The sequence below is a fragment of the Streptomyces sp. NPDC043427 genome (genome assembly GCF_056436655.1).
Genome location: NZ_JBWKCC010000049.1, coordinates 1 through 49,865, shown reverse-complemented (window position 1 = coordinate 49,865; position 49,865 = coordinate 1). Strand labels below are relative to the sequence as shown.

Here is a 49,865-nt window from a genome sequence, read left to right as displayed (position 1 = left end):
CCGCCGAAGGAGGCGAGCGGGTGAGGTTTCGACGCCCCCGCTCACCTCCGCGGCCCTCACCGCGGCCCCGACACCCCGGTGACGACCCCGTCGAAAAGACCGCGAACGTGCTGTTCACAACTGCCACAGCACCTTCACCAGGCTCTCCCACCTGCCGCACAACGCCCATCAGTGCCAAACAGTCCCAGGAGGAAACATGCGCACCCGTACAGCCATCACAGCCGTCCTGCTCGCCCTCGCCGCTACGACAGCCGCCTGCAGCAGCAGCAGCAGCGACAAGCCCGACCTCGCCGCCTGCAAGGCCGCTTTGGAGAAGCAGGTCAAGGACCTCAAGGGCACACAAAGCAAGCGCCCCGACGCATGCGACGGCGTCGACGCCAAGACCATGGGCCAGTACACCCAGGAGATCTTCGACGACCAGACGACCAAGTAAGTCGAGGACCTGGAGACCTCGACGGAACTCCGCCCCGAACAAGCCGAAAGGGTCCGTCAGCAAGCTGACGGACCCTCATGCAAGATCGAGGTTACCTGACTTCGGCTCGTCAGGGTGACTCTGGGTCGTCGAGGGCCAGGCCGGTGCCGGCTATGAAGCCGTCGAGGGTGTCGGGCCGGTACTGCAGGCGCTTGAGCCGGTTGCGTACGAGGGCTTCGAGTCGGTTCAGGGCGACTACGGCGAGGTTGGCCAGGCTGCGCTTGACGTGCGCCCATACCCCCTCGACGGGATTGAGGTCGGGCGAGTACGCGGGCAACAGGAACACCGTCAGCCATTCACGCTCGGCGATCAGTTCACGCATGGCGTGGGAGACGTGAGTGTTCAGCCGGTCCCACACCAGCACGATCGGTGCCTTGACGAGGTGGTGGACGCCGTCGATCAGCGCGATGAAGTCGCGCTCGCCCATGCTGCGGCGCTTGCCCTTGCCCGCGGGGTGAGTGCGCAGGCGGTGGCACAGCCGGGTGCGGGAGCCTGGCCGCATCGCGATCAGCCCGGCCACTGACAGGCGCCCCGAGCGGCGGCCGCTGACAGTCACGACCGGGGTGCGGCCGCGCCGGCCCCAGGTGCGTCCTTTGGGCGGCCGTCGGGTGAACCCGGCTTCGTCCTCGAAGCAGATGTAACCTCCGCAGGCCGCCCGGGCTCTTTTACCTCGGCCCAGGTCGCCTCCTTCCACGCGGTCACGGCCTGCTCGTCGCGTTCGGCGACCCGCCGCGCGGGGACCTGCGGACTGAAGCCGAGCCGGTGCATCAGCCTCGTGGCACCCGAGACGCTGTAGGAGACGTGGAACTTCCTGCCGATCAGCGTGGCCACCCTCGCCGCGGTCCACACCTGGTCCTCCACCCAGCCGTGCGCGGCCGGCCCCTGCTCGAGATACCCGGCGAGTTTCTCCAAGCAGCGCGGCGACAGACGGCATCGCGACCCGCTCGGACCACGGGAAGCCAGAGCCTCACGACCACCGTCCCGCCACAGCTGGTGCCACTGGTAGGCCGATTTCAGGCTCACCCGCAGGCGCCTTGCGACCTCCGGCGGCTTGATCTTCTGCTCGAACAGCTCGGCCGCCTGCATCCGTACCGTTTCCCGGCGCTGCCGCCCCGCAGCGGTCAGTCCGCCCCCATCCGCATACCTCACACAGCACGGGATACAGCCACCGCTTCAGGCCCTTCAGGGACTTCGCAAAGATTCACCCTGACGAGCCGAAGTCAGTAAAGGTCTCTAGCTGGCCAATCCAGGCCGACGCCGCAGGCCGCGTCGCAGGCGCTGCCCTCGTCGCTCGCCTTTGCGGGACCAAGGATGCGACCATAAGGTCTCCGTCATGTCATTACGTCTTCGAATGCGTCAGGCCCTGCCGGAAGCGATGCGTGCCCGCGACAAGGCCGCGGTGAGCGCACTGCGCGCAACGCTCGCCGCGGTGGACAACGCCGAGGCGGTGCCCGTGGACGAAGCCGCGCTGCGTGGCGTGGCCCTCGAGCAGTCGCCGGTCGGTGCCGGCGCCACCGAGGCGGCGCGGCGTGAGCTGAGCGAGCAAGGCGTGGCGGAGATCGTGCGCGCCGAGGCCACCGAACGCCTGGAGGTCGCAGCGCAGTTGACCACCTCCGCACACGCTGACCGAGCCGAGCGACTCCGTGCGGAGGCCGCCGTGCTGCTTCGGCTCCTCGACGGCCCCGTCACCACGCCACCCTCACCGGCCGAGATCCGCGAACCCTAGCCGGAGACCTGGTACTGGCCGACCTCCAGGAACCAGCGCATTCCTCGGGGTTGCCGACGCTGAGAGCCTTGCGGGCGGCTGTCCGCAGCGCGGGGGTCGACGTGGAGGTCGGCGGCCAGGGCGGGTGCGGCGCACAAGAGGGCCGGAGCGACGGCGATCGCCGCCACGGTTACCGCCAGGCGAGACATACGCACGAAAAGGGGGAGCGGGGGCTGATGCGTGCCGGGGAGAAGCCGTTCCTCATGCAGGTCGACGATGTCTTCCCTCTGAACCAGGGCAGGCTGGTCATGGCGACGGGTTGGATCGAGCGTGGACGGGTCCGCAAGGGCGATGAGGTGGAGTTTGTCGGCCTCGGTGGCGACGCGACCGCCCGCGTGACCGACATCGACGCGCACGGGCTGCGCCTCGACGAGGCGGCTGCGGGCAGGAACGTGGGACTTGTGCTGCCGGGTGCGATGGCGGGGGGCGTGGAGCGGGGGCAGGTGCTCGCGGCACCAGGCTCAATCAGCGCGCACATCGGCTTCGTTGCGGAGATCACCCTGCTCTCGGAGGAACAGGGTGGCGCGGAAGTGCACACCGGTGACGGCCTCTACTTCTACCTACGCACATGGGGAGGGAGAGGCCTCGTGACGCTGCCCCATGGAAGGGACGCGCTGCATCCGCTCCACATGGCCACAGTGAGAGTCACGCTCGAACGGCCCGTCGCTCTTGAGGACGGCCAGTCCTTTCCCTTCCGCCACCACGGTCGCGCCGCCGGCACAGGGACCGTCACTCAACTTCTGCGCTGATTCCCGCGGCTCAGCGCCAGCTCCTGCAGCCTCTCCAGCCTCTCCCTCGACTCCTCGTCCACCGGCACATACGTCACCACCCGTGCCCCGAAGTCCGGGTTGAGCCACAGGTCGGTGTGGTGGAGGGTGAGGAGGCCGACGTGGGGGTTGAGGAATTGCTTGGTCTTGCTGCGGGCTGCCACGACCTCGTAGCGGTCCCAGTTTTCGCGGAACTCCGGGGATTCCGCTGTCAGGCGGTTGACCAGCATCTTCCAGGCGGGCTCGCCCAGGTGGCCCGCCATGGAGGCGCGGAACTTCGCTGCCATGAGGCGTCTGGCCTCGTCGAGGTGGACGATCGCCGCGCGCCAGTCGGGGTTGGTGTGGATGAGGACGAGGCAGTTGCGGTCCTCGGGGGGTACGGCGTCGAGGTCGCCCAACAGGCGGGCGTACGTGCGGTTGTAGGCGAGGATGTCGTAGCGGCTGTTCTGGATGCAGGCCGGGATGGGCTCCAGTTGGCACAGCATCTGGCGGAGGGCCGGGGTGACGCTGGGGCACTCGGCGGCGGGCGTGGGGTCGGTGGAGCCCGCGAGTTGGAAGAGGTGGGCGCGTTCACCGGCGTCGAGGCGGAGGGTGCGGGCGAGGGCGTCCAGGACCTGGACCGAGACCTGGATGTCCCGGGCCTGTTCGAGCCAGGTGTACCAGGTGACACCGACCGCGGAAAGCTGGGCGACCTCCTCGCGGCGCAGGCCGGGGGTACGTCGGCGGCGGCCGCGCGGCAGGCCCACCTGCTCGGGGGTGATGCGCTCGCGACGGCTGCGCAGGAAGGTGGCCAGCTCGTGCCGCCGTATCTCCGAGCCGTCCGAGCGGTCCGAGCCTTCCGAGCGGCGCGGGATCGTCTGCTCGGCCATGGTCGTCATACCCTCCAGCGTGCCGCCATCCGGACCCTGTTGCCAGGTACTCCTTCTACCAGGATAAGGAGACTCTGGTACCAGGCTCGGGGTGGGCGGAGGGTCGTCCTCGTGACCGACATCCAAACCGACACACCCGTGATTCCCTCGACCTCATCCCCGGTCGGCTCCCCCGCCGCGCCACCCGCGCTCAGCGGCCTCGGCCTGTTCACCGTACTGCTCGCCGCCGCTCTCCCCCTCATCGACTTCTTCATCGTCAACGTCGCCCTGCCCACCATCGGCGCGGACCTCGCCGCGAGCGAGGCGGTGCTCGAACTGGTCGTCGCCGGGTACGGCCTCGCGTACGCCGTGTTGCTCGTCCTCGGCGGCCGGCTCGGCGACCTGTTCGGCCGGCGCCGGATGTTCCTGGGCGGAATGGCGGCCTTCGGTCTGACCTCGCTGGCGTGCGGACTCGCGCCCGACGCGTGGACGTTGGTCGCGGCGCGCGTCGCGCAGGGCGCGTCGGCCGCGGCGATGCTGCCGCAGGTGCTGGCCACCATCCAGGCGACCACGTCCGGGGCGCGCCGCGCCAGGGCGATGGGCCTGTACGGCGCCACGGCCGGGCTCGCCATGGTCGCGGGCCAGATCCTCGGTGGTGTGCTGGTCGCCGCCGATCTCGCCGGTACGGGCTGGCGCTCGGTATTCCTCGTCAACGTCCCCGTCGTCGTGGTCGGACTGGTGCTCGCCGCCCGGTACGTGCCGGAGACCCGCTCCTCGCACCCGGAGCCGGTGGACGGTCCCGGCACCGTGCTGCTCGCCGTGTCGCTGCTGACGCTGCTCGCTCCGCTCACCGAGGGCCGGGCGGCGGGCTGGCCGCTGTGGACGTGGCTGTCGCTGGCGGCGTTCCCGTTCGCGGCGGCGGGCTTCTACGCGGTGGAGCGCAGGGCGGACCGGCGGGGCCGTACGCCCCTGGTGCCGCCGAGCCTCTTCGCGGCGGTGTCGCTGCGGCGCGGTCTGGTGCTGCTCGTGCCGTTCGGTATCGGCTTCAGCGGGTTCATGTTCGTGATCGCGGTGGCGCTGCAGCGGGGCGCGGGGCTCGGACCGGTCGCTGCGGGGCTGGCGCTCGCGCCGATGGCGGTGGCGTTCTTCTTCGTCTCGCTCGCCGGTCCGCGACTGGTCGCCCGGTACGGCACACGGGTCGTACCCGTGGGCGCCGTGCTCCAGGGCGTCGGCGTGGCCCTGATGGCGTGGGCCGTCTGGCGGTCCTGGCCGGACCTGGGCCTCGTCGAACTGCTTCCCGGAGCGGCGGTCGCCGGCGCCGGGCAGGCGCTCCAGCTTCCCGTCGTGCTGCGGATCGTCCTGTCCGAGGTGCCGGCGGCCCGCGCCGGGGTCGGCAGTGGCGTGATGATCACCACTCAGCAGTCGGCGCTGACGCTGGGCGTGGCCACCCTGGGCACCCTCTTCCTCTCCCTGATCCCCGGCCTGGGCATGCGCGACGCCCTGGTCACCACGCTCCTGGTGCAGTTGGCGGGCATCGCCCTGACCGGACTGCTGAGCCTGCGGCTGCCCCGTACGACGGGGTGAGGCAGGCGCCCACGAAAGCTACGGCTTGGCCAACTGATCGTACGGAAATCCCCGTTGATGTTGGTCCTGCCCCACACTGCTCGCATGCCACAGAAGACCACGAGCACAGTGAGCCGCTGGGACCAGCACGGCCGCGAGCACGTCGTCCGGGTACAGCGCACCGGCGTACAGCGCACGGTCAGATGCGACACCTGCGGCTGGCGCCAGGGGGCTCAGTTCCTGCCCTGGCTGAAGGCCGAGGAACACCTGGCGGAGGCCCACCAGGCGACCGTGGATCCCTCGGAGGGGTCGCGGCAGCGATGAGTTCCGGGTGCGTGAGGAGTCGTAGCCAGGGAGAGTGACGACTCGTACGCACCGCACCGGAAGGCCGGCCCATGAGCGCTCTGCACAAGACCCTGCGACGGTACGTCGACGACGGCACGGTGCCGGGAGCGGTGGGCCTGGTGGCCCGTGGCGACGAGGTGGAGGTGGTGGCCGTCGGCTCGGTCGACGCCGACGGCTCCGCCCCGATGACCCGGGAGTCCCTTTTCCGGATCGCCTCGATCACGAAGCCGATCACGGCGGCGGCGCTGCTGATGCTGGTGGACGACGGGCGGCTGGCGTTGGACTCGCCGGTGGCCGAGTGGCTGCCGGAGCTCGCGGATCCGGTCGTGGTCCGTACGCCGTCCGGTCCCGTCGACGACGTCGTCCCGGCCGCCCGTGCGATCACCGTCGAGGACCTGTTGAGCTCCCGGCCCGGGTGGGGCTTCCCCTCGGACTTCGCCCTCCCGGCGGTCCAGGCCCTGTTCGAGGTGCAGAAGGACGGACGGGCCCCGCAGGAGTATCCCGACCCGGACAGCTGGCTGGCGGACCTCGCCCGGGTGCCGCTGCTGTACCAGCCCGGTGAGGCGTGGCTGTACCACACGGCGTCCGACCTGCAGGGCGTCCTGATCGCGCGGGCTTCGGGGAGTGCGCTCCCCGACTTCCTGGCGGAGCGGTTGTTCGAACCGCTGGGCATGAAGGACACGGCGTTCGAGGTGCCGGAGGCGAAGCGGGGGCGGTTCACGACCGCGTATCGGCCGGACGGAGCGGGGTCGTTGGAGGTGGCGGACCGCCCGGACGGACAGTGGAGCCGGGTCCCGGCGTTCCCCTCGGGCGGCGGAGGCCTGGTCTCGACGGTCGACGACTGGCTGGCCTTCGCCAGGTTGCTGCTGGACGGGGGCGGCCGACTCCTCTCCCCCACCTCGGTGAGCCGTATGACGAGCAATCACCTGAGCGCGGAGCAGCGGAAGTCGGGGGAACTCTTCCTGGAGGGTCAGGGCTGGGGCTACGGCGGTCAGGTCGACGTCGATGCCGTGGACCCGTGGAACGTGCCCGGCCGGTACGGCTGGGTCGGCGGCACCGGCACCACCGCCCACGTCATCCCGGCCACGGGAACGGTCACGATCCTGCTGACCCAGGTCGCGATGGAGAATCCGACGCCGACACCGCTGATGCGGGAGTTCTGGCGATGCACCGCGGGAGGACGGTCCTAGGGCCTCAGCCCCCGTACCACCAGGTCCACGACCGCCTCGAACTCCCGCTCCACGCCCGGCTGTTCCCACTCCCGGGCGTGGCACGGGTCGTGGAAGCGGTCGGTGGCGTGGAAGACGGCGGCGGCGGTGGCCGCGGGGTCGGGGGCGGCGAAGGCACCGGAGTCGACGCCCGCGCGGACGATCCGTTCCAGCTGGCCGGTGAGATCCGCGAGGTGTTCGGCGACCGTGCCGCCGTTGTCGTCGGTCAGCACCGTGTACGTGGCGAACAGCTCGGGGTCGCCGCCCGCCTTGCGGCGCTTGGCGGCGAAGAGGGCGGCGAGCCAGTCGCGCAGGCGGGCCTCCGGCGGGCGGTCCTCGTCGGCGGCGATGCCGGCCAGCGCCTCGGACGTACGGTCCAGCCAGCGCTTCGTCACCGCGTCGCGCAGCGCGGCCTTCGTCCGGAAGTGCCGGTAGACGCTGCCGTGACTGACGCCGAGCGCGCGGGCCACGTCCACCACGGTGGCCTTGGCCGGACCGTAGCGGCGCAGCACCTCCTCGGTGGCTTCGAGGATGCGCTCGGCGGTCAGGATCTCGCTGGTCGGTGCCATGAGGAGACGGTACCGGGAGGAGAGGTCAGCGCTCGCTGTCGAGGTGCGCCATCGCGGCAGGCGCGTAGCGCTCCCCGGCAGCCGCGTCCGCCGGTACGGCCTCCTCGACGGCCGCGAGGTCCGCCTCGTCCAGGGTGACGTCCAGCGCGCCCAGCGACTCCGCCAGCCGCTCCCGCGTCCGGGCGCCGATGAGCGGCACGATGTCCTCGCCCTGGGAGAGCACCCACGCGATGGCGATCTGCGCGACGCTGACGCCCTTCTGCTCGGCGATCTTCCGAAGTGCCTCCACCAGGTTCAGGTTGTGCTGGAGGTTCTCGCCCTGGAAGCGGGGCGAGAAGGCGCGGAAGTCGCCCGCGCCGAGCTGCCGGTCGGCGGTGAAGTGGCCGGAGATCAGTCCGCGGGAGAGGACGCCGTACGCGGTGATGGCGATGCCCAGTTCGCGGGTGGTCGGCAGGATCGACTCCTCGATCCCGCGCGAGATGAGGGAGTACTCGATCTGGAGGTCCGAGATCGGCGCGGTGGCGGCGGCCCGGCGGATCGTGTCGGCGCCGACCTCGCTCAGGCCGACATGGCGGACGTATCCCTTCTCGATCAGTTCCGCGATCGCGCCGACCGTCTCCTCGATCGGTACGGCGGGGTCGAGCCGGGCGATGCGGTACACGTCGATGTGGTCCACGCCGAGGCGCTGCAGCGAGTACGCGGCGAAGTTCTTCACGGCGGCCGGGCGGCCGTCGTAGCCGGACCATGCGCCGTCCGGGCCGCGCAGCGCGCCGAACTTCACGCTGACCAGGGCCTGTTCGCGGCGAGCGGCGGGGGCGGTGCGCAGGGCCTCGCCGATAAGCAGCTCGTTGTGGCCCATGCCGTAGAAGTCGCCGGTGTCGAGGAGGGTCACGCCCGCCTCCAGGGCGGCGTGGACGGTGGCGACGGACTCGGCCCGGTCGGCGTCGCCGTACAAAGCGGACATGCCCATGCAGCCGAGGCCGAGAGCGGAGACCTGGGGTCCGGTGGTTCCGAGGGGACGGGTTCGCAATGTCATGACGTCAGCCTCGCACGATGACTGACAGATTTCAATATCTGTCAGTCGTTACTTGTTATTCGTCCGGTCGCCTGGACGCGTGCCCCGAGGACAATGAGAGATGTCGGCGTGCAGTCACCTCGGCGGCGCCTGCCCGTCGGCCCCGACGGCTCTCTGCGCCGCCGTGGGAGGCGAGCCATGACCATCCGGATCGGCACCTTCAACGCGGAGAACCTCTTCCGCCGCCCCAAGGTCTTCGCACTCCAGGACGACACCGAGCGCGACAGCATCCTGGAGGACTTCAACGAACTGGTCGCCCTTCTCGAGAAGGACACCTACGAGCCCGCGGACAAGGACCGGATCGCCGAGCTGATCGAGGAGCACCAGGTCCACAACGGGGAGGAGGACAGCCCCCGGCCGTTCTTCATCAACGAGCTCAAGGGAACGGGCGCCAAGCTCTTCACGGTGAGCGGGCCCGTGGACAACCCGACCATCACGATCGTGGCCAAGGGGCGGGGCGACTGGCCGGGCTGGGCCGAGCTGGTGCGCGGCGACCTCAGCTGGCAGGCCGTACAGAACACCGCGCGCGTGGTCGCCGAGGTGAACGCCGACATCCTGCTCACGGTGGAGGTCGAGGACCGCCTCACTCTGGAGCGCTTCAACGAGCACGTCCTCGGCGAGACGCTGGGGCACCAGCCGTACCCCTTCAACCTGCTGATCGACGGCAACGACCCCCGTGGCATCGACGTCGGGATCCTCAGCCGCCACCCCATCACGTCCGTGCGGTCACACCTGTTCGACCCCGGGCAGGGCGGCCGGCGCCTGTTCAGCCGGGACTGCCCCGAGTTCGAGATCGCCGTCAACGGAACGCCCCTGTGCATCCTGGGCAACCACTTCAAGAGCAAGCGGGGCGGCGGCGCGGGCCTGCGCGCGGCCCAGGCCAAGCGCGTCCGCCAGCTCTACGAGGCCGCCCTCCAGCGCTCCGACCACGTCGTCGTCGCCGGCGACCTCAACGACTTCATGGCCAGCCCGCCGGTGAAGACCCTCCTGGACGCGGGCCTGAAGGACGCGATGACCCACCGCACCTACGTGGGAGACCCCGGCACCCACGGCCCCGGCACGGGCGAGGACGACAAACTCGACTACGTGATGTTCTCGCCGGCCCTCTGGGACCTGGTCGAGCACGTCGAGGTGGAGCGCCGGGGCGTATGGGCCCCGAGAACCTTCAAGCCCTTCCCGACGGTGACGTCGAAGGCGACCCAGGCCTCGGACCACGCGGCCCTGTACGCCGACGTGGACCTGTAGAAACGCCGAGTTCCCCGACGCCCTCAAGGGGCGCGGGGAACTGCGCGACCAGCCACAACGAACCCGCAGCCGGCAGAAGACGGAGCCCGGCAGACGCGCCCCCGGAAAACCGACTAGCAGCCGACGAGCCGCCCGGCCAGGTACCCCTCGATCTGGTCCAGCGACACGCGCTCCTGCTTCATGGAGTCCCGCTCACGCACCGTCACCGCGTTGTCCTCGAGCGTGTCGAAGTCGACCGTCACGCAGTACGGCGTACCGATCTCGTCCTGGCGACGGTAACGACGCCCGATCGCGCCGGCGTCGTCGAACTCGATGTTCCAGTTCTGACGCAGCGCCTGCGCGAGCCCCTTCGCCTTCGGGGACAGCTCGGCGTTCCGCGACAGCGGCAGCACCGCGACCTTCACCGGCGCCAGACGGTGGTCGAGGCGCAGCACCGTCCGCTTCTCCAGCTTGCCCTTGGCGTTCGGCGCCTCGTCCTCGACGTACGCGTCCAGCAGGAACGCCAGCATCGCGCGGCCGACACCGGCCGCAGGCTCGATGACGTACGGCGTCCAGCGCTCGCCGGCCTCCTGGTCGAAGTAGAAGAGGTCCTGGCCGGAGGCCTTGGAGTGCGCGGTGAGGTCGTAGTCGGTGCGGTTGGCGACACCCTCCAGCTCACCCCACTCGTTGCCGCCGAACTGGAAGCGGTACTCGATGTCGGCGGTGCGCTTGGAGTAGTGGGAGAGCTTCTCCTTCGGGTGCTCGTACCAGCGCATGTTCTCCTCACGGAGGCCCAGGCCGGTGTACCAGTTCCAGCGCTGCTCCATCCAGTACTCCTGCCACTTCTCGTCCTCGCCCGGCTTGACGAAGAACTCCATCTCCATCTGCTCGAACTCGCGGGTGCGGAAGATGAAGTTGCCGGGCGTGATCTCGTTGCGGAAGGACTTGCCCATCTGGGCGATGCCGAACGGCGGCTTGCGGCGCGAAGTGAGCTGCACCTGGCCGAAGTTGGTGAAGATGCCCTGGGCGGTCTCGGGGCGCAGGTAGGCGATGGAGCCGGAGTCCTGCGTCGGGCCGAGGTGCGTCGACAGCAGCCCCGAGAACTGCTTGGGCTCCGTGAAGGTGCCCTTGTTGCCGCAGTTCGGGCAGTTGAGGTCCGCGAGGCCGTTCTCCGGCAGGCGCTTGTGCTTGGCCTCGTAGGCCTCCTCCAGGTGGTCCGCGCGGAACCGCTTGTGGCAGGAGGTGCACTCGGTCAGCGGGTCGGAGAAGGTGGCGACGTGACCGGAGGCGACCCAGACCTCGGGGGCCAGGATGACGGACGAGTCGATACCGACCACGTCCTCGCGCGACGTCACCATGTAGCGCCACCACTGGCGCTTCAGGTTCTCCTTGAGCTCGACACCCAGCGGTCCGTAGTCCCAGGCGGCACGCTGACCGCCGTAGATCTCACTGCAGGGGAATACAAAGCCACGGCGCTTGCTCAGGCTGACGATGGTGTCGATCTTGTCGGCGGCCACGGTGCTCTCTTCATTACGACGACGGGCGACGAAGCGAGATGCTTCCAGCGAATGCTTCAGCGTACCGGCGGGGGCTGGCCCTCATCCAAATCGGTGCCGCCCTCACCGTGCCCTTTGGGCACGTTCCATCCCTTACTCCGCCCTTACCCGGGACGTTGTTGACAACCGTTTCCATATTTGTTGAAAATGACTGTCATGAACGTACGACGACTCATACCGGCGACCGCGGTCGCGGCGACCACCGCGCTCGGCCTCGCCACCCTCTCGGCCTGCTCCGCCGACAGCGCAGCCGCAGGCAACACGGACAAGTTCGACGTCGTCGCGTCGTTCTACCCGATGGCCTTCCTCGCCGAGCAGATCGGCGGCGACCACGTCCACGTCACCAGTCTCACCGAACCCGGCCAGGAACCGCACGACCTGGAGATCAGCGCCAAGCAGACCGTGGCCCTGGAGAAGTCCGACGCGGTCCTGTACCTCAAGAACCTCCAGCCCTCCGTCGACGACGCCGTCGCCCAGTCCGGAGTGAAGACGAAGATCGACGCGGCTTCCCTCACCTCGCTGGAGAAGCACGGCAACGAGGTCGGCGGTCACGCGGCCGAGCACGACGACCACGAGGACGACGAGCTGGCCGGCCTCGATCCGCACATCTGGCTCGACCCGGTGCGCTACTCCCAGGTCGCCGAAGGCGTCGGCAAGGCCTTCGAGAAGGCCGACCCCGACCACGCGGCCGACTACGAGAAGAACACCGCGGCCCTGGTGAAGAAGCTCGGCGACCTGAACACCGAGTTCAAGGACGGCCTGGCGAACAGCAAGTCCAAGGTCTTCATCACCACCCACGCCGCCTTCGGCTACCTCGCCGAGCGCTACGGCCTGACCGAGGAGGCCATCAGCGGCCTCGATCCCGAGTCGGAGCCGAGCGCCGCGCGCGTGAAGGACCTTGAGAAGATGGCCAAGGCCGACGGCGTCACCACCGTGTTCTACGAGACGCTCGTCAGCGACAAGACCGCGAAGACCGTCGCCAAGGACGCCAACCTGAAGACGGACGTCCTCGACCCGATCGAGGGCATCACGAAGAAGTCCCGCGGCACGGACTACTTCTCGGTCATGCAGTCCAACCTCAAGGCACTGCGGACGGCCCTGGGAACCAAGTGATCGTTACGGAGGGCGTCATGGACGCGAAGGCCGAGCCCATCTTGTCACTGCGCGGTGTCCGCGCCGAGCTGGGCTCGCGTCCCGTTCTGCGCGGTATCGACCTCACCGTGCACCGCGGTGAGGTCGTCGCGCTGCTCGGCGCGAACGGCTCCGGCAAGTCGACGGCCGTGCGCACCGTCATCGGACAGGTGCCGGTCAGCGCCGGGGAGGTCGAGCTGTTCGGCACGCCCCGCAGGGCTTTCCGTGACTGGGCGCGTGTGGGTTACGTACCGCAGCGCACCACGGCCGCGGGCGGCGTACCGGCGACCGTGACGGAGATCGTCGCCTCGGGGCGGCTGTCCCGGGCCCGTTTCGGCATGCTCCGCAAGGCCGACCACGCGGCCGTACGGCGCGCCCTTGAGCTGGTCGGCATGGCGGAGCGGGCCAAGGACTCGGTGAACGCGCTGTCCGGCGGCCAGCACCAGCGCGTACTGATCGCCCGCGCGCTCGCCGCCGAACCCGAACTGCTGATCATGGACGAGCCGATGGCGGGCGTGGACCTGGCGAGCCAGGAGGTGCTGGCGGCGACCCTGCGGGAGCAGGTCTCCCAGGGGACCACGGTGCTGCTCGTCCTGCACGAACTGGGCCCCCTGGAGCCCCTCATCGACCGGGCCGTCGTCCTGCGCGACGGCTGCGTGACGCACGACGGACCGCCGCCGCGCGCCGTCGGCCAGCATGCCCTGCCCGGCCACGACCACGTACACCCGCACGCTCCGGCGGGCGCCGAACCGATCCGCACGGGACTGCTGAGCTGATGGACTTCCTGAACTACGCCTTCATGCAGCGGGCGCTGCTCGCCGCCGTCCTGGTGGGCATCACGGCCCCCGCCGTCGGCATCTACCTCGTCCAGCGCCGCCAGGCCCTGATGGGCGACGGCATCGGCCATGTCGCGATGACGGGCGTCGGCCTCGGCTTCCTGCTGTCCGCGTCCCCGGTGTGGATGGCCACGGCCGTCTCCATCCTCGGCGCGGTGTTGATGGAGCTGATCCGCTGGTACGGCCGCACCCGCGGCGACATCGCCCTCGCGATGCTCTTCTACGGCGGTATGGCCGGCGGTGTGATGTTCATCAACCTCGCGCCGACGGGCTCCAACGCCAATCTCACGTCGTACCTCTTCGGCTCCCTGTCGACGGTCTCCGAGGAGGACGTGACCGCCATCTGCCTGCTCGCGGCCTTCGTGGTCGTGGTCACCCTCGGCCTGCGCCGCCAGCTGTTCGCGGTCAGTCAGGACGAGGAGTTCGCGCGGGTGACGGGCCTGCCGGTGCGGGCCCTGAACCTGCTCACGGCGGTCACGGCGGCGGTGACGGTGACGGTCGCGATGCGCGTGGTCGGACTGCTCCTCGTCTCCGCCCTGATGGTCGTTCCCGTGGCGGCGGCACAGCAGCTCACCCGCAGCTTTGCGGCGACCTTCGCGATCGCCGTGGCCATCGGCGTGACCGTGACGATCGGCGGCACCGTCACGTCCTACTACCAGGACGTGCCGCCCGGCGCGACGATCGTGCTGCTGACCATCGCCGCGTTCATCCTCATGACGGCCCTCGCCGCGCCGCTGGCCAGGCGCAGGGCACGCGCGCTGGCCGCCGCGCACCCCGCAGGGGATCCCGCGGAGTGCACGATTCCGGCCACCCGGGAGCCCGCCGACGGGGTCGGCGTCTGACCGCGCACAGCCCGGGCTGGCACAATGGCCCGGCAGGTTCAGACGTGTGAGGAGGCAACCGGTGACGACCGCAGGACCGCCCGTGAAGGGCCGCGCCACCCGGCAGCGGGCCGCCGTGGCGGCGGCCCTCGACGAGGTCGACGAGTTCCGCAGCGCGCAGGAACTGCACGACATGCTCAAGCACAAGGGCGACTCCGTCGGCCTGACCACGGTCTACCGCACGCTGCAGACCCTCGCCGACGCCGGCGAGGTCGACGTCCTGCGCACCTCCGACGGCGAGTCCGTCTACCGCCGCTGCTCCACCGGCGAACACCACCACCACCTCGTCTGCCGCACCTGCGGCAAGGCCGTCGAGGTGGAGGGACCCGCGGTGGAGAAGTGGGCCGAGGCGATCGCGGTGGAACACGGCTACGTCAACGTGGCGCACACGGTGGAGATCTTCGGCACGTGCGCGGAGTGCGCCGCCAACTGAGCCGGAGGCCGGGGCCGCCGCTGCGGACCCGGCACTCGGTCGTCACCACAGCGAGGCCGCCTCGCCCTCAGACCCTCGACCCGCTCGTGAACCGAGCCGGTGCCGACGCGCCGCTCCTCGGCATCGGCCTGCGGACAGTGCTGAACAGCCGGGCCAGGACGGCCGAGCGGCCCTGGTCCGCCGTGTTCGGCGCGATGGCGGCCACCCCTGCCTGGAGCCACTGGTCCCACTCCGGCCGGTCGGCCGGATCCAGACGCCCGTGGGCCTCGGCCATGTCCAGGATCCTGGTGCCTATCTCGGTCGCCATCGAGCCCCCGTGGAAGCGGTAACGGCTGCCGACGACCCCGAGGTGACACACGTTCACCCGCCCGTCCGACAGGGCGACGGAGATGTTGAGGAAGGTCTCCACACCGAAGTCCGGCGGCAGCGGGGCGGCACGCAGGAGACGGGTGCGGACGGCGCGGTTGCCCGTGAGGGCGTTGGCCCCGTGGAAGCCGACCTCCGGGAAGAACCGGGCGGTGAGCGGCTCGTAGATGGTGAACGTGGACGCCAGGATGGTGCCGGGATGGTCGTACTCGTAGTCACCGACCACGTGGTCCGCCGTGCCGCCGGCCGCGGCCTCGCGCAGCACCGCGGCGACGTTCCGTTCCGACGTGACGAGGTCGGCGTCGAGGAAACACGTCCACTCGCTGTCCACCGCCGACACAGCCAGTTGCATGGCCGCGCCCTTGCCGAGCGGGCCGCTGAGCACCTCCGCACCGGCCTCGCGAGCCCGCCGGGCCGTGTCGTCGGTCGACCCGCTGTCCACGACCAGGACCCGGTCGCCGGGCTGCGCGGCATCGAGGGCCTGACCGACGATCGTGGCCACCGTGGCCTCTTCGTTGTGTGCTGGAATCACGAAAGCGAACAAGCGGAACCCCCGTTTAAGATCGAGCAGTCGCTCATGATCTTAAATCGCACACGCGCGCGGCCCTATTCCCGCCCGAAGCAACGCTCCCGTTCGTCCAGGTCACAGAGCGTACTGCCCTTGGCGATCGGACGGCATCCGGCCCTGAAGGCGGTCCCCTTCTCGTCGCAGAGCATTCGCACGAGGTAGCGGTTGCCCTTCGTGGCTTTCGTACCGTAACTGTCGCCGTGCGGCAGGTGCGGCCCGGCTGCTATGAAGTGGCCTGCTGGTCTGGAGTCTTTCCTTCCATGGCCAGGAGTTCCTCATTCGGGATCGCCCCGCCGAAACGGCGGTCCCTGGAGGCGAACTCCACGCACGCCCGCCACAGGTCGCGACGGTCGAAGTCCGGCCACAGCACGTCCTGGAAGACCATCTCGGCGTACGCGCTCTGCCAGAGCAGGTAGTTGGAGGTGCGCTGCTCACCGCTCGGGCGCAGGAACATGTCCACGTCCGGCATGTCGGGGTAGTACAGGTACTTCGCGAGGGTCTTCTCGTTGACCTTCGAGGGGTCGAGGCGGCCCGCCTTCACGTCCTCCGCGAGCGCCTGCGCGGCGTCGGCGATCTCCGCGCGGCCGCCGTAGTTCATGCAGAAGTACAGCGTGAGGCGGTCGTTGTCCTTGGTCTGCTCCTGGGCGATCTGGAGTTCCTTGGCGACCGACTTCCACAGCTTGGGCATCCGGCCCACCCAGCGCACCCGGATGCCGAGCGCGTCGAGCTGGTCGCGGGTCTTGCGGATGAAGTCGCGGTTGAAGTTCATCAGGAAGCGGACCTCGTCGGGCGAGCGCTTCCAGTTCTCGGTGGAGAAGGCGTACAGCGAGATGTTCCTCACGCCGATCTCGACCGCGCCCTGCAACACGTCCAGCACCCGCTCGGCGCCGACCTTGTGCCCCTCCGTCCGCGGCAGTCCGCGCTCCTTGGCCCAGCGCCCGTTCCCGTCCATGACGATCGCCACATGCTCGGGGACCAGCTCGCCGGGGAGCTTCGGCGCGCGGGCGCCGGACGGGTGCGGTTCCGGCTTCCGGTACTCGCGGCGCTGGCGTCCCAGGATCCCGCGTACGACCATGGTGCTTCTCGTCTCCTCGTGCTTGCTTGCTAGGACTTTTCCACGTACCGAAGAGAGCGCAGCCCGCGCTCAAGATGCCAGTGCAGGTAGGCGGACACGAGCCCGCTGCCCTCCCGGACGTGCCGCGGCTCGGCCGCGTCCGCGGTCTCCCAGTCTCCCGTAAGCAGCGCGCCGAGGAGTTCCAGGGTCTGCGGCGACGGTACGACACTGCCGGGCACCCGGCAGTCGACGCAGACGGAGCCGCCGGACGCGACGGAGAAGAACCGGTTGGGCCCGGGCATCCCGCACTTCGCGCAGTCGGTGAAGCTGGGCGCGTACCCGTTGACGGCGAGGGAGCGCAGCAGGAAGGCGTCGAGGACGAGATGCGGCGCGTGCTCACCGCGGGCGAGGGTGCGCAGGGCGCCGACGAGCAGCAGATACTGCTGCACCGCGGGCTCGCCCTCGTGGTCGGTGAACCGCTCGGCGGTCTCCAGCATGACCGTGCCGGCGGTGTACCGCGCGTAGTCGGCGACGATCCCGCCCCCGTACGGCGCGATGGTCTCGCTCTGCGTGCACAGCGGCAGGCCGCGCCCGATCAGCTCGCTCCCCCGGGCGAAGAACTGCACGTCGACGTGGGAGAAGGGTTCGAGGCGGGCCCCGAACTTCGACTTGGTGCGCCGCACCCCTCGGGCCACGGCGCGTACCCGACCGTGACCGCGGGTGAGCAGCGTGATGATCCGGTCCGCCTCACCCAGCTTCTGGGTGCGCAGCACGATGCCGTCGTCGCGGAACAGACTCATGGCCCCATTCTCCCGTACGCCCGGAGTCAGCGGGCCCGGTCGGGGTGGGTGATGGTGTCCCACGGGGCCAGGTTCCAGGGGCTGGCCCGGTGGGCGGGGTCGAGCAGGGCGCGCAGATGGGTGTCGGCGGCGGAATGGGGAGCGGGCAGATTGCTGTTGGAGATGCTCTCCAGCCCCTCCCGCCACACCTGCCGCCCGAGCAGGTAGTGATCGGCGTACTCCCGCCATGAGCCGTACGTCCCCACCACCGCCGGCACGATGTTCTTCAACGCGGTCCAGGCCTCGGCCTCGGTGAGCATGCCGCAGCCGAAGCCGCGCCGGGAGATGTCGACGTACAGGGCGGCGTCCCAGGCGAGCGGCGAGACACCGAGCTGCCGGTGGGCACGCTCCCGGTACCCACTGCGCGCCAGCCCGTCGAGCCGGCGGGCCAGATCGTCCCTCGACGTGATCTCCCACTGCTCGGCCAGCCAGCGCCGCGCGCTGTCGTCATCGATGCGCGTGAACGGATACAGCGTCGTCCTCGAGGCGTTCCGGTCCCGGCTCACCGGCGCACTCAGCGACACCATCCACAACTGGTGCGTAGTGAGGGGGACGGGGTACCGGCGTTCGGTTCTGGGCCGCTTTCTCCATTTCCACATGCTCGACAAGCGCATGGGGCCGCACCCTATGTCACACCCGTGGGGAGAGCTTCGGGGGCGCAGGGCGACCCCGAGGACAGATGGGGGGGTAACCCCCCACCGAATTGCGGGTGTTGCCCGGATGGGGCGCATCGGTGTGATCCACGAGGCTCATGGGCATGAAGCAGATCGCGAAGATCCTCGCCGCCTCCGTCACCGTTCTCGGTCTCACCGCGCCGCTCGCGGGCTCCGCGTCGGCGTCCCCGTCGGGCCATGGCGCCGCCCCCTCCCTGCACTGGACGAACTGCGCGGGCGGCCCGGTCGCCCCCCGGCAACAGTGCGCCACCCTCGAAGTGCCGATGGACTACGCGCGTCCCGGCGGGCGCACGATCGACCTCGTGGTCTCCCGTATCCCCAGCGAGAAGCCCGCTGCGCGCCGGGGGGCTCTGCTGCTGATTCCCGGGGGGCCCGGTGGGTCCAGTCTCGGCGACCCGTCGGGCAAGGGGCAGAAGTTGCCGCAGGAGGTGCGGGACGCGTACGACCTGATCGGGTTCGCTCCGCGCGGGCTCGCTCCGTCCACCTCCGTCAGTTGTGGGCTCGAGCGTGCCGATCTCGCCCTCTCCAAGCTGCGTCCGTGGCCCGCGCCCGACGGGTCGGTCACCGACAACATGGTCACCGCGCGGCGGACCGCGGATGCCTGTGCGCGTAACGGTGGGGAGTTGATGCGGCACATCAGTACGGTGGCCAACGCGCGTGACCTCGACCGCATCCGGGCCGCGCTCGGCGAGCGGCGGATCTCGGCGTGGGGGGTGTCGTACGGGACGTACCTCGGCGCGGTGTACGGCGAGATGTTCCCGCACCGCACCGACCGTTTCGTCCTGGACAGCAACGACGACCCGGACCCCACCCGGGTCGCCCGTGGCTGGCTCGCCGGGCACGAGCGGGGTGTCGAGGACACGTTCCCCCACTTCGCCGCGTGGGCGTCGGCGCCCGGGAACCCGGACCGGGTGGCCCGGACGGCGGCGGAGGTGCGGCCGCTGTTCCTGCGGCTGGCGGCGCGTCTGGACCGCGAGCCGATTCCCTGGCCCGGCGCCAATCCCGAGGAGCTGAACGGGAACGTGCTGCGGCAGACCCTGTTGGACAGTCTGTACAACCCCGGCCGCTATCCCGAGATGGCGAAGCTGATGGTCGCTGCCGAGAAGGGCACCGTGCCGCCCGCTCCCGCCTCGCCGCCCGAGTCGGTGCTGCAGAACGTCACCGCGGTCGGCGCCGCCACCCTGTGCAACGACGTGGCGTGGCCCAGGTCGGCCGCCGCGTACCAGAAGGACGTCGACGCGAGCAGGAAGGCGTACCCGCTGACCGCGGGCATGCCGAGGAACGCGATGGTCTGTGCCGCCTGGCCCGACGCGCCCCGCCAGGCACCGGTGCGGATCACCGACCGGGGGCCGTCCAACGTGCTGCTCGTGCAGAACGAGCGGGATGTGGCCACCCCGCTGAGCGGCGCCCTGCGGCTGCGTGCGGCCCTCGGTGACCGTGCCGTCATGGTGACCGTGAACTCCACCGGCCACGACGCCTACCTCGCCCACGGCAACACGTGCGGCGACGACACGGTCTCCCGCTTCCTGGCGACGGGTGAGCGCCCCGACGAGGATGTCTACTGCCCCTGAGCCCGGCACGGGGTCCCGACCAGGACCGCTACTGCCCCTGAGCCCGGCACCGCCTGCCGTACTGCCGGGCCAGGGCGTGGAAGGCCTCCTTCGGTTCCCAGTGCCAGTCGGAGTCCGGGTCGTCGGGGTGGTCCTTGATGGGCTTGGTGATGGCGTAGCTCGCCAGGTCGAGGTCGTGGCGTGGGCTGTCGGGGCGGTGGGGGGCGTCCGGGGTGACGAACTCGAACGCCATCGCCGCGTACAGGCCCATGGATTCGCAGGCCTCCAGGACGTCGACGAGGTACGCGGCCTGGGTGCGCTCGCTGCGCACCAGCCCGCCCTTGATCTCCGGCGGGTCCTTGTCGTAGTCGACGACCGCCCAGCCCATGCCGTCCGTCTCCGGGGCACCCCGGTAGGCGCAGGTGCCGAACTCGGTGAGGGCCAGGGGCTTGCCCCAGCGCAGGTGCTGGCTCAAGTCGCGTACGTAGTCCGCCTGTCGGCGGTGGTAGCCGTAGTAGTCGATGCCCACCACGTCGAAGAGGTTCCAGTCGACCTCGTCGTCCGCGGCGGCCGCGTAGCTCAGCCGACCCCGGAAGACGGAGCGGCCGACCTTCGCGGCGCGTGCGGTGAAGCGGGCGAGGCGGCGTTGCATCCGGACGGGGTCGTAGGTGCCGTCGAGGAGGTGCTGGATGCGTTCGAGGACCGTGTCGCCGGGCAGGATGCCCGGGACGAACAGCCAGAACTCACAGCCGACGCTGAGGTCGACGCTCGCGCCCTGCCGCCGCAGCCGCTCCGCGAACCGGCCGGTCTCGGCGAGGTGGTCGAGGATGTCCCGCTCCGGGAGGTCCCCGAGGGTCGGCTGGAGCCAGACGTGCAGCCCGCGTTCGGCAGCCTCGGCGGCGGTGGCGGTGAGCCGTTCGACGCCGTCGCCGGTGACGTCGAGGGTGTCGGCGCGCAGTTCCTCGCGGATGACTCGGACGTCCTGACGCATCCGGGCCGTGCTGAAGGCGGTGCCCGGGGTCTCACCCGCGCCGACGGTGTAGACGACTCCCCGGTGCGCGAGCCCCCGCCCGCCGCCCCCGAGCCGGGCACCGACCGCCCCCCGCCGGGCCGCCCTCCGTCCGCTCGCCACCGCCGGCCCACCCGGCAGCACCGCCCCCGCGACCCCCGCGACCCCGACGGCCGCCGCCCCCGCGAGGAACCGCCCCCTGCCGATGCCCTCGTTACCGCCGTGAATGCCTTTGCTGTTCCCCGTCGTCTTCTCCATGCGCCCACTGTGCCGACGCCCACCCCCTCCCCGCTGTCGCCCGATGGTCTACGGCACCGCGACCAAGGTATGAGCCCGGCGCACTCCTGTACGGCCCCGGCCGTCACCCGAACCGTCGTACGTAGCGCCGCTGCCACGGCGTCTCCACCGCGCCCCGGGCGTAGTGGCGTCGTACGAAGGTCACCGCTTCCTCGGCGGGCACGCCGTCCAGCACGGCGAGGCAGGCCAGTGCCGTGCCCGTGCGTCCGCGGCCACCGCCGCACGCGATCTCCACGCGTTCGGTGGCGGACCGCTCCCAGGCCTCGGTGAGGGCGGCGCGGGCGGCGGCGCGGTCCGTGGGGAGGCGGAAGTCGGGCCAGCGGAGCCAGCGGTGGGGCCAGGCCACGTCGACGGGCGGCCGGCCCAGGAGGTAGACGCCGTACGACGGGACGGCGGCCGTCGGTTCGAGGGGGCGGCGCAGCGCACGGCCGCGGATCAGGCGGCCCGACGGCAGCCGCAGGACGCCCGGCTCCTGGGTGCTCCATTCTCTCTCCATGACCCCATTCCAAACGCCTGCCGGAACCCGGGCAACCGAATCCGCGCAACCGGTGGTCTGGAGGGCGAGGGAGGGTGCTTGATGCAGGCCGAACTAGAGGCCCAGTTCCAGGAATTCGTCAGGGCTCGCTGGTCCCGTCTGGTACGGACCGCGTATCTGCTCACCGGTGACGCGCACCACGCCGAGGACCTGACGCAGACGGCACTGGCGAAGGCGTACCGGTCGTGGCGGCGGGTCGCGCGCAGTGACAGCCCGGAGGCGTACGTGCGCCGGATGCTGGTCACCTGCAACAGCGACCGGTTCCGCAAGCGGCGGGTCAAGGAGGCGCTGACCGCCGCGCCGCCGGAGACGGCGGGGCGCGAGGAGGACGTACGGCGGGTCGACGAGCGGGGTGCGCTGCTCGCCGCACTGGCCCAACTGCCGCCCAGGCAGCGGGCGGTGGTGGTCATGCGCTATTGGGAGGACCTGTCCGAGGCGGAGGTCGCCGGTGTGCTCGGCTGCTCTCCCGGCACGGTCAAGAGCCAGGCGTCCAAGGCGCTGGCGAAGTTGCGTACGTATCCGGGGCTGGCCGGGGCGATGGACGCCCCCGCGCCCAGCCGCACGTCGTCGGCGCAGGGAGGCAGCAGGTGAACGGGGAGCGGCAGCGGGACTTCGACGAGCAGCCCGAGGGCGTGGACGGCGAGCGGGGGCCGGATTTCGAGGATCACGTGCGTGACCTGCTCGCCGAGGACGCGTACGCGATCCGGCCGTCGCCGGTGCCGTATCCCGCGATCCGGCGGCGAGGCGTGGTGGAGCGGCGTCGGCGGGTGGCGGCGGCCGGGGCCGCGTTGGTGACGCTGGCCGCGGTGCCGCTGGGGGCGTACGCGCTGTCCCCCGGCGACCGGGGCGTGAGCACGGCGTCGACACCCACGCCGTCGGTCAGCGCCCCGCGGTCCGCTGCGCCGACCCCGGCCGCGTCGCCGTCGGGGCCCGCGCGGCCCGCCACCACCGGCCAGCTTCTCGACGGGGTCACCTTCCAACAGGCCGTTCGGGGACTGGAGATGTGCCTCGACTACGACCAGCGGTACGGGGGCGACCGCCCGGGGCGCGAAGGGCTGGGGAAAGCGGCGGACTACCGGATCATCCTGGCGATGCACAGCACCGGCGACTCGAACGCGCCCGGTGACGGCATCTACGTGGTCGCGGTCAAGGAGCGGCCCAAGCAGACCCGGCTGATCTGCAACATCAGGAACGGTGAGGCCCAGGGCCTGAACACCAGCGTGGGCGGCACCTCGGTCGACGAGGGCAACGGGGCGGTGTACGCGGACATCAACAGCGGCAAGCTCTACCAGCAGTCCTTCCTCGACAAGGGCAACTGGAAGCTCCCGTTCCGCTGGGGGATCATCGGCACGGTGAAGCCGTCGGTCGCCAAGGTCACCGTCTCCTACGGCGACAGCGACAGCACGGCCGTGCTGGACCACGGCTGGTTCGTCGCCGCCGGCATGCTGAACCAGCAGGTCACCGAGGCTCCGCACATCAAGGGCTACGACGCCGGCGGCAAGCTCGTGTACGACTCCGACCAGGACAAGACGTACGAGCGGACGCTGCCGTAGCAGTTGGGGCCAGGCCGGGAGCGTGCCCGCGGACAGGCGGCACGCCCCGGCAACTCGTGTTCACCCACGCGACAGTCAGTGCGTGGTCTCAGCCAGGTCGCAGGTGTGGCAGACCACTCTGCGCGCCGCGCGGGCGCCGTAGGTGCGCCCCAAACCGGCCGCGTGAGAGATGTGCACCTGACGTACATGGGCGTGGTTCTCGCAGGTGGCCAAGCCGCAGCGCGAGCAGACACCAATGCCCTCGGTGTCAGTGCGCGCCTCCTGAAGGCAGTCGTAGCACCTCATGTCCAACTCCGGTTCTCAGAAGGGGTCGGGTGTGGCGGCTGGGAGGAAGGCGACTGATACCCACAGCGCGGAACAACACGCCAAATCACCACAAGTGGTCGATAAGGCGTAACCCGCTCGTGCCGTACACACCTGCTCAATGGACTCGAAAAGTAACGCCTACATTGGACTTTGTCAAATGTAGGACTTAGTCTGCGTTCCTGATCGACCATCAGCACCCGCCCCTTCTGGGAGCAACTTCCGCCCTTCACAGCGCCATTGGTCCCACCTCTGGCGACTGTGCCATTCGTGTGCGATCTCTTGACCGCCCCCACAGCCGCTCTTATGGTCGCGCCTGACCAAGCAGGACGTAGGACGTCGTATCTCCCCCCACTGGAGGAACCGTGCGCGACGTGACCCGCGACGTGACCCGCGACGTTCCGGCGCCGCACCGCCGGTCGTTCCTGAAGTACAGCGGCGCGCTCGGTGCGGCCGCCGCCCTGTCCTCGTCGCTGTCGGCCTGCTCCACCGGACCGGAGTCGACCAACGACACCGGTGGCGGAGGCGGCGGCAAGGACGGCACGCTGACCGCGGTCATCGGCTACGGCAACGACGGCAGCTGGGATCCGACGCAGACCGCGTCCGCGTTCTGCATGGCCGCCAACCACCACATCTACGAGGGACTGCTCGATACCGACCCGATCTCCCGCGAGCCGTACGCGGCCCTCGCGACCCAGGTGCCGGCCGACCTGAGCGGTACCTCCTGGAAGTTCACATTGCGCCAGGGGGCCACCTTCCACGACGGCAAGCCGGTCACCGCCGACGACGTGGTCTTCGTCTTCGACCGGATCCTCGACCCGGACACCCAGACCCTCGCCAAGGGCTTCTTCGCGAGCTGGCTGAAGGAGGTCCGGAAGATCGACGCGCGGAACGTCGAGCTGGTGCTGAAGTTCCCCTTCCCGGAGGGGGCCTCGCGGCTCACCCTCGCGAAGATCATGCCGAAGCACGTGTTCTCGCGGCCGGGGGCCTGGGACGACGCGACCAAGGGCAAGGCGGTGGGCTCGGGGCCGTACCGGCAGAGCGCGCACCACCCGAAGTCCAACACGACCTTCGAGGCGTTCGCCGACTACAACGGACCGCGCCGGCCCGCCTTCAAGAAGATGAACTGGCTGACGATCGTCGACGCCGCCCCGCGTGTCGCCCGGATCTCCGGCGCCGAGGCGGGCGCGCAGCTCGCCGACAACATCCCGTACGCCAACATCGCACAGCTGAAGAAGGGCGGCCTGTCGGTCGCGGGCGGGGCCGGGATGAACAACCTGTTCCTGATGTTCAACACGAAGCACAAACCCTTCGACGACGTGCGCGTCCGGCAGGCGCTGCACTACGCCATCGACACGGAGAAGATGGTGGAGGTCGCCCTGAAGGGGCACGGGACTCCGTCGAGTTCCTTCCTCGACGAGGGCAACCCGAGCCACCGGCGCGCGAAGACCGTCTACGACCACGACCCCGACAAGGCGAAGGCGCTGCTCAAGGCGGCCGGGGTCAGGGGGCTGAAGGTCGAGATCCTCTCGGTGAACGTGAGCTGGATCGTCGACTGTCTGCCGACCATCAAGGCGTCCTGGGACGCGATCGGCGTCGAGACGACGCTGTCCCCGCAGGAGACCACGGCCGTCTTCACCAAGATGGACCAGAAGCAGGACTACCAGGTCGTCGCGGCCGCCTCGAACCCCAACCAGTTCGGCCTCGACGCCGACCTGATCATGCACTACAACTACGGCCCGCAGAACCTGTGGATGCAGTACGCCCGCTGGGCCGACAACCCCGTGGCCAAGCAGCTCTTCCGGGCCATGGACCAGGCCACGCGCCAGTCCGACGCCGAGAAGAAGAAGCTGATGGTCCAGGAGTACATCGACATCGTCGCCGAGCAGGCCGTGCTCTACCCCGTCGTCCACAACGAGCTGATGACCGCCTGGGACCCGAAGCGGCTCGCCGGGATAAGAGCACAGCCGTACCCCGGCATCAACCTCCTCCAGGCCAAGTGGGTGTAGGAGCCGCTCGGTGATCACCGTCGCCAGGATTCTGCTCCGGCGCATCGCCCTGCTCGTCCCGCTGATGCTCGGCATCGTGCTGTTCGTCTTCCTGGTGATGCGCTTCTCAGACGTCGACCCGGCGTCCGCGTTCTTCCAGGGCGCCAACCCGACCCCGCAGCAGCTGCACGACTTCCGTGAGCGCAACGGCCTGCTCGACCCGCTCCCCGTCCGCTACGTCGACTTCGTCGGCGCCCTGCTCCACGGCGACCTGGGCGTCAGCGCGCTGACCCGGGCGCCGGTCGTCGACCAGGTCACCACCGCGCTGCCGCTCACGCTCCAGCTCACGTTCCTGGGCCTGGGCATCGCGGTGGTGCTGGCGTTGGTGGGCGGGGTGACGGCCGCGATCCACCGGGACCGGCTGCCCGACCAGATCATCCGGGTCATCTCCCTCACCGGTGTCGCGGCCCCCGGTTTCTGGCTGGCGCTGCTGATGATCCAGTACCTGGCGGTCGACCTGGGCTGGTTCCCGACCGGCGGCTACATCAACCCGGCCGACTCCTTCACCGGCTGGCTGAAGACCATGACGCTGCCCGCCTTCGCACTGTCGCTTCCCGTGGCGGCGCAACTCACGCGGATCGTGCGGACAGCGGTGGTGGAGGAACTCGACAAGGACTACGTGCGCACGGCGATCGGCAGCGGGCTGCCGCCCGCGGTGGTGGTCGGGCGGAACGTGCTCAGGAACGCCCTGATCAACCCGCTCACCGTGCTCGGGCTGCGGGTCGGTTATCTGCTCGGCGGCGCGGTCGTCATCGAGACGATCTTCTCGCTGCCGGGCATGGGCAAGCTGATGATCGACGCCGTGAAGAACGGCGACCCGGCGGTCGTCCAGGGGGTCGTGCTGACCACGGCCACCGGCTTCGTCGTCGTCAACCTCGTCATCGACGTCCTCTACCTCCTGGTCAACCCCCGTCTGCGGGAGGCGACATGACGTTCGGTCCCAGGAAGCTCGCCCGGGCCCTCTCCCGTCCCGGCGTCCGGCTTCGCGGCTGGCGTCGGCTGCCGCCACTGTCGAAGGCCGCCGTCTGCTTCCTGGCCGTCGTGGTGCTGATGGCGCTGCTGGCCCCCCTGCTCGCGCCGGATGACCCGCTCGACCAGCAGCCGCCCGTCGACGGCACCGGGCATCCCTCCGCCGAGCACTGGATGGGCCAGGACAGCCTGGGCCGGGACATCCTCAGCCGGCTGATGCACGGCGCCCGCTGGTCCCTCGCCATCGGGCTCGGCGCGACCGGGCTCGCCCTGGTCGTGGGGGCGCTCCTCGGCGCGGTCGCGGCGACCTCCCGCAAGGCGGTCGACGAGACGCTGATGCGCTGCCTGGACGTGGTGATGGCGTTCCCGGGGATCGCGCTGGCCGCCGTCCTCGTCGCCGTGTTCGGCGGTGGGATCACGGTCCTGATCTGCGCGATCGCATTCCTGTTCACCCCGCCGGTGGCGCGGGTCGTACGGGCGAACGTCCTCGACCAGTACGGCGAGGACTACGTGACGGCGGAACGCGTGATCGGTGCGCGGACCCCGCACATCGTGCTGCGGCACGTGGCCGTCAACTGTGCCGCCCCGGTCCTGGTGTTCTGCACGGTGCAGGTCGCCGAGGCGATCGTGTTCGAGGCGTCCCTGTCGTTCATCGGCGCGGGCGTGCGGCCGCCGGACCCGTCGTGGGGCAGTGTCATCGCGGACGGCAAGAACATGGTGCTGACCGGGGGCTGGTGGGCGACGGTCTTCCCCGGGCTGCTGATGCTGGTCACCGTGCTGTCCCTGAACGTCCTCTCCGAGGGCGTCTCCGACGCGTGGGCGGCGCCCTCGGCGCGCGAGGTGGACCTGCCCAAGGACGCGAAGGACGCGAAGGACGCGAAGGACACAACGTACGAGAAAGACGACAAGGACGCGCTCGAAGCCCCCGAGCCCGGCAGCGGCGAGGTCGTCGAGCTGCCCGGTCTGGCGGAGGCGGCGCGGCGGCTACGCGCCCGGGCCCGCCCGCTGCCCCGCGACGGGCAGCCGGTGCTCGCGGTGGAGAACCTCGCCGTCGGTTTCGACGCCCGGCACGGCGGCGTGGACATCGTCGACGGCATCAGCTTCGAGGTGTACGCCGGTGAAGTCCTCGGCCTGGTGGGCGAGTCGGGCTGCGGCAAGTCGCTGACCGCGCTCACCGTGATGGGCCTGCAGCCGAAGGGCGCCCGAGTCAGGGGCCAGGTCCGTTTCAATGAGCGGGAGTTGCCGTCCGAGCCGATGCGGGTACGGAGGCGGCTGCTCGGCCACGAGATGGCGATGATCTACCAGGACGCGCTGTCCTCCCTGAACCCGGCGATGACGATCCGCGCCCAGCTCAAGCAGGTCGTACGGCGCGGGGGCCGCCGTAGCCCCGCCGAACTGCTGACCATGGTGGGTCTTGACCCGGGGCGCACCCTGCGCAGCTACCCGCACGAGCTCTCCGGCGGCCAGCGCCAGCGGGTGCTGATCGCCATGGCGCTGTCCCGGGACCCGAAGCTGATCATCGCCGACGAGCCGACGACCGCGCTGGACGTGACCGTGCAGGCGCAGGTGATAGAGCTGTTGCTGCGGCTGCGCGAGGAGCTGGGCTTCGCGCTGATCCTGGTCTCGCACGACCTGGCGCTGGTCGCGGACGTCACCGACCGGGTGGTGGTGATGTACGGCGGGCAGATCGTGGAGACGGGCGTGACCGCCGACCTGGTGGAGGCGCCGGCCCACCACTACACGCGCGGTCTGCTCGGGAGTGTGCTGTCGCTGGAGTCGGCGGCCGAGCGGATGACGCAGATCAGGGGCGTGGTCCCGGCCCCCGCCGACTTCCCGGCGGGCTGCCGCTTCGCGGACCGTTGCCCCCTGGCGGGCGAGGTGTGCCGCACGACCGCCCCCGACCTGACGGGCACCCACACGCACATGGCGGCCTGCCACCACCCGGCGGTGTTCCTGGCGACGACGCAGAGCGAGGTCATCACGTGAGCGTGAACACGCTGGTGGAAGTCTCCGACGCCCATGTCGTGCACAAGGCCCGCAGCGGCGGGCTGTTCACACGGGACCGGGTGTACGCCCTGACCGGCGCGGACCTGACCATCGCCCCTGGCGAGACGGTCGGTGTGGTCGGCGAGTCCGGCTGCGGCAAGTCGACGCTGGCGAAGGTGTTGGTGGGGGTGGAGCGGCCGACGTCCGGAGCGGTGTCCTTCAAGGGCCGCGACCTGTGGTCGATGCCGCCCGCCGAACGCCGGGCGGCCGTCGGCGGCAGCACCGGCATGATCTTCCAGGACCCGTCGACGGCCCTGAACCGTCGGCTGACGGTCCGGCAGATCCTGCGGGACCCGCTGGATGTGCACGACCGGGGATCGAAACAGCAACGTGAGGAACGCGTGCGGGAGTTGATGGCCCTGGTCGGCCTCCCCCGGGTGCTGGCCGACGGTCTGCCGGGGCAGCTCTCCGGCGGCCAGCGGCAGCGGGTCGCCATCGCCAGGGCCCTCGCGCTCGACCCCGATCTGGTGGTGGCGGACGAGCCGACGAGCGCGCTGGACGTGTCGGTCCGCGCCCAGATCCTCAACCTCCTGCTGGACCTGAAGGACCGGCTGGGTCTCGCGCTGGTCTTCGTCTCGCACGACATCCAGACGGTACGGCGGATGAGCGACCGCGTGATCACCATGTACCTGGGCCGGATCGTCGAGGAGACTCCGGCCGACCGGGTCACGGACGGCTCCCGGCACCCGTACACCCGTGCCCTGTTCTCCGCGACGCCCGGCCTGCTCGACCCGATCGAACCGATCCCGCTGGCCGGTCCGGTGCCGTCGGCGACCCGGCCGCCGAGCGGGTGCCCGTTCCGGACGCGGTGCTGGAAGGCGGACGAGGAGTGCGCGTCCGACATGCCGGGCTTCTCCGCCGCGTCGACGCCCGGACACCGCTACCGCTGCCACCATCCTGTGGAGGAGGACCGTTCGACCCGCGACCTCGTACGACAGAGCCAGCAGCCAAAGGAGCCTCGATGACCTTCCCCACCCCGCTCTCCGGTGTCGTCCCGCCCGTCTGCACCCCCCTGACACCGGACCGCGAGGTGGACGTCCCCTCGTTGCTCAGGCTGCTCGACCATCTGATGGGGGCCGGAGTGCACGGCCTGTTCGTCCTCGGCTCCTCGTCGGAGGCCGCGTTCCTCACGGACCGGCAGCGCGCGGAGGTGGTGGAGGCGACCGTCGCCCATGTGGCGGGGCACCTGCCCGTGCTGGCCGGCGTGATCGACATGACGACGCCCCGCGTCCTGGACCACGTCGCCTCGGTGACGGCGGCGGGCGCGGACGCCGTGGTCGTCACCGCCCCCTTCTACGCCCGCACCCACCCCGCGGAGATCGCCCGCCACTTCCGTCTGGTCGCGGCGGCCAGTCCGGTCCCGGTGGTGGCCTACGACATCCCCGTGGCCGTGCACACCAAGCTGCCCGCCGATCTGGTCCTGGAACTGGCCGCCGAGGGCGTGCTGGCGGGGCTGAAGGACTCCAGTGGTGACCTGGCGGCCTTCCGCGAGGTCGTGACGGGCGCCCGGGTGAACCCGGGCATCACCGGTTTCAGCGTCCTGACCGGCTCCGAGCTGCTCGTCGACGCGGCGCTCGCGCTGGGCGCGGACGGGGCGGTGCCGGGGCTCGCCAACGTCGACCCGGACGGGTACGTGCGCCTCGACCGGCTCAGCCGTGCGGGGGATCTGGAGGGAGCCCGCGCACAACAGGAGCGGCTGTGCGCCCTGTTCGGGCTGGTGGGCGTGGGCGACCCGGCCCGTATGGGCGGGAGTTCCTCGGCGCTGGGTGCGTTCAAGGCTGCGCTGCATCTGCGGGGTGTGATCGACTGTCCGGCTACGGCGGAGCCGCAGGTGCGGCTCTCTGCCGAGGAGGTCGAAGGGGTGCGGAAGTTTTTGATGGTGGGGGGGTTGTTGTAGGGGCGGGCGCCTGTTCGTCTGCGCGGTTGCTGTGCGTTGGCGGGTGCGGGTTCGTCGTGGTTGTTCGCGCAGTTCCCCGCGCCCCTTGCGGCGCTGCGGTTCTCGGCGCCGCCAAGGGGCCGTCGTTTCAGCCTCCCCCCGGGGTTACCAGCCCCGACTCGTACGCCACGACCACCAGTTGCGCCCGGTCCCGTGCTCCCAGCTTGCCCATGATGCGGCTGACGTGGGTTTTGGCGGTGAGGGGGCTGAGACCCAGTGTCTCGCCGATCTCCGTGTTGTTGAGGCCGCGCGCCACCAGGGTCAGCACCTCGCGCTCGCGCTCCGACAGGCACTCGGGGCCGCCCTCGGCGGGCGGGGCGGTGTGGCTGCGCAGGAAGCGGGCGATCAGGCGGGACGTGGGGCCCGGGGAGAGCAGGGCGTCGCCTGCCGCCACCGTGCGGATGGCGTCGAGGAGTTCGGCCGGGCGGGTGTCCTTCACCAGGAAGCCGGAGGCGCCGGCGCGCAGTGCCTCGACGACGTGGTCGTCGGTGTCGTAGGTGGTGAGAACCAGGACCCGTACCCCGGCCAGGTCCTCGTCGGCCGCGATCAGGCGGGTCGCCTCGATGCCGTCCAGGTCGGGCATCCGCAGGTCCATCACCACCAGGTCGGCGCGCTCGCTGAGGGCCAGCGCCACCGCCTCGCGGCCGGTGCCGGCCTGGCCGACGACCTCCATGTCCTTCGCGGACTCGACGAGCATCGCGAACGCCTCCCGCACGAGGGTCTGGTCGTCGGCGAGCAGAACGCGGATCATGCCGCCCCTTCCCCTGTCGGGTCTCGTCTCATCGGCAGTACGGCACTCACCTCGTAGCCCTCCCCCGGCAGCGGCCCGGCGTCCACCGTGCCGCCCACGCTGCGCGCCCGCTCCCGCATCCCGACGAGCCCGAAGCCGGGTGTTCCCTGACCGGCGCCCGCGCCGTCGTCGGTGACCTGCACGCGCAGGGCGCCCTCCCCGTCGTACACCGCGACCCGCACGGTGAGGCCCTCGCGTCCCCCGTGCCGTACGGCGTTCGTGAGGGCCTCCTGCACGATCCGGTAGGCGGCCGCGCCCACCGCGGCGGGCACCTCCCCCGCGTCCACCGACAGGTCGACTTTCGCCCCCGCGGCGCGGGCGGTCTCCGCGAGGTCGGGCAGGCCGTGCAGGCCGGGCAGGGGGCCGCGCCCCTCCCCGGCGTCCTGCTCGCGCAGCACCTCCAGCGTCGTACGGAGTTCGCCGCGGGCCGTGCGGCAGGTGTCCGCGATGTCGTCGAGGGCCTTGGCGACGGACGTGCGGTCGAGGCGGTCGGGGTCGGCGGCCAGGACGTGGGCGGCGACCGAGGTCTGCACGCCGATGAGGGTGATGCTGTGCGCGAGCAGGTCGTGCAGGTCGCGTGCGATGCGCAGCCGCTCCTCGGCGACGCGTCGGCGGGCCTCCTCCTCGCGGGTGCGTTCGGCGCGTTCGGCGCGCTCCAGGGCGGAGGCGATGTACTGACGGTGGACGCGGATGTAGCCGCCGAGCAGCAGCACGGAGACGATCCAGCCGGAGATGCGCAGGATCTCGGCGACCTGGTGCGGGTTTTCCAGGGCGTTGACGAAGAGGGTGACCCCGACGACGGTGGCGCCGGTGAGCACGGTACGGCGGGCGGTGCCGTTCGCGGCGACGGTGTAGAGGGCGACCATGGCGACCGGCACGGCGGCGCTGTGGTTGTAGTCGAGTCCGTGGTAGGGCGCGACGCACAGCACCACCGCGAGCAGCGCGAGCAGGGGGCTGCGGCGCCGCCACACCAGGGGGATCTGCGCGGCCAGCAGCAGGGTCCAGCCGACGGCGTCCAGGTGGCGGCCGTCCTCGATGGACGTGCCGAGCGCGACGGCCAGCAGCGCGGCCGTGGCGGCGAGCCAGGCGTCGGCCCGCAGCGGGGAGGGCCCCGCGGCGCGAGCGGCACGCGCGCTCCCCGTGCCGGCCGGTACGCCGTTGACGACGGCCAGCGCCCGCTCGGTCAGGGCGGCCGGCGCAGCCCGCTCGGCCAGGGCGCGACACCCCCGCATGGTTCCCCCCTCTTCCACGGCACCATCCTCCCTCAGGGGGCGCCCCCTCCGCAGGGAAGGGGCGCCCGGGGCTCACCGGCCGACCGGCTCACGCTCCCGCGTGCGTTCCGGCTCCGGCGCCCGGGACAGCCGCCCCGGCCACCACACCTTGCGTCCCAGTGCCACGCTCGCGCTGGTCACGAGGTAGGTCCGGACGAGGAACGTGTCGAGGAGCACCCCGACCGCGATCACGAAGCCGAGTTCGACGAGTTGGACCAGGCCCATGTTGGTCAGCACCGCGAAGGTCGCGGCGAGCACGAGCCCGGCGGAGGCGATGACCCCGCCCGTGGTGCGCAACGCGGTGAGCGCGGCGGTGACGGGTTCGACGCCCCGCATGGATTCCTCGCGCATCCGGTGCATGAGGAAGATGCCGTAGTCGACGCCGAGGGCGACCAGGAACACGAAGGACAGCAGCCCGAGGCCGGGATCCGTGCCCTCGAAGCCGAACACCGGCCCGAACACCAGCCCGCCGATGCCGAGCGACGCGCCCCACACCGCGACCACGGCGGCGACGAGCAGGAGTGGCGCGACGAGGGACCGGAGGAGGGCGATCAGGATGAGCAGGACGGAGACGAGGACGAGCGGCACGACGATCATCCGGTCCCGGGCGTTGGTGTCCTTCAGGTCGATCTGCTGGGCGCTGGCGCCGCCGACGTAGGAGCCGTCGAGGCTGTCCCTCAGCCGCTCGATGGTCGCGGTCTCGGCCGCCGACTGCGGGGGCGCGGAAGCGGCCACGGAGATCTCGGTCCAGCCCTCCCCCGTACGGCCCTTGCGCGCGTCGGCGACGCCGTCCGTGTCCCGGATCGCCTCCAGGGTGGCGTCGGCCCGGCCGGCCGGGGTGAGCACGTCGATGGGTTGTGCGGAGCCCTTCGGATAGGCCCTGGCGAGGGTCTCCAGGGCGGCGACGGACTCGGGCCTGTCGACGAAGGAGTCCTGCTGCTTGACCGTGCCGGGCAGGTTCAGCGCGCCCAGGGCGAGCGCGCCGAGCAGGACGGCGCCGGCCGCGAGGACGGTTTTCGGGCGCCGTCCGGCGGAGGTGCCCATCGCGGCGAACAGCGACCGGCGGGCCTTGGGTGTGCTGCCGTAGGCGGGCACCAGCGGCCAGAACACCCGGCGGCCGAGCAGGACCAGGAGCGCGGGCAGCAGCGTCAGCATCGTGACCAGCGCGCACAGCACACCGACGGTGCCGAGGGGCCCCATCCCCCGGTTGGAGTTGAGGTCTGCGGCGAGCAGGCACAGCAGTCCGGCGGCGACGGTCCCGGAGGAGGCGAGGACGGCGGGCCCGCAGCCGCTCAGGGCGGCCCGCATGGCGTCGTACGGCCGCTCGACGCGCCGGAGTTCCTCGCGGTAGCGGGAGACGAGCAGCAGGGCGTAGTCGGTGCCGGCGCCGAAGACGAGGATCGTCATGATGCCCGAGCTCTGCCCGGACACCGTCGTCCCGAAGGCCTGGTTGAGGCCGTAGGCGACGCCCATCGACAGGTAGTCGGCGATGCCGGCCACGACGAGCGGCACCAGCCACAGCACCGGGCTGCGGTAGATGAGGATCAGCAGGAGGGCCACGACGCCGACGGTGGTGTAGAGCAGTGGCCCGCCGAGCGCGTCGTAGACCTTGCTCGCGTCGGTGGCGAACGCACCCGTCCCGCCCACTTCGACGGTCAGTCCGCCCGCGCTGTGGGCGACCTCGCGTACGGCCTCCACGAAGGCGTCCCGCTTCTCCTCGTCGGTGCCGGGCTCGCTGCTGGCGACCGGGTACATCAGGGTGGTTCCGTCCTCGGACGGAACCGCCCGCGGTGGTGTGGTCAGCGCGTGCTCCCCCGCGACCCGCGTGACCTGCTCCCGCGCCGTCTCCCGGTCGGCGGCGGTCAGTCCGCCGTCGCGGCGGTAGACGAGCACCAGCTCGGTGGTCTCACCGCCCGGCAACTGTTCCTGGATCTTCGCGACCTGCGTGGAGTCGGCGTTCGCGGGCAGGTAGTCGGTGATCCGGTCGTGCTGCACGTCGGCGAGTTTCGCCGCGAACGGCGACACGACCGCGAGCACGCCGACCCACAGCGCGAGCACGAGCCAGGGAACGGCACGCCGTCTCCCCGTCTTTCCCGTCGTCTTTGCGGCCCCCATGGAACGGGCCCTCCCTCCGGAGCGGATGTCTGGGTACGGCATTCAGACTTCCGGTGCGGCGGGCGCAAGTCGTCGCGCTGCAGAGCGAGTTCGGGCGTACTGCCTGAGGCGGCCGGACGGGGTGGTTACTCCCCGAGGAGTAACCGGGAGGGTCAGGACGGCGTGCGGGCCGCCTCGAGCACGCGGGACGTTTCGTCGGCGCCGATGGTCAGTGCCGCGCCCACCGTGGCCAGGACGTCGCGTTCGGCCGGGGTGTACGGGCCGTCGGCGAGGGCGATCCTGGCGCCCTGGAGCAGGATCGATTCGCGGCCGACCTGGGCGAGGTGCGGGGCGAGGGGGTCCAGGGCCTCGTGGAGCTCTATGGCGAGGCCGGTGCAGGAGGGCTCCCCGAAGGCGCGTCCGGTGTCCGCGGCGAGGGCGTCCACGAGGGCGGCGAGCTGGTCCTCCGTACAGTCGTCGAAGCCGGCGGCGCGCACCGCGGTCGCGGCGGCCTCCAGGGACGTACGGGCGCAGGTGCCGCCCGCCGCGAGGACGGCGAGGGCGACGGTGTGCACGGCGTCGCGGAGCATCGCGGAGAAACGGATGGTGGTGGGGTGGTCGAGGACCTCGGTGCCGAAGTGGCGGTGGCAGGCCGCGCACTCGACGGCGGGGCCGGTCTCACCGCGCGGCAGCACGGGCACGCCGAGGACGGTGAAGCGGCGGCGGCCGGTGAGCCGCTGGTAGTTGCGGTCGCCCCCGCAGCCGGGGCAGAAGAACTCGCCGTCACCGACGGGAGTCCACGCGGTTCGGGTCCCCAGAATGCGCGCACGCCCGTCGACACGGCCGTTTCGTTCCCGTCCTGGCAGCACGTCGCACCTCCCACTCGCCGCGGCATCATCGCCACATGCTTGCGTGATGTTAGCCACATCCATGAGGTGGAGTCAGCACCCTGGACGAGACCTTTCCGTGACCCGCACATGGGGGTGGCCGAGATGTGACGGGGCCCTGACCGCCTTGCACCACGGTCAGGGCCTCGAAGTCCCCGGTCAGAGCCGGTTTCTGCGCGTCAGCGGGAGGCGCGGTTGACGGCGGAGACGACCGCCTTCAGCGACGCACGCGTCGTGTTCGCGTCGATGCCGATCCCCCACAGGACCTTGTCGTCGATCGCGCATTCGATGTAGGAGGCAGCCAGCGAGGAGGCGCCCTCGCTCATCGTGTGCTCCTGGTAGTCGAGCAGGCGTACGTCGATGCCGATGGACTGCAGGGCGTCGAAGAAGGCCGAGATCGGGCCGTTGCCGGAGCCGGACAGGACGGTGGCCTCGCCGTCGACGGTCGCCTCGACCGTCAGCCTGTCCACGCCGTCCGTGTCGGTGGTCGACTGGTTGTTGCGTACCTGGATACGGCCCCAGGGGTTCTCCGCGTTCGGCAGGTACTCGTCCTGGAAGGTCGACCAGATGTCGCCCGGCGTGACCTCGCCGCCCTCGGCGTCCGTCTTGGCCTGGATGAGCTTGGAGAACTCGATCTGCATCCGGCGCGGCAGGTCCAGCTTGTGGTCGTTCTTCAGGACGTACGCGATTCCGCCCTTGCCGGACTGCGAGTTGACCCGGATGACGGCCTCGTAGGAGCGGCCGACGTCCTTCGGGTCGATCGGCAGGTACGGGACCGCCCACTCGATGTCGTCGACGGTGACGCCCTGGGCGGCCGCGTCGGCCTCCATGGCGTCGAAGCCCTTCTTGATGGCGTCCTGGTGGGAGCCGGAGAAGGACGTGTAGACCAGGTCGCCCACGTACGGGTGGCGCGGGTGGACCTCCATCTGGTTGCAGTACTCCCACGTACGACGGATCTCGTCGATGTCGGAGAAGTCGATCTGCGGGTCGACGCCCTGCGAGAACAGGTTCATGCCCAGGGTGACCAGGTCGACGTTGCCGGTGCGCTCGCCCTGCCCGAACAGGCAGCCCTCGACGCGGTCGGCACCGGCCATCAGCGCCAGCTCGGCGGCGGCGACGGCCGTACCGCGGTCGTTGTGCGGGTGGACGGAGATGCAGACGTGCTCGCGGCGGGAGAGGTTGCGGCTCATCCACTCGAAGCGGTCCGCGTGCGTGGACGGCGTCGAACGCTCCACGGTGGCGGGCAGGTTGAGGATGATCTCGCGGCCCGGGCCCGGCTGGTAGACGTCCATGACCGCCTCGCAGACCTCCAGCGCGAAGTCCAGCTCGGTGTCGGTGAAGATCTCCGGGCTGTACTGGTAGCCGAACTCGGTCTCGGGGCCCAGCAGCTTCTCGGCGTACTCCATCACCAGGCGCGTGCCGTCGACGGCGATCTGCTTGATGTCGTCCTTGGAGCCGCGGAAGACGACCCGGCGGAAGACCGGGGCGGTGGCGTTGTAGAGGTGGACGGTCGCGCGACGGGCGCCCTTCAGGGACTCCACGGTCCGCTCGATCAGGTCCTCGCGGGCCTGGGTCAGGACGGAGATCGTCACGTCCTCGGGAATCGCGCCTTCTTCCTCGATGATCGAGCGCACGAAGTCGAAGTCGGTCTGTCCGGAGGCGGGGAACCCGACCTCGATCTCCTTGTAGCCCATCGTGACCAGCTGGTCGAACATCCGGCGCTTGCGCTCGGGCGACATCGGGTCGATCAGGGCCTGGTTGCCGTCGCGCAGGTCGGTGGAGAGCCAGCGGGGGGCGACGGTGACCCGGTTGTTCGGCCAGGTGCGGTCGGGGATGTCGACCTGCTCGTAGCGGCCGTACTTGTGGATCGGCATGGAACTGGGCTGCTGGCGGTTCGCCATGGTGCGGGGCTCCTCAGGATGTCCGGATGGACGGCCGACGACGCAACGCCAAGCTCCGCGGGGAGGGAGTCGACCTGGACTACAGGCCCTCGCCGCGGCAGCTAAGAAGAAGCAGCCCGAAACGCATGATGCTCCGCAGCGTAGCCGAGCCGCTCCCTGCCGCGCGGGGTCGTATCAGTATGCGGGACCGGAGGGATGAACGGGACAAAAAGTGCGCCATGCCACTCGCGCAGGGGATCCCCGACGCCGTATCCCTGTATTTCACCAATCATGGTTGCGGGTAGTGACACCGGAATGACTCAGTGCAAGGGTGCCGGGCATGACGACGAACGGGGGCTTCGAGCCCGTCTTCTGCACCGTCGTGCCGCCCTATGTCCTCGACAAACTGGCACAGCACGACGACCCCGCACTCTCCGGACCCGCCCGGCGCACCCTGGTGCGCGACAGCGAGCTGCGCGCCCGCCGGCGCGTCACCGCCGAGTTCCGCCTGGCGGCCACCCCGACGGCGAAGGCACCGTCGGACCAGCCGCTGCGCACGATCTACGACGCCGAGCACCGCACCGAGCTGCCCGGCACCAAGGTCCGCGGCGAGGGCGACGACCCCGGACAGGACGCCACGGTCAACCGCGCCTACTCCGGGCTCGGCGCCACCTTCGACCTCTACCTCAAGGCCTACCAGCGCCACTCGATCGACGGCGACGGCCTACCTCTGGACGCCACCGTCCACTACGACGAGGGCTACAACAACGCCTTCTGGAACGGCGAGCAGATGGTGTTCGGCGACGGAGACGGAGAGATCTTCGTCGACTTCACGAACTCCATCGACGTCATCGGCCACGAGCTCACCCACGGCGTCACCCAGTACACGGCGAACCTCACGTACTACGGCCAGCCGGGCGCCCTCAACGAGTCGATGTCCGACGTCTTCGGCTCGCTCATCAAGCAGTACTCCCTCGGCCAGACCGCCGCCGAGGCCGACTGGCTCATCGGTGCCGGCCTCCTCGCCCCGGGCGTGACCGGTACGGCCCTGCGCTCCATGAAGGCGCCGGGCACCGCGTACGACGACGACGTCCTCGGCAAGGACCCGCAGCCCGCGACCATGGACGACTACGTCCGCACCGGCCGCGACAACGGCGGTGTCCACATCAACTCCGGCATCCCGAACCACGCCTTCTACCTCGTCGCCACCGCGCTCGGCGGCCACGCCTGGGAGAAGGCCGGACAGATCTGGTACGACGTCCTGACCGGCGGCGAGCTCAAGGAGCGGGCGTTCTTCACCGACTTCGCCAAGCTGACCGTCACGGCCGCGCGCGAGCGCTACGGCGACGGCGGGGACGAGTTCCAGGCCGTGGAGAAGGCCTGGGAGCAGGTCGGGGTGCGGATCCTGTGACGGCGTACTAGACAGGGACCCATGCGTATTCAGGTGACGCGCACGGGTGGCTTCGCGGGCATCGAGCGCCGCGCCGAGGTCGACACCTCGGGGCGGCCCGATGCCCATGAGTGGCACGCCCTGGCCGAGCAGGCACTCGCCGCCGGCCGGGGCGCGCCCGCGACCGGCGTACCGGACGGCTTCAGCTACGAGATCACGGTGGACGGCCGGACGGTGTACGCGGCCGATCCCCGGCTCACGGAGGAGCAGCGGATGCTGGTGTCGAGGGTGCTGAAGGAGGGGGCGTAACTGGTGGTTCACGCCTGGGCGTTGACTTCCTTACCCATCGGTAAGGATGATCCCGCCCATGGCGAACGATCCGCGCGACGCGGCGCACCCGATCCCCCAGTTCCCGGCCGGCTTCCTGTGGGGCGTCTCGACCTCCGCCCACCAGATCGAGGGCGCGGCGGACGCACGTGAGGCATCCGTGTGGGACGTCTTCTCCGCCGAGCCGGGGCGGGTGAAGGACGGCTCGACGGCGGCGGTGGCCTGCGACCACTACCACCGCTACCGCGAGGACGTGGCCCTGCTCAAGGGCCTCGGCGTGGACGCGTACCGCTTCTCCGTCTCCTGGCCCCGGGTGAACTCCCCCGGTGGCCTGGACTTCTACGACCGTCTGGTGGACGAGCTGTGCGCGGCGGGCGTCCGTCCCGTCCCGACCCTCTTCCACTGGGACCTGCCGGTCGCGCTGGACTGGCTGGAGCGGGACACGGCCTCGCGTTTCGCGGAGTACGTGTCCGTGGTCGCCGACCGTCTCGGCGACCGCGTGCAGAAGTGGATCACGCTCAACGAGCCGGCCGAACACACCCTGTTCGGGCACGCCCTGGGCGCACACGCCCCCGGCAAGCAGCTGATGTTCGACGCGCTGCCCGCCGCCCACCACCAGCTGCTCGCCCACGGCCTGGCGGTACGGGCCCTGCGGGCGTCCGGCGCCACGGACATCGGCATCGCCAACTCCCACGGCCCGACCTGGCCTGCGTCCCGGGAACAGGCGGACCTGGAGGCCGCCGACTTCTACGACCTGCTCCTGAACCGCCTGTTCGCCGACCCGGTCCTGCTGGGCGAGTACCCCGAGGGCATCGCCGAGTTGATGCCGGGGGACGTGGCGGCCGACCTCAAGGTGATCGGGGAGCCGCTGGACTGGTACGGCGTCAACTACTACTCCCCGACCCGGGTGGGCGCACCGCAGGGCACGGACATCGAGTTCGGCGGTCTGACGATCCCGGCGGAACTCCCTTTCTCCGTCCAGGAGATCGAGGGCGTCCCGGTGACGGACTTCGGCTGGCCCGTGGTCCCCGAGGGACTGACGGAGCTGCTCACCGGCTTCCGGGACCGCTACGGCGACCGGCTCCCGCCGGTCGTGATCACCGAGAACGGCTGCAGCTACGAGGGCGTCGACGACCAGGACCGCATCACCTACCTGGACGGCCACATCCGGGCACTGCACCGGGCGGTGGAGGCCGGCGTCGATGTGCGCGGGTACTTCGTCTGGTCGCTCATGGACAACTTCGAGTGGGCGGAGGGCTACGCCCGCCGGTTCGGGCTGGTGCATGTGGACTTCGAGAGCCTCGCCCGTACCCCGAAGGCGTCGTACGCCTGGTTCCGGGGCGTGCTGCGGGCTCAGAGATGACAACGGCGGGCCGGGTCCCGGCGGCCGCCCTCGCCGAGCCTGTCGAGCGGGTGGGCCGGGGCTGGACCTCGGCCCTCTCCCTCGCCAACGGGGCGATCTGGGTGGGCTGGTACGGCCCCCTGCAGATCCTTCTCACCTCGCAGGCGAAGGACTTCGCGCCCGGCTCCGGCATGTCCAAGGAGACGATGCTGGCCTGGGTGACGGGTGTCGGCGCGGTGGTGTCGCTGGCGGCGAACCCGCTCTTCGGGGCGTTGTCGGACCGTACGACGTCCCGTCACGGCCGCCGTACGCCGTGGATCGTGGCGGGCACGGCGGGCGGAGCCCTGTCCCTGCTGCTGCTCGCGGCGGCGGACGGGGTCTGGACGATGGCGCTGGGCTGGTGCCTGGTCCAGCTCACCCTGAACGCGGCCTTCGCGGCGGTGACGGCGGCGGTCCCGGACCGGGTGCCCCGGCTCCAGCGGGGCTCGGTGGGCGGCTGGCTGGGCGCGGCGCAGATCCTGGGCGTCGTCGGCGGGACGGGCCTCGCGACGGCCGCCGGAGGCGTCGGGGCCGGGTACGTGGCCTGCGCGGTGTTCACGGCGGTGGGCGTGCTGCCGTATGTGCTGCGCCACGAGGATCTGCGGCTGGCGGAGGCGGACCGGCCTCCCTGGTCCTGGCGCGGCTTCCTGGCGGGCTTCTGGCTGAGCCCGCGCCGCCACCCCGACCTGGGCTGGGCCTGGCTGACCCGGTTCCTTATGAACCTGAGCAACGCGCTGGTGCTGCTCTACCTGCTGTACTACCTGCGCGACCGGCTGCACTACGGCGACCCCGACGAGGGCGTGCTGATCCTGACGGCCGTGAACGGCGTGACGCTGCTCGCCACGGTGGTGGTCGGGGGCGTCTGGTCGGACCGGGTGGGGCGGCGCAAGCCGTTCGTGATCTGGTCGGGGGTGCTGATGGCGGTGGCGACGGCGGGGCTGGCTGTGTGGCAGACCTGGCCGGGCGCGATCGTGGCGGCGGCCGTGCTGGGCGTCGGCTTCGGGGTGTTCACCTCCGTGGACTTCGCGCTGATGACGGACGTCCTGCCGCGGGCGCTGGACCGGGGCAAGGACCTCGGCGTCATCAATGTCGCCAACTCCCTGCCCCAGGTCGCGGCGCCCGCCCTCGCCGCGCCGATCGTGACCTACCTCGGCGGCTACCGGGTGCTGTACCTGGTGGCGGCGGTGATCGGGCTGGCGGGGGCGATGCTGGTGGCGCGGATCCGCGGGGTGGACTGATCTGGCGGACCTGCCTGGTGGGCTGACCTACAGGGCTCCGGCCTCGCGGGCCGCGTAGACGCTGGGGTACAGCGGGCGGTAGCCGAGTTCGCGGCGGATGCGCTCGGTCGAGGTCAGCTGGAACCAGGGGTCGGGGTCGGTGCGGTCGTGGAGCTCGGCCGGGACGTCGACCGCGTTGAGCTGGTGCAGTTCGACCGCCGTGACGGGGGCGTCGTCGGCGATGTTGTAGATCCGGCCGTCGACGCCCGGGGCGTGCAGGAGGCGCAGCAGGCCCTGGGCGACGTCCGCGTGGTGGACCATGTGCAGCTTCTGGGTCGCCGCCCAGTTCCCGGCCCACATCAGGGACTGGGCGAGGTGCGGATCGCCCTCTCCGTAGACGAAGGCGAGCCGGCCGACGCGCACGTCCAGGCCCTCCAGCGCGAGCAGGCCCCGCTCGGCCTCCCCCTTGGACTCGGCGTAGGCGCCCCACATGGAGCCGCCGGGCCGGATCTCGTCGTCCTCGGTCAGCGGGCGGCCCCGCCCGACGCCGTACACCAGACCCGTGCTGACCTGCACGAACCGCTGCACGCCGGAAGCCAGCGCGGCACGGCCCAGCTCCAGTGCCGCGTCCCGGTTGACGGCCCACGCCTCCTCGTCCGGCACCCCGCGAAAGGCCGCCGCGACGTTCACGACGGCGTCCACCCCGGCCACCGCCTTGCCGAGCGCCTCCGTGTCGCGCAGATCGCCGAGGACGACCTCCGCACCCAGCTCCGCGAACCGCTCCGCCCGGTCCGCGTCACGCACCAGGACCCGTACCTGCTCCCCTGGCCGTGCCTGCGCCAGCAGCCTCGGTACGAAGCGCCGGCCGACCTGTCCCGTCGTTCCCGTCACGAGTGTCACCATCATCTGCTCCTCCTGGTCCGGTGAAGGTCCATCTGGTGCACCACCCTCGGACGGGGCCGGGAGGACCGGGAGAGACCTGTCGATCGGGGGATCGTCAGTCCCTGGATAAGCCGGGCGCCCTGCCCCACGCTGGAGAGGTGAACCGACCCGAACTCGCCGACTTCCTGCGCCGCGGCCGCGCCCGCCTCAGCCCGTCGGACGTGGGGCTGACGCCGGGTGCCCGCCGCCGTACGCCCGGCCTGCGCCGCGAGGAGGTGGCACAGCTGACGGGCATGTCGGTGGACTACTACACGCGCCTGGAACAGCGCCGTGGCCCGCGCCCGTCCCGGCAGATGCTGAGCGCGCTGGCCCGCGCCCTGCGCCTCACCGACGACGAACGCGACCACCTGTTCCACCTGGGCGGCGAGGAGCCCCCGCGCCGTGAGACGGCGTCGGCGCACGTCCCGCCCGGCGTGATGCTGATCCTGGACCGGCTGCACGACACCCCGGCGCAGGTGGTGACCGACTGCGGCGAGATCCTGGCCCAGAACGCGATGGCCAGGGCGCTGACCCGCGACGTGATGTCCCGCCCCCGGCGCGAGCACAACGTGGTCCGCCTCTACTTCCTGGACCCGGACGCGCGCACCCTGTTCCCGAAGGAGGACTGGGCGGATCACGCCCGTGCCCACGTGGCCAACCTGCGCGCGGTGGCCGCCGCCCGCCCGGACGATCCGGAACCGGCCGCGCTGGTCGCCGAACTCCGCGCGTCGAGCGAGGAGTTCGCCCGCCTGTGGGACGAGCACGAGGTGTCCCTGCGCAACCGGGCGACGAAGCGCTTCCTGCACCCCGTGGTGGGCCTGCTGGAACTGGACTGCGAGGTGCTGCTCAGCCACGAGCACCACCAGCTCCTGGTCATCCACACGGCCCGCCCGGGCACGGAGTCGTACGAGCGGCTGGAGTTGCTGCGGGTGGTGGGGCTTCAGGATCTGTCTCCGGCGGAGTACGGGAACTCCAGGCCCTCGTAGGACCAGGGTCTTTCGTTTGGATCAGGCCGGATCAGGCGAGCCCGGCCTGATCCAAACGAGAGGCCCTATAGTCCGGAATTCACCCTTGCCGCCCCCTCTCCCCCGCGCATCAATGAAGCCATGGATCCGACGGACCGTCAGATTTCCGGCCGGTCGAGCAGCGTGTCCGCACCCACCTGCTCAGGGGCCGCCGTCCGTCGACGCTCACCCGCGAAGGGAGCTCGAAGCAGATGAGAGGCAAGCGAATCGGAACAGGTGCGGCAGTGGCGGTCGGGGTGCTCGCGCTCGGCGGGCTCGCGCTCGCTCCCGCGGCCGTCGCCGTCACCCCCCAGGCGGCGACGATCACCGCGGACTGCGGGATCTTCGGCGGCGGAGCGGCGACACTCACGGCCACGCAGGACGGCGGCGCCGCCACCCTCAGCCTCACCTCCACCGCGATCAAGGCACCGATCGCGCTGGCGAAGGACTCGATCACATCCACCCTCACCCTGGTGAAGTCCACCGGCGGCACCAAGGTCTTCAGCGGGAAGGTGAACCCGGCGATGGCCGTCGGCGACCCCGTCACCGTCGGCCCCCTCCCCGGGACCGTGGCCTCCGGCGACACGCTGGAGACCTACGGCGGCTCGCTCAAGATGGTCGTCCTGGGCATCACCATCACCTGTAAGGCCAAGGCGCCCCAGTCGCCCGGGCCGTTCGTGTTCGACTGATCCGAGCGGGCACGAAGCACGCGCGGCAGGGGAGGTGACGACCCGTCAGTTTTCCTGCCGCATCTCCATTGACTTCTCACACCGCCTCCACGTCAATGCCCCTTGTCGGCGCAGAAGAGCCACTGCGCCCGCATCCCTCAGGAGGGGGCACCCATGGGTCAGACCACCCGAAGACGCCGCCTGGCGTCGCTGCTCGGGGCGACCGCGCTCGCGGTCACCGCGGGCGGCGCGCTGGCCGCGCCGGCCGGCGCCGTGTCCGCCCAGTCCGCCGACGTGGACTACATGACGCACTGCATCCCGCCGCCCATCGCGGGCATCCCGCCGATCGACGGCACCACCACCGGCCGTATCGCGGTCGACAACACCAGCCCCAAGGTCGGCGACACCGTCACCGTGACCTACACGGTGGTCAAGCCCGCCGCCAGCAACCCCACCGACCTCGCCCTGCCGGCCGACATCATGACCCCCACCGGCAAGGTCACCCTCGGCGGGGCGCAGACCGGCGACGTCACGGTCACGGGGCCGAAGAAGAACGACCCGGTGCCGGGCAAGGGCGCCTTCCCGTCCTTCTCGATGACCGGCACGTTCACGGTCACCAAGCCCGGCGCGATCACCCTCTCGCCCGGCGACTACAACATCCACACCAGCTACATCCTGGAGCTGGACACTCCCTGCACGGTCACCAGCCCGCCCGCGCCGGTCTCGGAGACCGTCACCGCGGTGGGCGACCCGCCGGCCAACACCCGTGCCATCACCCTGGGTTCGGCGTCCGGCAAGCCCGGTGACCGCGTCGCTGTCACCGGCAGCGGATTCACCGCGGGCGCGACCGTCACTCTCGCCGGTCGGTCAGGCAGCGCCCAGACCGCGGACAAGGCGACGGTGACCGCGAGCGCCCAGGGCGCCATCAGCGGCGGGCTCGTCGTCAACGACAAGACGACGAGCGGGGTCGTGGCGTACGAGGGCGCCGAGTGGAGCGCGGCGAAGGGCGCCGGGCCGGTCGCGTACGTCGTCATCGACGACACCCCCGTCCCGGCCGGCAGCCAGAAGCTCACCACCACGGTGAAGGCGGGCACCCTGTCCATGTCCCAGGCCGGGGACGCCGTCCAGCTCTCGGGCGTCGACTTCGGCAAGGGCGGGGCCTCGACCGGTGACCTGCGCACGGTGACCGTCAAGGACTTCCGCGGCGGACCCGCGGGCTGGTCCCTGACCGGCAAGGTCACCGACTTCACCGGCCCCGGCGCCAAGATCGACGCCGGGAAGCTGAGCTGGACGCCGGCCTGCGCGACCAAGCCGGGCAGCCCCAGCACCTGCCGGGCCGGTTCACCGGGCACGGTCGGCGGTTCGGGGGCGACCCTGGCGTCCACGCCCGACGGCACGCTCACCGGCGGTGAGTTCACGGTCGACGCCGGGCTGTCGCTCGACGTACCGGCGTTCACGCCTCCGGGGTCGTACTCCGCGGTCCTGACCCTCACGCTCAGCTGACCGTACGACCTGCCGCTTCGGCGGCCGGGCGCCCGTTCCACACGGTCCGCACCCGCCCGTCCGCCCCGATCCCGTCCGTGGGGGGTCCGCACCCATGCGCAAGCCGTACGTCCTCCTCCTGCTGCTGCTCCTCCTCCTGCTCGCCGCCGCCGTCCCCGCGCATGCCGCCGACAACGGCAGCTGGTCCGTGTACCCCGTGTCCTCCGGCGTCTCCGAGCGGCCGTACTTCTACCTCTCCGCCGACCCCGGGCAGACGATCGAGGACAAGGTCGTCGTCAACAACAAGACCGCGAAACCGCTGAGTTTCCGCCTTTACGCGGCCGACGCGTACAACACCGAACGCGACGGCGGGTTCGCCGTGCGGACGGAGAAGGAGCGGATGCGAGGAGTGGGCGCCTGGGGGAAGCCCGGCACGTCCCGGATCACCGTGCCCGCCCACAAGTCGGTCACCGTGCCGTTCACACTGCGCGTGCCCGAGGGCGCCGAGCCCGGGGACCATCCCGGTGCGCTGGTGGCCCTGGACGAGCGCGTCGACGCCGGTCACGGTGCGCTCGCCGTGGGAGTACGGCGGGCCGTCGGCGCCCGCGTCTACCTCCGGGTGAACGGGCCCGCCCTGCCCGCGATCTCCGTCGAGGGCGTCCGTGTCTCCCACCACCAGCCCCTCGTCCCGGGCCTCGGCGACAGCACGGCGACCATCTCCTACACCCTGCGCAACACCGGGAACGTCACCCTCAACCCGAGGGTGGAACTGCGGGCCCAGGGCCTGTTCGGCCGTACGCTCCTCGCCCGCGACCTGGCCGGGGTCCCCTCCGAGCTGCTGCCCGGGCAGCGGGTGCGGCTCAGCGAGCCCTGGCGCGGGGCGCCCCAGCTCGACTGGGGCGACGTGACGCTCACGGCGAGCGCGAAGGACGCCCGCGAGTCGGCCGGGGCGTCCTTCTTCGCGCTGCCGTGGCTGGTGGTGGCGGTGGCGTTCGCCGCCGGGGTGGTGGGAGGGGCGCTCCTCGTCAGAGCGCGTCGGGGCCGCGCTCGCCCGTCCGCACCCGTACGACCGTCTCGACGGGCAGTGCCCACACCTTTCCGTCCCCGATCTTCCCCGTCTGCGCGGCCTTGACGATCGCGTCGATGACGGCGTCCGAGTCGGCGTCCTCGACGACGACCTCGATACGGACCTTGGGGACGAGGTCGACCTGGTACTCGGCGCCGCGGTACACCTCGGTGTGGCCGCGCTGCCGGCCGTAGCCGCTGGCCTCGGTCACGGTCAGGCCGTGCACGCCGATCTCCTGGAGGGCGGTCTTGACCTCGTCGAGGCGGTACGGCTTGACGATGGCGGTGATGAGCTTCATGCCTGGGTCTTGGCCTTCTGAGCGGAGGGGAGGACGGACGCGGTGACCGGGGCGCCATGCCCCAGGACGCCGTGATCGTATGCCGTCTCGGCGTGCACCGTAAGGTCCAGGCCCTCGTACTCCTGCTCCTCGCTCGCACGGAAGCCCATCACCTTGTCGATCAGCTTGCCGACGCCGTACGTCACGGCGAAGGCGTACACCCCCACGGCGACCACGGCCACCAGCTGCTTCCCCAGCTGCCCGAGCCCGCCGCCGTACAGCAGGCCCTCGGCCCCGCCGGTCATGGTGTCGACCGCGAAGACGCCGATCAGGAGGGTGCCGATGATCCCGCCGACCAGGTGGACGCCGACGACGTCCAGGGAGTCGTCGTAGTTCAGCTTGAACTTCCAGCCCACGGCGTACGAGCAGACGACACCGGCGGCGAGGCCCACGACCAGCGCGCCGAGCAGGGACACCGACCCGCAGGACGGCGTGATGGCGACCAGACCCGCGACCGCGCCGGAGGCGGCCCCCAGCGTCGTCGGATGACCGTCGCGCTTCTGCTCGACGAAGAGCCAGCCGAGCAGACCGGTGCAGCCGGCGGCGAGGGTGTTGAGGAACGCGGCGGCGGCGAGACCGTTGGCGCCGAGGGCGGAGCCGGCGTTGAAGCCGAACCAGCCGAACCAGAGCAGACCGGCGCCCAGCACGACCATCGGCAGATTGTGCGGACGCATGGCGTCCTTCTTGAACCCGAGCCGGGGACCGAGCACCAGACACAGGGCCAGCCCCGAGGCACCGGAGGTGATCTCGACGGGCAGACCGCCCGCGAAGTCGAGGGCGCCCAGGTCGTCCAGGATCCAGCCACCGGGGCCCCACACCCAGTGGGCGACGGGAACGTATACGAGCAGCGCCCACACCGGCACGAAGACCAGCCACGCCCCGAACTTCGCCCGGTCGGCGACCGCGCCGCTGATCAGCGCGGCCGTGATGATCGCGAAGGTGAGCTGGAAGGTGGCGAACAGGACGGTGGGGACGGTGCCCTGCACGCTGTCGGGCCCGAGACCGGACATGCCGGCGTGTTCGAGGCCGCCGATCAGTCCACCGCCGGCGTCGTCGCCGAAGGCGAGGGAGTACCCGGCGGCCAGCCACACCACCGTGACCAGGGCGATCGACACGAAGCTCATCATCAGCATGTTGAGGACGCTCTTCGTGCGGACCATGCCGCCGTAGAACAGGGCCAGGCCCGGTGTCATCAGCAGGACGAGGGCGGTGGCGGCGAGCAGCCAGGCGGTGTCGCCGGTGTCGATGCGCTCTGCGGCCAGGGGCGCGGCGAGGGTCACGGTCGTCTCCAACGGTGTCGGGGCTCGTCAGAGGGTCACCGGCGTGCGTTTCCGGTCGCGTACAGGTGTGTTTCCGTGACGTTTCGTTGCGTGGAGGTTTCCGGGAGCTCACGGGGCGGGCGGTGGGGGACGGTGCGCGGACGGTTGTGCGGACGGTTGTGCGGTGGGGCCTTGTGGATCAGGGAGAATGGTCGCCATGAGCGTTCGCAGCCAGTCATCCAAGCCGTCTGATTCGTCGGAGGCTCCCCACCGCGCCGGCTTCGCCTGCTTCGTGGGCCGCCCCAACGCGGGCAAGTCCACCCTCACGAACGCTCTGGTCGGCCAGAAGGTGGCGATCACCGCGAACCAGCCGCAGACGACGCGGCACACGGTGCGGGGCATCGTGCACCGCGAGGACGCCCAGCTGATCCTGGTCGACACTCCTGGGCTGCACAAACCACGCACCCTGCTGGGCGAGCGGCTGAACGACGTCGTACGCACCACCTGGGCCGAGGTCGACGTGATCGGCTTCTGTCTTCCCGCGAACGAGAAGCTCGGCCCCGGTGACCGCTTCATCGCGAAGGAACTGGCGTCCATCAAGAAGACGCCGAAGATCGCGATCGTCACGAAGACCGACCTCGTCGACAGCAAGACCCTCGCCGAGCAGCTCATCGCGATCGACCAGCTCGGCCGGGAGCTGGGCTTCGAGTGGGCGGAGATCGTGCCGGTGTCGGCGGTCGGCGACAAGCAGGTCGATCTGCTCGCCGACCTGCTCGTCCCCCTCCTGCCGGAGGGCCCGGCCCTCTATCCCGAGGGCGACCTGACGGACGAGCCCGAGCAGGTCATGATCGCCGAGCTGATCCGCGAGGCCGCGCTGGAGGGCGTACGCGACGAGCTCCCGCACTCCATCGCCGTCGTCGTGGAGGAGATGCTCCCCCGCGAGGACCGTCCGGCGGACAAGCCCCTCCTCGACATCCACGCCTTCCTCTACATCGAGCGCCCCAGCCAGAAGGGCATCATCATCGGCCCCAAGGGCAAGCGCCTGAAGGACGTCGGCATCAAGTCCCGCAAGCAGATCGAGGCGCTGCTGGGCACGCCGGTCTTCCTCGACCTGCATGTGAAGGTCGCGAAGGACTGGCAGCGGGACCCGAGGCAGCTGCGCAAGCTGGGCTTCTGAGACAGGCCGAGGCCATCCCCGGAACGCCCGCCACGCGGCGGTAGCCGCACATTGATACAGCCTCGACCTGCATGTGAAGGTCGCGAAGGACTGGCAGCGGGACCCGAGGCAGCTGCGCAAGCTGGGCTTCTGAGAGGCGGGTCGGTGATGTTCAGCCCGTCCGGCGTTTGAGGACGAGGCCGTTCAGGCCGATCGGGGGCCTGGGGGGGGGGGCCCCCACACCCCCCCCCCCCCCCCCAACCGCCCCCCCCCCCACCCCACCCCGCTCTAGCCACACCACCCGGGTTTTCTGCC

The 49,865-nt window shown here is 70.9% G+C and carries 49 protein-coding genes; 28 read left to right on the top strand and 21 right to left on the bottom strand.

Annotated elements, in window-relative coordinates; translation table 11 throughout:
• Window positions 1–196 precede the first annotated feature (196 nt).
• Window positions 197–433, top strand: a complete 237-nt coding sequence (locus AC067M_RS44055) for a hypothetical protein (protein ID WP_478702629.1) — start codon at window positions 197–199, stop codon at window positions 431–433.
• A gap of 109 nt (window positions 434–542) precedes the next feature.
• Here AC067M_RS44055 and AC067M_RS44050 read toward each other — a convergent pair.
• Window positions 543–1,621 (bottom strand): IS630 family transposase gene (locus AC067M_RS44050; RefSeq protein WP_478702628.1). Its coding sequence is split into 2 segments (ribosomal slippage): window positions 543–1,120 and window positions 1,120–1,621, totalling 1,080 coding nucleotides; the frame shifts between segments, so codons are not numbered across the junction.
• A 226-nt stretch (window positions 1,622–1,847) separates the two neighbouring features.
• Between AC067M_RS44050 and AC067M_RS44045 the strand changes: the two genes are divergently transcribed.
• Window positions 1,848–2,198 carry a GatB/YqeY domain-containing protein gene (locus tag AC067M_RS44045; protein WP_478702635.1) on the top strand — a complete coding sequence of 117 codons (351 nt, stop codon included), beginning with the start codon at window positions 1,848–1,850 and terminating at the stop codon, window positions 2,196–2,198.
• On the opposite strand, the gene AC067M_RS44040 is transcribed toward AC067M_RS44045, so the two are convergent.
• Window positions 2,195–2,392: a hypothetical protein gene (locus AC067M_RS44040; RefSeq protein ID WP_478702627.1), complete on the bottom strand. Its 198-nt coding sequence runs from the start codon at window positions 2,390–2,392 to the stop codon at window positions 2,195–2,197. The two genes, AC067M_RS44045 and AC067M_RS44040, sit on opposite strands and share 4 nt — an antisense overlap.
• A 21-nt stretch (window positions 2,393–2,413) precedes the next feature.
• Here AC067M_RS44040 and AC067M_RS44035 point away from each other — a divergent pair, with 21 nt between their 5' ends.
• Window positions 2,414–2,986 (top strand): EF-Tu/IF-2/RF-3 family GTPase, encoded by a 573-nt coding sequence (locus tag AC067M_RS44035; RefSeq protein ID WP_478702626.1) that lies wholly within the window; start codon window positions 2,414–2,416, stop codon window positions 2,984–2,986.
• Here AC067M_RS44035 and AC067M_RS44030 read toward each other — a convergent pair.
• Window positions 2,971–3,882 carry a helix-turn-helix transcriptional regulator gene (locus AC067M_RS44030; RefSeq protein ID WP_478702625.1) on the bottom strand — a complete coding sequence of 304 codons (912 nt, stop codon included), beginning with the start codon at window positions 3,880–3,882 and terminating at the stop codon, window positions 2,971–2,973. The two genes, AC067M_RS44035 and AC067M_RS44030, sit on opposite strands and share 16 nt — an antisense overlap.
• A 111-nt stretch (window positions 3,883–3,993) precedes the next feature.
• Here AC067M_RS44030 and AC067M_RS44025 point away from each other — a divergent pair, with 111 nt between their 5' ends.
• The 3 genes from AC067M_RS44025 (at window position 3,994) to AC067M_RS44015 (ending at window position 6,950) form a co-directional block, all read left to right on the top strand.
• Window positions 3,994–5,436: an MFS transporter gene (locus tag AC067M_RS44025; protein WP_478702634.1), complete on the top strand. Its 1,443-nt coding sequence runs from the start codon at window positions 3,994–3,996 to the stop codon at window positions 5,434–5,436.
• 84 nt (window positions 5,437–5,520) lie between these two features.
• Complete coding sequence (locus AC067M_RS44020; protein WP_478702624.1) at window positions 5,521–5,739, top strand: hypothetical protein; 219 nt, start codon at window positions 5,521–5,523, stop codon at window positions 5,737–5,739.
• A 71-nt stretch (window positions 5,740–5,810) separates the two neighbouring features.
• Window positions 5,811–6,950, top strand: a complete 1,140-nt coding sequence (locus AC067M_RS44015; protein ID WP_478702623.1) for a serine hydrolase domain-containing protein — start codon at window positions 5,811–5,813, stop codon at window positions 6,948–6,950.
• Here AC067M_RS44015 and AC067M_RS44010 read toward each other — a convergent pair.
• Both AC067M_RS44010 and AC067M_RS44005 read right to left on the bottom strand, forming a co-directional pair.
• A complete protein-coding gene (locus tag AC067M_RS44010; protein WP_478702622.1) occupies window positions 6,947–7,537 on the bottom strand; it encodes a TetR/AcrR family transcriptional regulator in 591 nt (196 codons plus the stop codon). The genes AC067M_RS44015 and AC067M_RS44010 overlap by 4 nt on opposite strands.
• 25 nt (window positions 7,538–7,562) lie before the next feature.
• Window positions 7,563–8,573 (bottom strand): aldo/keto reductase, encoded by a 1,011-nt coding sequence (locus AC067M_RS44005; protein ID WP_478702621.1) that lies wholly within the window; start codon window positions 8,571–8,573, stop codon window positions 7,563–7,565.
• Between the two features lie 177 nt (window positions 8,574–8,750).
• Between AC067M_RS44005 and AC067M_RS44000 the strand changes: the two genes are divergently transcribed.
• Window positions 8,751–9,857, top strand: coding sequence for an endonuclease/exonuclease/phosphatase family protein (locus AC067M_RS44000; protein WP_478702620.1), 1,107 nt, complete (start codon window positions 8,751–8,753; stop codon window positions 9,855–9,857).
• 113 nt (window positions 9,858–9,970) lie between these two features.
• Here AC067M_RS44000 and AC067M_RS43995 read toward each other — a convergent pair whose 3' ends face one another.
• A complete protein-coding gene (locus AC067M_RS43995) occupies window positions 9,971–11,353 on the bottom strand; it encodes a glycine--tRNA ligase (protein ID WP_478702619.1) in 1,383 nt (460 codons plus the stop codon).
• A gap of 195 nt (window positions 11,354–11,548) precedes the next feature.
• Between AC067M_RS43995 and AC067M_RS43990 the strand changes: the two genes are divergently transcribed.
• From AC067M_RS43990 to AC067M_RS43975, 4 genes are all read left to right on the top strand, one after another.
• Entirely contained in the window at window positions 11,549–12,505 is a 957-nt protein-coding gene (locus AC067M_RS43990; RefSeq protein ID WP_478702618.1) for a metal ABC transporter substrate-binding protein, read from the top strand.
• A 17-nt stretch (window positions 12,506–12,522) separates the two neighbouring features.
• Window positions 12,523–13,299: a metal ABC transporter ATP-binding protein gene (locus tag AC067M_RS43985; RefSeq protein ID WP_478702617.1), complete on the top strand. Its 777-nt coding sequence runs from the start codon at window positions 12,523–12,525 to the stop codon at window positions 13,297–13,299.
• Window positions 13,299–14,201, top strand: a complete 903-nt coding sequence (locus tag AC067M_RS43980; protein WP_478702616.1) for a metal ABC transporter permease — start codon at window positions 13,299–13,301, stop codon at window positions 14,199–14,201. Before AC067M_RS43985 ends, AC067M_RS43980 begins: the two co-directional genes overlap by 1 nt.
• 61 nt (window positions 14,202–14,262) lie before the next feature.
• Window positions 14,263–14,673 (top strand): Fur family transcriptional regulator, encoded by a 411-nt coding sequence (locus tag AC067M_RS43975; RefSeq protein WP_478702615.1) that lies wholly within the window; start codon window positions 14,263–14,265, stop codon window positions 14,671–14,673.
• Between the two features lie 67 nt (window positions 14,674–14,740).
• On the opposite strand, the gene AC067M_RS43970 is transcribed toward AC067M_RS43975, so the two are convergent.
• The 4 genes from AC067M_RS43970 to AC067M_RS43955 form a co-directional block, all read right to left on the bottom strand.
• Window positions 14,741–15,571 carry a glycosyltransferase family 2 protein gene (locus tag AC067M_RS43970; protein ID WP_478702614.1) on the bottom strand — a complete coding sequence of 277 codons (831 nt, stop codon included), beginning with the start codon at window positions 15,569–15,571 and terminating at the stop codon, window positions 14,741–14,743.
• 259 nt (window positions 15,572–15,830) lie between these two features.
• Entirely contained in the window at window positions 15,831–16,682 is an 852-nt protein-coding gene (locus tag AC067M_RS43965; RefSeq protein ID WP_478702613.1) for an isoprenyl transferase, read from the bottom strand.
• Between the two features lie 29 nt (window positions 16,683–16,711).
• Window positions 16,712–17,461 (bottom strand): DNA repair protein RecO, encoded by a 750-nt coding sequence (gene recO, locus AC067M_RS43960; RefSeq protein ID WP_478702612.1) that lies wholly within the window; start codon window positions 17,459–17,461, stop codon window positions 16,712–16,714.
• A gap of 26 nt (window positions 17,462–17,487) precedes the next feature.
• Window positions 17,488–18,114, bottom strand: a complete 627-nt coding sequence (locus AC067M_RS43955; RefSeq protein ID WP_478702611.1) for a DUF1266 domain-containing protein — start codon at window positions 18,112–18,114, stop codon at window positions 17,488–17,490.
• Window positions 18,115–18,257: 143 nt separating this feature from the next.
• Between AC067M_RS43955 and AC067M_RS43950 the strand changes: the two genes are divergently transcribed.
• The gene (locus AC067M_RS43950; protein WP_478702610.1) at window positions 18,258–19,745 is read left to right on the top strand and encodes an alpha/beta hydrolase; all 1,488 of its coding nucleotides are present in this window, start codon (window positions 18,258–18,260) and stop codon (window positions 19,743–19,745) included.
• Between the two features lie 28 nt (window positions 19,746–19,773).
• Here the strand turns inward: AC067M_RS43950 and AC067M_RS43945 are convergent, their stop codons facing one another.
• Both AC067M_RS43945 and AC067M_RS43940 read right to left on the bottom strand, forming a co-directional pair.
• Window positions 19,774–20,991 carry an abortive phage infection protein gene (locus tag AC067M_RS43945; RefSeq protein ID WP_478702609.1) on the bottom strand — a complete coding sequence of 406 codons (1,218 nt, stop codon included), beginning with the start codon at window positions 20,989–20,991 and terminating at the stop codon, window positions 19,774–19,776.
• A gap of 103 nt (window positions 20,992–21,094) precedes the next feature.
• A complete protein-coding gene (locus AC067M_RS43940; protein ID WP_478702608.1) occupies window positions 21,095–21,526 on the bottom strand; it encodes a phosphatase domain-containing protein in 432 nt (143 codons plus the stop codon).
• 81 nt (window positions 21,527–21,607) lie between these two features.
• Between AC067M_RS43940 and AC067M_RS43935 the strand changes: the two genes are divergently transcribed.
• Window positions 21,608–22,156, top strand: a complete 549-nt coding sequence (locus tag AC067M_RS43935) for a SigE family RNA polymerase sigma factor (protein WP_393630418.1) — start codon at window positions 21,608–21,610, stop codon at window positions 22,154–22,156.
• Window positions 22,153–23,118 (top strand): hypothetical protein, encoded by a 966-nt coding sequence (locus AC067M_RS43930; RefSeq protein WP_478702607.1) that lies wholly within the window; start codon window positions 22,153–22,155, stop codon window positions 23,116–23,118. Before AC067M_RS43935 ends, AC067M_RS43930 begins: the two co-directional genes overlap by 4 nt.
• A 75-nt stretch (window positions 23,119–23,193) precedes the next feature.
• Here the strand turns inward: AC067M_RS43930 and AC067M_RS43925 are convergent, their stop codons facing one another.
• Window positions 23,194–23,403 carry a DUF2180 family protein gene (locus tag AC067M_RS43925; protein WP_478702606.1) on the bottom strand — a complete coding sequence of 70 codons (210 nt, stop codon included), beginning with the start codon at window positions 23,401–23,403 and terminating at the stop codon, window positions 23,194–23,196.
• Window positions 23,404–23,795: 392 nt separating this feature from the next.
• Here AC067M_RS43925 and AC067M_RS43920 point away from each other — a divergent pair, with 392 nt between their 5' ends.
• Genes AC067M_RS43920 through AC067M_RS43900 form a run of 5 tightly spaced genes read left to right on the top strand, consistent with a single transcriptional unit; the run spans window position 23,796 to window position 30,381 of the window.
• On the top strand, window positions 23,796–25,430 hold the full coding sequence (locus AC067M_RS43920; protein ID WP_478702633.1) for an ABC transporter substrate-binding protein: 1,635 nt from the start codon (window positions 23,796–23,798) through the stop codon (window positions 25,428–25,430).
• A gap of 10 nt (window positions 25,431–25,440) precedes the next feature.
• Window positions 25,441–26,400: an ABC transporter permease gene (locus AC067M_RS43915; protein WP_478702605.1), complete on the top strand. Its 960-nt coding sequence runs from the start codon at window positions 25,441–25,443 to the stop codon at window positions 26,398–26,400.
• On the top strand, window positions 26,397–28,424 hold the full coding sequence (locus AC067M_RS43910; RefSeq protein WP_478702604.1) for a dipeptide/oligopeptide/nickel ABC transporter permease/ATP-binding protein: 2,028 nt from the start codon (window positions 26,397–26,399) through the stop codon (window positions 28,422–28,424). Before AC067M_RS43915 ends, AC067M_RS43910 begins: the two co-directional genes overlap by 4 nt.
• A 2-nt stretch (window positions 28,425–28,426) precedes the next feature.
• On the top strand, window positions 28,427–29,449 hold the full coding sequence (locus tag AC067M_RS43905) for an oligopeptide/dipeptide ABC transporter ATP-binding protein (protein WP_478702632.1): 1,023 nt from the start codon (window positions 28,427–28,429) through the stop codon (window positions 29,447–29,449).
• A complete protein-coding gene (locus tag AC067M_RS43900) occupies window positions 29,446–30,381 on the top strand; it encodes a dihydrodipicolinate synthase family protein (protein ID WP_478702603.1) in 936 nt (311 codons plus the stop codon). Before AC067M_RS43905 ends, AC067M_RS43900 begins: the two co-directional genes overlap by 4 nt.
• A gap of 127 nt (window positions 30,382–30,508) precedes the next feature.
• On the opposite strand, the gene AC067M_RS43895 is transcribed toward AC067M_RS43900, so the two are convergent.
• The 5 genes from AC067M_RS43895 to leuA form a co-directional block, all read right to left on the bottom strand.
• Entirely contained in the window at window positions 30,509–31,171 is a 663-nt protein-coding gene (locus AC067M_RS43895) for a response regulator (protein WP_478702602.1), read from the bottom strand.
• The gene (locus AC067M_RS43890; protein WP_478702631.1) at window positions 31,168–32,442 is read right to left on the bottom strand and encodes a sensor histidine kinase; all 1,275 of its coding nucleotides are present in this window, start codon (window positions 32,440–32,442) and stop codon (window positions 31,168–31,170) included. Before AC067M_RS43890 ends, AC067M_RS43895 begins: the two co-directional genes overlap by 4 nt.
• 72 nt (window positions 32,443–32,514) lie before the next feature.
• On the bottom strand, window positions 32,515–34,596 hold the full coding sequence (locus AC067M_RS43885) for an MMPL family transporter (RefSeq protein WP_478702601.1): 2,082 nt from the start codon (window positions 34,594–34,596) through the stop codon (window positions 32,515–32,517).
• A gap of 152 nt (window positions 34,597–34,748) precedes the next feature.
• Window positions 34,749–35,444 (bottom strand): tellurite resistance TerB family protein, encoded by a 696-nt coding sequence (locus AC067M_RS43880; protein WP_478702600.1) that lies wholly within the window; start codon window positions 35,442–35,444, stop codon window positions 34,749–34,751.
• 197 nt (window positions 35,445–35,641) lie between these two features.
• Complete coding sequence (leuA, locus tag AC067M_RS43875; protein WP_478702599.1) at window positions 35,642–37,363, bottom strand: 2-isopropylmalate synthase; 1,722 nt, start codon at window positions 37,361–37,363, stop codon at window positions 35,642–35,644.
• A 319-nt stretch (window positions 37,364–37,682) separates the two neighbouring features.
• On the opposite strand from leuA, the gene AC067M_RS43870 reads away from it, so the two are divergent.
• From AC067M_RS43870 to AC067M_RS43855, 4 genes are read left to right on the top strand one after another with little or no spacing between them, the layout of a single operon-like run.
• On the top strand, window positions 37,683–38,753 hold the full coding sequence (locus tag AC067M_RS43870) for a M4 family metallopeptidase (protein WP_478702598.1): 1,071 nt from the start codon (window positions 37,683–37,685) through the stop codon (window positions 38,751–38,753).
• Between the two features lie 21 nt (window positions 38,754–38,774).
• Entirely contained in the window at window positions 38,775–39,041 is a 267-nt protein-coding gene (locus AC067M_RS43865) for a protealysin inhibitor emfourin (protein ID WP_478702597.1), read from the top strand.
• 58 nt (window positions 39,042–39,099) lie between these two features.
• Window positions 39,100–40,422, top strand: coding sequence for a GH1 family beta-glucosidase (locus tag AC067M_RS43860; protein ID WP_478702596.1), 1,323 nt, complete (start codon window positions 39,100–39,102; stop codon window positions 40,420–40,422).
• Window positions 40,419–41,678 carry an MFS transporter gene (locus AC067M_RS43855; protein ID WP_478702595.1) on the top strand — a complete coding sequence of 420 codons (1,260 nt, stop codon included), beginning with the start codon at window positions 40,419–40,421 and terminating at the stop codon, window positions 41,676–41,678. The genes AC067M_RS43860 and AC067M_RS43855 overlap by 4 nt, the downstream gene beginning before the upstream one ends.
• A gap of 27 nt (window positions 41,679–41,705) precedes the next feature.
• Here AC067M_RS43855 and AC067M_RS43850 read toward each other — a convergent pair whose 3' ends face one another.
• A complete protein-coding gene (locus tag AC067M_RS43850; protein WP_478702630.1) occupies window positions 41,706–42,560 on the bottom strand; it encodes an NAD-dependent epimerase/dehydratase family protein in 855 nt (284 codons plus the stop codon).
• Between the two features lie 137 nt (window positions 42,561–42,697).
• Between AC067M_RS43850 and AC067M_RS43845 the strand changes: the two genes are divergently transcribed.
• The 4 genes from AC067M_RS43845 (at window position 42,698) to AC067M_RS43830 (ending at window position 46,864) form a co-directional block, all read left to right on the top strand.
• Window positions 42,698–43,564 carry a helix-turn-helix transcriptional regulator gene (locus AC067M_RS43845; RefSeq protein WP_478702594.1) on the top strand — a complete coding sequence of 289 codons (867 nt, stop codon included), beginning with the start codon at window positions 42,698–42,700 and terminating at the stop codon, window positions 43,562–43,564.
• Between the two features lie 230 nt (window positions 43,565–43,794).
• A complete protein-coding gene (locus AC067M_RS43840) occupies window positions 43,795–44,271 on the top strand; it encodes a hypothetical protein (RefSeq protein ID WP_478702593.1) in 477 nt (158 codons plus the stop codon).
• A 153-nt stretch (window positions 44,272–44,424) separates the two neighbouring features.
• Window positions 44,425–45,753: a WxL domain-containing protein gene (locus tag AC067M_RS43835; protein WP_478702592.1), complete on the top strand. Its 1,329-nt coding sequence runs from the start codon at window positions 44,425–44,427 to the stop codon at window positions 45,751–45,753.
• 94 nt (window positions 45,754–45,847) lie between these two features.
• Window positions 45,848–46,864, top strand: a complete 1,017-nt coding sequence (locus AC067M_RS43830; protein ID WP_478702591.1) for a DUF916 domain-containing protein — start codon at window positions 45,848–45,850, stop codon at window positions 46,862–46,864.
• On the opposite strand, the gene AC067M_RS43825 is transcribed toward AC067M_RS43830, so the two are convergent.
• Together AC067M_RS43825 and AC067M_RS43820 are read right to left on the bottom strand one after the other, a co-directional pair.
• A complete protein-coding gene (locus tag AC067M_RS43825) occupies window positions 46,758–47,096 on the bottom strand; it encodes a P-II family nitrogen regulator (protein WP_478702590.1) in 339 nt (112 codons plus the stop codon). The genes AC067M_RS43830 and AC067M_RS43825 overlap by 107 nt on opposite strands.
• Window positions 47,093–48,427 (bottom strand): ammonium transporter, encoded by a 1,335-nt coding sequence (locus tag AC067M_RS43820; protein WP_478702589.1) that lies wholly within the window; start codon window positions 48,425–48,427, stop codon window positions 47,093–47,095. Before AC067M_RS43820 ends, AC067M_RS43825 begins: the two co-directional genes overlap by 4 nt.
• Window positions 48,428–48,611: 184 nt before the next feature.
• Here AC067M_RS43820 and era point away from each other — a divergent pair, with 184 nt between their 5' ends.
• Window positions 48,612–49,571 carry a GTPase Era gene (gene era, locus AC067M_RS43815; protein WP_478702588.1) on the top strand — a complete coding sequence of 320 codons (960 nt, stop codon included), beginning with the start codon at window positions 48,612–48,614 and terminating at the stop codon, window positions 49,569–49,571.
• Window positions 49,572–49,865 lie beyond the last annotated feature (294 nt).

Bases quoted from the DNA above. Each gene is read 5' to 3' on its own strand.
- AC067M_RS44055 (WP_478702629.1), top strand. From the start codon at position 197: ATGCGCACCCGTACAGCCATCACAGCCGTCCTGCTCGCCCTCGCCGCT.
- AC067M_RS44045 (WP_478702635.1), top strand. From the start codon at position 1,848: ATGCGTGCCCGCGACAAGGCCGCGGTGAGCGCACTGCGCGCAACGCTC.
- AC067M_RS44035 (WP_478702626.1), top strand. From the start codon at position 2,414: ATGCGTGCCGGGGAGAAGCCGTTCCTCATGCAGGTCGACGATGTCTTC.
- AC067M_RS44030 (WP_478702625.1), bottom strand. From the start codon at position 3,882: ATGACGACCATGGCCGAGCAGACGATCCCGCGCCGCTCGGAAGGCTCG.
- AC067M_RS44020 (WP_478702624.1), top strand. From the start codon at position 5,521: ATGCCACAGAAGACCACGAGCACAGTGAGCCGCTGGGACCAGCACGGC.
- AC067M_RS44015 (WP_478702623.1), top strand. From the start codon at position 5,811: ATGAGCGCTCTGCACAAGACCCTGCGACGGTACGTCGACGACGGCACG.
- AC067M_RS44010 (WP_478702622.1), bottom strand. From the start codon at position 7,537: ATGGCACCGACCAGCGAGATCCTGACCGCCGAGCGCATCCTCGAAGCC.
- AC067M_RS44005 (WP_478702621.1), bottom strand. From the start codon at position 8,573: ATGACATTGCGAACCCGTCCCCTCGGAACCACCGGACCCCAGGTCTCC.
- AC067M_RS44000 (WP_478702620.1), top strand. From the start codon at position 8,751: ATGACCATCCGGATCGGCACCTTCAACGCGGAGAACCTCTTCCGCCGC.
- AC067M_RS43990 (WP_478702618.1), top strand. From the start codon at position 11,549: ATGAACGTACGACGACTCATACCGGCGACCGCGGTCGCGGCGACCACC.
- AC067M_RS43985 (WP_478702617.1), top strand. From the start codon at position 12,523: ATGGACGCGAAGGCCGAGCCCATCTTGTCACTGCGCGGTGTCCGCGCC.
- AC067M_RS43980 (WP_478702616.1), top strand. From the start codon at position 13,299: ATGGACTTCCTGAACTACGCCTTCATGCAGCGGGCGCTGCTCGCCGCC.
- AC067M_RS43965 (WP_478702613.1), bottom strand. From the start codon at position 16,682: ATGGTCGTACGCGGGATCCTGGGACGCCAGCGCCGCGAGTACCGGAAG.
- recO (WP_478702612.1), bottom strand. From the start codon at position 17,461: ATGAGTCTGTTCCGCGACGACGGCATCGTGCTGCGCACCCAGAAGCTG.
- AC067M_RS43955 (WP_478702611.1), bottom strand. From the start codon at position 18,114: ATGCGCTTGTCGAGCATGTGGAAATGGAGAAAGCGGCCCAGAACCGAA.
- AC067M_RS43950 (WP_478702610.1), top strand. From the start codon at position 18,258: ATGAAGCAGATCGCGAAGATCCTCGCCGCCTCCGTCACCGTTCTCGGT.
- AC067M_RS43945 (WP_478702609.1), bottom strand. From the start codon at position 20,991: ATGGAGAAGACGACGGGGAACAGCAAAGGCATTCACGGCGGTAACGAG.
- AC067M_RS43940 (WP_478702608.1), bottom strand. From the start codon at position 21,526: ATGGAGAGAGAATGGAGCACCCAGGAGCCGGGCGTCCTGCGGCTGCCG.
- AC067M_RS43935 (WP_393630418.1), top strand. From the start codon at position 21,608: ATGCAGGCCGAACTAGAGGCCCAGTTCCAGGAATTCGTCAGGGCTCGC.
- AC067M_RS43925 (WP_478702606.1), bottom strand. From the start codon at position 23,403: ATGAGGTGCTACGACTGCCTTCAGGAGGCGCGCACTGACACCGAGGGC.
- AC067M_RS43910 (WP_478702604.1), top strand. From the start codon at position 26,397: ATGACGTTCGGTCCCAGGAAGCTCGCCCGGGCCCTCTCCCGTCCCGGC.
- AC067M_RS43900 (WP_478702603.1), top strand. From the start codon at position 29,446: ATGACCTTCCCCACCCCGCTCTCCGGTGTCGTCCCGCCCGTCTGCACC.
- AC067M_RS43895 (WP_478702602.1), bottom strand. From the start codon at position 31,171: ATGATCCGCGTTCTGCTCGCCGACGACCAGACCCTCGTGCGGGAGGCG.
- AC067M_RS43890 (WP_478702631.1), bottom strand. From the start codon at position 32,442: ATGCGGGGGTGTCGCGCCCTGGCCGAGCGGGCTGCGCCGGCCGCCCTG.
- AC067M_RS43885 (WP_478702601.1), bottom strand. From the start codon at position 34,596: ATGGGGGCCGCAAAGACGACGGGAAAGACGGGGAGACGGCGTGCCGTT.
- leuA (WP_478702599.1), bottom strand. From the start codon at position 37,363: ATGGCGAACCGCCAGCAGCCCAGTTCCATGCCGATCCACAAGTACGGC.
- AC067M_RS43870 (WP_478702598.1), top strand. From the start codon at position 37,683: ATGACGACGAACGGGGGCTTCGAGCCCGTCTTCTGCACCGTCGTGCCG.
- AC067M_RS43865 (WP_478702597.1), top strand. From the start codon at position 38,775: ATGCGTATTCAGGTGACGCGCACGGGTGGCTTCGCGGGCATCGAGCGC.
- AC067M_RS43860 (WP_478702596.1), top strand. From the start codon at position 39,100: ATGGCGAACGATCCGCGCGACGCGGCGCACCCGATCCCCCAGTTCCCG.
- AC067M_RS43855 (WP_478702595.1), top strand. From the start codon at position 40,419: ATGACAACGGCGGGCCGGGTCCCGGCGGCCGCCCTCGCCGAGCCTGTC.
- AC067M_RS43850 (WP_478702630.1), bottom strand. From the start codon at position 42,560: ATGGTGACACTCGTGACGGGAACGACGGGACAGGTCGGCCGGCGCTTC.
- AC067M_RS43840 (WP_478702593.1), top strand. From the start codon at position 43,795: ATGAGAGGCAAGCGAATCGGAACAGGTGCGGCAGTGGCGGTCGGGGTG.
- AC067M_RS43835 (WP_478702592.1), top strand. From the start codon at position 44,425: ATGGGTCAGACCACCCGAAGACGCCGCCTGGCGTCGCTGCTCGGGGCG.
- AC067M_RS43830 (WP_478702591.1), top strand. From the start codon at position 45,848: ATGCGCAAGCCGTACGTCCTCCTCCTGCTGCTGCTCCTCCTCCTGCTC.
- AC067M_RS43825 (WP_478702590.1), bottom strand. From the start codon at position 47,096: ATGAAGCTCATCACCGCCATCGTCAAGCCGTACCGCCTCGACGAGGTC.
- era (WP_478702588.1), top strand. From the start codon at position 48,612: ATGAGCGTTCGCAGCCAGTCATCCAAGCCGTCTGATTCGTCGGAGGCT.